Raw genomic sequence first — 57,435 nt, 5'->3', positions numbered from 1 at the left:
TGAGCCGGCGCAACAGGGCGAAGGGGCGGTGGTCGTCCAGCAGAGCGCTGATGAGCATCGGATGGTTCCTTCCGGGGCCCCGCGGTACGGGGAGGGGGAGCGGAGAGGAACGGCCGGTGAAAACACGGAAGGCCGCCCCTCGGGCGGCCTTCGCTTCGTCTGTACGCGCGATGTCAGTGGGCCGCCGGATGAGCGGTCCACCACCAGTTTCGAGTCGTCGTCGCGAACATGGTGGGGACTGTAGCGCATCACAGGCGTCCCACCGGGCTCCCCGGCCGTCTCATCCACCGGGCAGGGCCAAAACCGGGGACGGCGACCCCGTACTGTTGGCGATGTGACCGTGAACGCTGATACCCAAGCCCCCGCCGCAGAGGCGGCCTGGCGAGACCTTCCCGCGGCGCAGCAGCCCGAGTACCCGGATGCCGGGGCCCTGCGCGATGTGATCGCGGACCTCACGTCGTATCCGCCGCTCGTCTTCGCGGGCGAGTGCGACCAGCTGCGCGAGCGCCTGGGAGCCGTGGCCAGGGGCGAGGCGTTCCTGCTTCAGGGCGGCGACTGCGCCGAGGCCTTCGACGGCGTGTCCGCCGAGCACATCCGGGCCAAGCTGAAGACGCTGCTCCAGATGAGCGCCGTACTCACCTACGCGGCCTCCGTGCCCGTGGTGAAGGTCGGCCGGATCGCGGGCCAGTACTCCAAGCCGCGCTCCAAGGGCACCGAGACCCGCGACGGGGTGACGCTGCCGACGTACCGCGGCGACTCGGTCAACGGGTTCGACTTCGACGAGAAGTCCCGGATCCCGGACCCGGAGCGGCTGAAGCGGATGTACCACGCCTCCGCGTCGACGCTGAACCTGGTCCGCGCCTTCACCACCGGTGGCTACGCGGACCTGCGCCAGGTGCACGCCTGGAACCAGGACTTCGTCAAGTCCTCGCCCTCCGGGCAGCGTTATGAGCAGCTCGCCCGTGAGATCGACAGCGCGCTGAACTTCATGAAGGCGTGCGGGACCGACCCGGCGGAGTTCCGCGCGGTCGAGTTCTACGCCTCGCACGAGGCGCTGCTCCTCGACTACGAGTCGGCGCTGACCCGCACGGATTCCCGGACCGGCAAGCTCTACGACACCTCGGGCCACATGGTCTGGGTCGGCGAGCGCACCCGCCAGCTGGACCACGCGCACATCGAGTTCGCCTCGCAGATCCGTAACCCGATCGGTGTGAAGCTGGGCCCGACGACCTCTCCGGAGGAGGCGCTCACCTACATCGAGCGCCTGGACCCGGACCGCGAGCCCGGCCGCCTCACCTTCATCGTCAGGATGGGCGCGGACAAGGTCCGTGACCGGCTGCCGAACCTGGTCGAGAAGGTCACCGCGTCCGGTGCCCAGGTGGTCTGGGTGACGGACCCGATGCACGGCAACACCTTCGAGGCGGCGTCCGGCCACAAGACCCGCCGTTTCGACGACGTGCTCGACGAGGTCAAGGGCTTCTTCGAGGTGCACAAGAGCCTCGGCACGCACCCCGGCGGCATCCACGTCGAGCTGACCGGTGACGACGTCACCGAGTGCGTGGGCGGCGGCGACGAGATCTTCGTCGACGACCTGCACCAGCGGTACGAGACGGCCTGCGACCCGCGCCTCAACCGGAGCCAGTCGCTCGACCTGGCGTTCCTGGTCGCGGAGATGTACCGGGCGCAGTAGGCGACAGCCGTCCGGCAGGTCACCGCGGGACGGCGGCCGGCAGCGCGGAGGGCCGTGGGGTGCGGATCACAGCGATCCGCACCCCACGGCCCTTTTGCACCCCCGGAGCGACGGGTAAGGTTAGGATTACCTCACCGATTGGTCGGGGTGGTGCCCGTCAGCGATCCCGTCCGGGAGGTGAACCCGCGTGTATGTCTGCTCATGTTTCGGCGTGACCGAGAAGCAGGTGAAGGAGCACGCGGACGCCGGAGCCTGCACGCCCCGGGACATCGCGTCGGCCAGCAAGGCCGGAACGGACTGCGGTGGCTGTGTGCGCAGCATCCAGGCGCTCCTCGGCCGGGGTGACTGCCCCCGGCGCGAGCTGCTCGACGGGCGGCGGCAGCCCGCACAGGAGCCGGCCGGGCATCCGGAGCCGGTCGTGTCGCCGTCGCCGCTCCCCGAAGCTGCCTGATCCCCGCACGGCACGTCCGTGCGCACCCGGAAGCCGTCTCCGGCCCCGGCGCGCGGGTCCGTACGCGCCCGCCCCCCGTCGTACTGTCGGGGCTCGCCCCTCAGCTCTCCGGCTGCTCGATCACCTGGGCGATGTAGAGCGGCTCCCCGAGTTTCCCGACCAGCTCCAGCTGGGTGTCGAGGTAGTCGATGTGGTGTTCCTCGTCGGCGAGGATCGACTCGAAGATGTTCGCGGACGTGATGTCCCCCTTGCCCCGCATGACCTCGATGCCACGCCGGAGCCGGTCGATGGCCTCGGCCTCCACCTGCCGGTCCGCCTGGAACATCTCGGTGACCGTCTGGCCCACCCGCACGTGGAAGAGCCGCTGGTAGTTCGGCAGTCCGTCCAGGAAGAGGATCCGGTCGGTGAGGATCTCGGCGTGCTTCATCTCGTCGATCGACTCGGACCTGGTGTACTTCGCGAGCTTGGTCCAGCCGAAATTCTCCTGCATCTTCGCGTGCAGGAAGTACTGGTTGATCGCCGTGAGTTCGGCGGTCAACTGCTCGTTGAGAAACTCGATGACCTCGGGGTCGCCCTGCATTGCAGAGGCTCCTTCCAGGCGTGGATCCGGGCAGGTTCCGGGCATCCTCGCACCGCCCCAGGGGGCAGTCCAGTAAGTGCAGGCTTAGTACGAGTTGACCTCATCGGTCCAGACCTGGTCGTGACCACCCCGCGAGGTCTGTCACCATGGATGCATGGGTCAGCCGGAAAGCCGGGAGCAGCAGGGAGCGGCACAGTCCGGGCTCCCGCCGGGGCAGCGGCTGCAGCGCGGCTGGCCGGTGACCCACTACGGCCCCGTGCCCAAGTTCAAGCCCGACCGCTGGGAATTCCGGGTCTTCGGGGCCACGGCGGACGGCGAGAAGCACTGCTGGAACCACGAGGAGTTCTCGGCTCTCCCGTTCTCCACGGTAGTCGCCGATCTGCACTGCGTGACGAAGTTCTCCATGCTGGGAGCCGAGTGGGGCGGAGTGCGTGCCCAGACACTGGCCGAGCTGGCGCCGCCCGCGCCCGGGGTCACGCACGTGATGGTCTGGGCCGAGTACGGATACTCCGCCAATCTGCGCCTGGCGGACTTCTCCGATGCGCAGACGCTCTTCGCGACCCACAAGGCCGGTGAGCTGCTCACCGCCGAGCACGGGTTCCCGCTGCGTCTGGTCGTCCCGCGGCTCTACGCCTGGAAGGGCCCCAAATGGGTCCGCGGCATCGAGTACATGACCGCGGACCGCCGTGGCTTCTGGGAGGAGCGCGGCTACCACAACCTCGGCGACCCGTGGCAGGAGCAGCGCTACTCCTACCAGGAGGGCCCGCAGGACGGTCCTGAGCTCTGAAGTCCGGGGGCCCGGGCCCGGCCGCCGGCTACAGCCGGAGCGACTTCAGGCGGGCCACGTCCGCCGCGTGCCCCTCCTTGCCGCCGGGGGTCTCGATGACGAGCGGCACCCCCTCGGTCGACGGATGGGCGAGCAGTTCCCGGAAGGGCTCCGCGCCGATGTGACCCGCGCCGATGTTCTCGTGCCTGTCCTTGTGCGCGCCCGTGGCCTCCTTGGAGTCATTGGCGTGGATCAGCTTGAGCCTGCCCTCGCCGACGGTGTCCACGAGGAGGTCCAGGGTCTGGTTCATCCCGCCGGGGCCCGCGAGGTCGTGGCCGGCCGCGAAGATGTGGCAGGTGTCCAGGCAGACCCCGAGCTTCGGGTGGGAGTCGAGCGCCTCGAAGTACGGGCCGAAATCCCAGGTGCGTGAGCAGAGCGAGGAGCCCTGGCCCGCTGTCGACTCCAGCAGGAGGAACGGGTCGTCCTCGTGGGTCAGCTCGTCGAGCAGCGGCAGCATGTGCGTACGGACCTGCGCGAGCGCCTCGGAGCGCGGGCGGCCACCGGTCGCCGAGCCGGTGTGCACGACGACGCCCAGCGCGCCGATCTCCCGGCCCCTGCGCAGCGAGTGCCGCAGTGAGTCGACCGACCTGAGCACGGTGTCGGCCGTGTGCGAGCCGAAGTTGATCAGATACGGGGCATGCACGTACGCCGTGATCGACTCGTTCGCGCACTCCTTGCGGAACTGCTCGTCCTGGTCCGGGTTCCCGGTGGGTGTGGCCCAGCCGCGCGGGTTGGCCACGAAGACCTGGACGGTCTCGGCGCCCAGCTCGCGGGCGTAGGGGAGGCCGGTCCTGGCGAGGCCGCCGGCCACGGGGACGTGGCCGCCGATGGGGTTGCGCACGGTGTGTTCAGAGTCCCTTGGTCTTGATGGTGATGGTGCTGCCCTCGGGGGCACGGTCGCCGCCGTCGACCGACTGGCCGGCCACGGTGTCACTGAAGGAGAGGAACGGCCGGTCGACATGGACCTTGAAGCCCTTGCCGGTCAGCGCGGTCTTCGCGTCGTCCACGCTGCCGCCCGTGACATCGGGGACGGAGATCATCCGGGGGCCCTTGGACAGGGTCAGGGTGACGGTGTCGCCCTCCGCCGCGCTTGCCCCCTCCGCCGGTGACTGCTTGGCGACCTGCCCGGCGTCCTCCGGCGAGTTGACCTTCTCCGGCGCTACCACGACCTTGAGGTTCTCGTCCTCCAGGTCGGCGCGGGCGTCCTCCGGCGACTCACCCGTGACGTCCGGTACATCGACCGGGGCGCCCTTGGACACGACCAGGGCGATCGCCGAGTCGGCGTGCCGTTCGGTGCCGGACGCCGGGTCCGTACGGATCACCTTGCCCCGCCCGGTCTCGTCACTGAACTCCTTGGTGACCATGCCGGCCGCCAGCCCCGCCTTCGCCAGCTCCTTCTTCGCCTGTGCGAGCGGCTCACCCTGGACGTGGGGCACCCGGACGATCCGCGGGCCGCGCGAGACGACCAGGGACACCGCGCCGTTGTCGCGGATGCGGGCGCCCGACGCGGGGCTGCTGTTCATGACCTGGCCGCGGTCGTAGGTGTCGCTGAACTTGCGCTCGGTCTTCTTCACGTCGAGACCCGCGGCCGAGAGCCGTGACGTCGCGGACTTCTCAGGCTGGCCCAGCAGCGAGGGGACCCGGGTGAACTGGCCCGAGTTGATGTACCAGACACCGGCTCCGACCCCCAGCACCAGCAGGACGGCGACGACCGACGCGATCAGTCCCCGGCGGGTCCGCCGGCCGCGGCGCACCGGCTGCCGTCCGGGCCCGGGCTCCCCGGCGGCCGGCATCACCAGGCGGCTGGTCCTGTCGATCCCCGCGGCGGGCAGCGGGCGCCGGATCACATCCGTACGTTCTTCGGAGGCGTCCGCGCCGGAGGCGGGCGCGGACGGGTGCGCCTGCGGCGGGACGGCGTCCAGCTCACCGTCGCTCAGTGCGGCGCGGGCCTCGCGGACCCGGCCGAGCAGGGCCACGGCGTCGTCCGGCCGGTCACCCGGGTGCCGGGCGGTGGCGCTCGCCACCAGGTCGTCCAGCGGGGCCGCGAGGCCCGGCACGACCGCGGACGGTGCGGGCACTCCTTCGTTGAGGTGCTGGTAGAGCACCTGGGCCGGGGTGTCACCGGTGTGCGGTTTGGCGCCGGTCAGCATCTCGTACAGCACCACACCGCAGGCGTGGACGTCGGCCCTGGTGTCCGCCGTGCCCTGCTCGATCTGCTCCGGGGCCAGGTAGGAGACTGTGCCCAGGATGGTCCCCGTGCTGTTCGTCTCGGTGTCCACGGCCCGGACGAGGCCGAAGTCGGCGACCTTGACCCGGCCGTCGTCCCCGATCAGGACGTTCTCCGGTTTCATGTCCCGGTGGACGAAGCCGGCCCGGTGCGCGGCGCCGAGCGCGGCAAGCACCGGCTCCAGGATGTCCAGCGCCGCGCGGGGGCGCAGCGCGCCCCGCTCACGCAGGACGTCGCGCAGCGTGCACCCCGCGACGTACTCCATCGCGAGGTAGACGTGCGCGCCGTCCGCGCCCTGGTCGAACATGCCGACCACATTGGGGTGGTCGAGGCGCGCGACGGACTTGGCCTCCCGGATGAACCGCTCCACGAACGTGGCGTCGACCGCCAGCGCGGGGTGCATCACCTTGAGGGCGAGCACCCGGTCCAGGCGGGTGTCGACGGCCCGGTAGACCGTGGCCATGCCACCGATGGCGATGCACGCGTCCACCCGGTAGCGGCCGTCGAGCAGCTGCCCGACGAGCGGGGCTTGCGGGTCACCAAGCGTCGTATCCACGCTGGCGAGTGTACGAGCCGGCGCCGACAGGGCCTAAGCGGTCCCGGTGGACCGGCCGCTACTGAAGCCGAGCTGTGACAGGTCCGCACCGGACCTGTGAGGACCGCACCGCGTGTGGCCCGACCGGCCCGGCCGCGGGGGTACGCGGCGCGGTGCGCTCGCGGGGTGACTCACGTCATACCGGTGACCGCTGCCCCTCAGGCGCCGGCGCGAACGCGGGCCGTTCCGGGTCGAGCGCCGCGCGCCCCTCCTGCGGTGACGACGCCCGCGCGAAGTGCCGCCGCGGGATCCGCCCCGCCCGGTACGCCAGCCGGCCGGCCTCCACGCCCCGCCGCATCGCGGACGCCATCAGCTCCGGCTCCTGCGCGCGCGTCACCGCCGATGCGAGCATCACGGCCGCGCACCCGAGCTCCATCGCCAGGGCCGCGTCCGATGCGGTACCGGCCCCCGCGTCGAGGATCACCGGCACCCCGGCCCGCTCCACGATCAGCTGGAAGTTGTGCGGGTTGCGGATGCCGAGCCCGGAACCGATGGGCGAGCCGAGCGGCATGATCGCCGCGCAGCCCGCGTCCTCAAGCCGCCGGGCCAGGACCGGATCGTCGCTGGTGTACGGCAGGACCGTGAAGCCGTCGTCGACCAGGATCTCCGCGGCGTCCAGCAGCTCCACCGGGTCGGGCAGCAGAGTGTGCTCGTCCGCCACGACCTCCAGCTTGATCCAGTCCGTGCCCAGCGCCTCGCGGGCCAGGCGCGCGGTGAGGACCGCCTCGCCCGCCGTGAAGCAGCCGGCGGTGTTGGGGAGCACCCTGATGCCGAGCCTGTCGAGCACCGAGAGGACCGAGCCCTGCACCGTCGGATCGAGGCGGCGCATCGCGACCGTCGTCAGTCCGGTGCCCGACGCGATCAGGGACCGCTCCAGTACGTCGAGGCTGGGCGCACCGCCCGTACCCATGATCAGCCGGGAGGAGAGGACGGTGTCCGCGAGAGTGAAGGGATCGTCTGCCATGTCCGGCTCAGCCTCCTTGGACTGCGGTGAGGATCTCGACGCGGTCGCCGTCGGTGAGCACGGTGGCGGACCACAGGCCCCGCGGCACGACGGTCTCGTTGACGGCGGCCGCGACCCCCGAAGGAGCGGTGGTGAGGGTGGCGACCAGGACATCGAGGCTGGTGTCCGCCGCGATGGCGCGGGCCGCGCCGTTGACGGACACCTGCGGTGACGGCGCACCCACCGGTGACGCGTTGACGGATGGCACATTCATGCGGGCTGCTCCTGTCGTACGGGCGGGAAGCGCCGGGGAGTGAAGGCACGGGCCTCGGCCGGCAGCTCCCCGGTGGTGAGCAGTTCGGCCATCACGTCGCCGGTCACGGGTGTGAGCAGCACGCCGTTGCGGAAGTGGCCGGTGGCCAGCAGCAGGCCGGGCAGCGTGGTCGGGCCGAGGAGCGGCGCGTTGTCGGGCGACGCCGGACGCAGCCCCGCGCACGTCTCGGTGAGCGGCAGCTCGGTGATGCCGGGCACCAGCTCGTGGGCGTCGCGGAGCAGTTCGTACACCCCGCCCGCGGTGACCGTGGTGTCCCAGCCGAGCTCCTCGCTGGTCGCGCCGATCACGAGTTCGCCGTTCTCACGGGGGACCAGATAGAGGTGACTGCCCCGGACGACCGCGCGGACGGTCCGGCTGAGGAACGGCGCGTACACACGCGGCACGGTGAGCCGGAGCACCTGCCCCTTGACCGGGCGCACGGGCGGAAGCACCGAGTCCGGCAGACCTGCGAGCTGACCGCTGCGGCTGCCGGCCGCCAGCACCACCTGGCCGGCGGAGAGCGCGGCGCCGTCGGCGAGCACCACCCCGGTGGCCCGGCCGCGCTCCGTCGTCAGGCGCTCCGCCCAGCCGCGGTGGAAGACGACCCCGGCGCGCTCGCACGCGACGAGCAGCGCCTTCGCCAGGCGGCGCGGGTCGACCTGGTGATCCCCGTCCACCCGCAGCCCGCCGCGTACGCCCGGCGCGAGCATCGGTTCGAGACGCCTGCACTCCCGCCCCGTGAGCCACTCCGACTCCAGTCCTGAGCGCAGCTGGAGGGCGTGCAGCTCCCGCAGATGCGCCCGGTCGTCGAGGTCGAGTGCCACGGCGAGCGTGCCGCAGGCGCGGTAGCCCAGATCCTGCCCCGACGCCTCGGCCAGCTCCGCGGCGAACGCGGGGTAGCGGCGGGCGGACTCCAGATTCAGACCGAGCAGCACCTGCTCGCCGTAGTGCAGTTCCGTGACGGCGGCCAGCATCCCCGCCGCGACCTGCGCGGCTCCGCCGCCCGGCAGGGGATCGGCGACTGCGGTGCGCAGCCCGCGCTGCGCCGACCGCCAGGCGGTGACGAGACCGATGATCCCGCCCCCGACGATCAGTACGTCAGAGGTGTCGGCATGGTGTGCGTGCATGGGCGTCCAGCCCCTCCCTTCGCCGGCATGACCCGGATCAGGTTCGTACGGTCGGGGGCCGGCCAGCCCCCCTCTCAGCCCGGTACGCCCGGACTCCCGCGAGTAGTTCCGCGGCCAGCCTAACCCCGGTCCGCGCCGCCCTGACAGGCATCCCATGACGGCCCCTGTCCTGACGCTGTGTCAGCTGCTTAGGGTGTACCGGGTGAGCGAGCCGAGGAACGTCGTCATCGCCGGTGCGGGCATGGCCGGGGTCCAGACCGCTGTCGCCCTGCGGGACCAGGGCTTCACCGGACCCGTGACACTGATCGGTGAGGAGGTCCACCAGCCGTACGACAGACCGCCGCTCTCCAAGGCGGTTCTGCTCGGGAAGGCCGAGAGCACCGCCTTCGACGTCGACTTCGCCGCCCTCGGGGTCGATCTGCTGCTCGGGTGCGAGGTGACCGGAGTGCGCCCGGACGACCGGGAGCTGGACACCGCGCGCGGACCTGTCCCTTACGGGTCGCTGGTCGTGGCCACCGGCGCCCGGCCGGTCGCGCTGCCCGGCAGCGAGGGCGTCCCGGACGTCCATCTGCTGCGCACGCTCGACGACGCGGGGCGGCTGCGGGCCGTGCTGGCCGGCCGGCGGGACGTGGTGGTGGTCGGCGCGGGCTGGATCGGCGCCGAGTTCGCCACGGCCGCCCGGGAGGCGGGGTGCGCGGTGACGGTCGTGGAGGCGGCGGGCCGGCCGCTCGCCGGGGTGCTGCCGGCCGAGATCGCCGCGCCCATGGCCGGCTGGTACGCCGAAAGCGGAGCCGAACTCGTCACGGACGCCCGCGTGGCCCGGGTCGAACCGGGCGCCGTGGTGCTGGAATCCGGGCGGCGGCTGCCGGCCGGGGCCGTCCTCGTGGGTATCGGTGCCAGGCCCGCGACCGGCTGGCTTGCGGGGTCCGGTATCGCGCTGGGCGCCGACGGCTCGGTCACCGCCGACGAACGGCTGCGCACCTCGGCCGCCGATGTGTACGCGGTCGGCGACTGCGCCTCCTTCCCCTCCCGCCGGTACGGCGAGCGGCTCCTGATCCACCACTGGGACAACGCCCTCCAGGGGCCGCGCACGGTCGCCGCCGACGTGATCGGTGAGGCACCGCGGAGCTACGACCCGGTGCCGTACTTCTGGTCCGAGCAGTTCGGCCGCTTCGTCCAGTACGCGGGCCACCACGCGGCCGCCGACACCCTGATCCGGCGCGGTGACCCGGCGGGGCCCGCCTGGTCGGTGTGCTGGCTGCGGGAGGAGCGGCTGGTCGCGGTGCTCGCCGTCGCCAGGCCCCGGGACCTGGCCCAGGGCCGCAAGCTCATCGAGTCGGGGGGGCCGGTCGACCCGGACCTGGCGGCGGATCCGGCGGTGCCGCTCAAGTCGGCGGTCCGGCAGCCCGGCCGACCCTGAAGGGCTGAGTCCGGGTATCGGCTGTCAGTGCGGGATGGCAGGCTTGTCCTGTGACCGAGATTGACGCAAAAACCGATGCTCTCATCCCCGCCTGGCTGCACCTCCCGGATATCGCCGAGATGTTCGACGTCGAGGTGACCCGTGTCCGCCAGCTGGTCAGGGACGGCACGCTGATCGCCGTACGCCGTGGGGAGAACAGGGCGCTCCAGGTGCCCGCCGCCTTCATCGACGACACCAAGGTGGTCAAGGGCCTCGCCGGGACCCTGACGCTCCTGCGGGACGACGGCTTCAGCGACCAGGAGATGCTGGAGTGGCTCTTCACCCCCGACGAGACCCTGCCCGGCACACCCGCGCAGGCGCTGAGCGAGAATCGCGGGACGGAGGTGAAGCGCCGGGCCCAGGCGCTCGCCCTCTGATCGGAGTGTGAACACCCCGGCGGTGCGGGGACCGGGCCCGGCCCGGCCCCCGCACCGCCGTACCTTGCCGCTCACGCACCCAGTCCATCGCAGTCCACGGGGGGAACGCCCGATGTCCACCGCACCCGCACCGCTGTCCGACGCCCGGTTGTACCTCTGCACGGACGCGCGCAGGCGCCAGGGCGACCTGCCCGGGTTCCTGGACGCGGTCCTGTCCCACGGTGTGGACATCGTCCAGCTGCGGGACAAGGGCATGGAGGCGGCGGAGGAGCTCGACCACCTCCGGGTCTTCGCCGACGCCTGCCGCAGGCACGGCAAGCTGCTCGCGGTGAACGACCGCGCGGATGTCGCGCACGCCATCGCGTCCGACGTGCTGCACCTGGGCCAGGGGGATCTGCCGGTCCCCGCCGCGCGTGCCGTGCTCGGCCCCGGCGTGCTCATCGGCCGCTCGACCCACGCCGAGTCCGAGGTGGACGCGGCGGCGGCCGAACCGGGCGTGGACTACTTCTGCACCGGCCCCTGCTGGCCCACCCCGACCAAGCCGGGCCGTCACGCGCCGGGGCTCGGCCTGGTGCGGTACGCGGCGTCGCTGGCCACGCCGCGTCCCTGGTTCGCGATCGGCGGGATCGACGCGGGCAACCTGGACGAGGTGCTGGACGCCGGCGCCCGCCGGGTGGTCGTTGTCCGGGCGATCACCGAGGCCGACGACCCGGCAGCCGCCGCGGCCGGTCTCGCCGCCCGGGTCAGGTCCCGCACCCCGTAAGGGAAGCGGACCGCCCGGGTCAGGCCCCGCACCCCGCAAGAGAAGCGGATGCAGTGATTCCGGAAAAGTGTCCGAGGGGTGGACAACTATCTCGCAAATCGGTCATAAGGTCCCGGCGCGGTTGGGGGAGTGGCAAGCCCTGACTAATCTGCCCGTATGGCCTTCGGCACTTCCTCCACCAGAACCGATCACGCCCGGACGGTGCGCGACCTGCTCGCGACCGGCAGGACGCTGTACTCCTTCGAGTTCTGGGCGCCCAAGACCGAGAAGGGCGAGCGGAACCTCTGGAACGCGCTGCGCCGTGTCGAGGCGGTGGCGCCCAGCTTCGTCTCCGTGACGTACGGGGCGGGCGGTTCCTCCCGTGCGGGCACGGTCAGGGCGACCGAGCAGATCGCGTCGGACACCACGCTCACCCCGGTCGCGCACCTGACAGCCGTCGACCACTCGGTCGCCCAGCTGCGCAACATCATCGGCCAGTACGCGGACGCCGGGATCCGGAACATCCTCGCGGTCCGCGGCGACCCGCCCGGCGACCCGATGGGCGAGTGGGTCAAGCACCCGGAAGGCGTCATGTACGCCGCCGACCTGGTCCGGCTGATCAAGGAGTCGGGCGACTTCTGCGTCGGTGTCGCGGCCTTCCCCGAGATGCACCCGCGCTCGGAGAACTGGGAGAGCGACATCCGGCACTTCACCGACAAGTGCCGGGCCGGCGCCGACTACGCGATCACCCAGATGTTCTTCGACCCCGAGGACTATCTGCGCATGCGGGAGCGGGTCGTCGCCGCAGGCTGCGACACCCCGGTCATCCCCGAAGTCATGCCCATCACCAATGTCCGCCAGCTCGAACGGTTCGCCCAGCTCAGCAACGCGCACTTCCCGGACGCCCTGAAAGACCGCATCCACGCGGTCAAGGACGACCCGGCCGCTGTACGCTCCATTGGCATCGAGTTCGCTACGGAGTTCTGCGCGAAGCTGCTCTCCGAGGATGTCCCTGGGCTGCACTTCATCACGCTGAACAACTCCACGGCGACCCTCGAAATCTACGAGAATCTCGGGCTGCACAAGCAGTCCTGACCGGCACATCCGCTCCCCGCACGGAGTGGTGGCCGCTGAGAGGGGCGTACATGGGCTGGACGGTCCTCTATGTCGGGTTCGGATTCGTCGCGTTGTGGCTGCTGGGTGAGGTGCTGCTCCAGTACAAGGCCAGGCTGCGCTGGCGGTTGCTCGCCTTCACCGGCTTCCTCGGCGTGGTCGTCGGTGTGCTGCTGCACTCCGTGCCGGTGATCGTGGTGGGCGCCCTCGCCTTCGCGGTCGGTCAGTTGTACGTCACGCTCTCCTTCCGCCGCGGCTTCTCCACCGGCTGGGCCATAGGGGGCGCCCCCAGGGTCAGCAAGCGGCGCAGGGCACGCGGCGGCGCCGTGAAGGAACCGGTGCTCGAAGTCCCGGACCCGCAGTACGGGGAGCCCGGCCAGGAGCAGCCCGACGGGCAGGAGCGGCCGGAAGGCCCGCAGCAGGGCGGTCAGGAGGACGCCTTCGCGCAGCACGGCCCGGGCCATGGCGCCCAGGACGGCTACGACGGGAACGGCGGTTACGAGCAGCAGGTGTACGGCGCCGGCGGCTACGGGACGGATGACGGATACGGCTACGGCGGGCCCGGGTACGCGCCGCACACGGACGGCTCCGGCACCTCCCCGGAGGCGCCGCAGGCCCCCGAGCCCATGGCGGCAGGTGTCTACGCGCCGCAGCCGATGCCCGACGAGACCGGCCAGTACGGCATATACAGCGAAACGGCCTACGGGACCGGGGCGCAGTACGGCACCGGGGGCCACGACCAGAACGGCCCGCAGTACGACGGCCAGTACGGCTACGGCGGCGAGCAGCAGCAGTACCCCGCCTACTCCGACCCGTACATCGGCGCAGGCCAGTACGGAACGTCCTACGAGGACCAGCAGCAGTACGCCGGTCCCTACACCGACCCGTACGCCAACGACACCCCGCCCGGCGGGGTCTGGGTCCCGCAGCAGCGCGACACCGAGGCCGCGTACGGCACTGCGGACCACCCGGAGCAGCACCCGTACCAGGGCGGCTACAACAACGGCTACAACGAGCAGCAGCGGTACTGAGGGTCCGTGCCGTCGCCGGCGCGGCGGTCACCGGCCGCGCCGCAGGCTCCGCGCTCGCTGCTCGGTGCTTCTCGCTCACTGCTCACTGCTCACTGCGAGCCGCGGAACCCCTCGCCCTCGACGATGAGTCCGGCGGCCAGCGCCCCGGACATCCCGGCGTGGGCCAGTCCGCCGCCGGGATGCGACCAGCCGCCCGCGAGGTGGAGGCCGGGCAGCGGCGACCGGTTCGGTGAGGGCAGCAGCCGTCCGCCCGCACCGGCCAGGGCGGGACCGGGCACCCGGAGCGAACCGGTCTCCCGCAGGGTGTCGGCGGGGGTCCGCACCTCCCGCCACAGCAGGCGCCCGCGCAGCCCGGGCACGGCGGCCTCCGCGGCCGTGACCATCCGGTCGGCGAACGCCCCGGCCCGCGCGTCCCCGGACCAGTTCTCGGCCCCGCTCTCCGTCCCGCCCGCCGGGACCGTGGCCGTCAGCGTGAGCGCCTCGTGGCCCGGGCCCGGGACCAGCGCCGGATCGGCGGGGCGCAGCACCGTCACCATCGGCAGGTCGCTCTCCGCCCGGTGCACCACCGTGCGGTGCACGGCGTCCGCGGGCCGCTCGCCGCGCAGCGCGAGACAGACCACGAACCGGCCGGTCCCGGCGCCCCCCTCCGGGTGCGGCCGGTGGACCGACGGCAGCGGGGCGCCCGCGACCACGTGCTCGGCATCGATCCGGCGCCCGTCGGCCAGCTCCAGCCCGCAGGCCCTGCCGTCCTTCTCGCGGACCTCCGTGACCTCGGCCGAGAACACGAACTCGACCTTCCGTGCGCGGCACCGCTCGTACACGGCGTCCGCCAGCGCCCGCATCCCCCCGCGTACGTACCAGTTGCCGAAGGTCTGCTCCATGTACGGCAGGACGGCCGCCGACGCAGGCGCCGTCAGCGGGTCGAAACCGCTGGAGAGCGCGTAGCTCGCCAGCAGGGCGGCCAGCCTCGGATCCCGCAGCTCCCTGCTGCCGACCTCGGCGAGCGTGGACGCGCCGCGCCGCAGCAGTCCGGTCCTGGGCGCCGGGTAGGGATCGTGTCCCAGCGGGGCGGGGTCGGCGGGCAGTGGCTCTTCGAGGAGCGGCCGCCTGGTGCGGTCCCAGGTCTCCCGGGCCCGGTCGAGGAAAGCACCCCAGCGGGCGCCCGCGCCGCCGCCCAGCGCCGCGTCGAGAGCCGCCACGACCCCGGCACGTGAGGCGTTCGGCAGCAGGACGCCGGTCCCGTCGTCGAAGAGGTGGCGCCCCGCCGGATCGACCTGGACGAGATCGACGCACTTCTCCAGCGGCTCACGGCCCGTCTTCACGAACAAGTCGCGGTACACGGCGGGCAGCTGGAGGAGCCCGGGTCCGGTGTCGAAGGCGAAGCCGTCCCGCGCGAAGCGGCCCACCGCCCCGCCGTAGGTCGCCGTACGTTCGTACACCGTCACCCGGTGGCCTGCCACAGCCAGCCGGGCGGCAGCCGCCATGGCGCCCATCCCGGCGCCGATCACCGCAATCCGTGCCATGGCAGGAACTTTATCGGTGCCTCGGACGCCCGGGGACGGGAGCCGCACACACGTCTGAGTATCCGTACCTAGAGGCGGAGATGAGTAGTTGCGCGGATAGGTTCCCACCTGCGCGGACGGCAGAGTGTGGAGCACGGAAGGGGCGCAGCGCCGGCACTGCCGACACGGGGCGGCGGAACGGCGCGGCTCCCCCGACGAGTACCGGATGTACGGGGGAGTACAGCGGGGGAGTACGGGGGAAGCGCCGCTCGGAGCGGACCGGGAGACCGGGCCGGGACGGGCGGCGCTCTTTCCTGCCCGCGCGTCCCTGCCCGGTCGTCTCCCGCCGGGATCAGCGTCCGCTGACCCGCCCGTGCAGCAGCCGCGAGAGCGCCGCGTGCACCTCGTCGATCGACCGCTCGCTCTGGAAGGCCTTCCAGTCGAGAGCCGCCACCAGGACCATCCCGACCAGGGCGGCAGCGGTCAGCGCGATGTCGATCTCCTCGTTCAGCTCACCCGCTTCGACGGCCTCGCGCAGCACCGTCTCGACGACGGCGACCGCCTCCTGGCGCACCACGAGCAGGGTCGACTGCCAGGCCCGGTTGGTACGCCACAGCTCGGCGACGTACAGCTGCGTGAAGGCCGGATACGTGTCGATGAAGCCGAGGCCGGACCTGATCATGGCGTCCAGTGCCTCGACCTTGGTGCCGCCGCGCTCCGCCGTCGTGTCGGCCGCGGACTGGAGCGAGGCGGTGAGCAGCCCGACCCCGTGCCGGAGCAATTCCTCGAAGAGCACGGTCTTGCTCGCGAAGTTGTAGTAGACCGTGCCCTTCGCCACCCCCGCGCGCTCGGCGATCTCCTCGACGGTCGTGGAGGAGAAGCCCTGCTCCGCGATGAGGGTGACGGCCGCCTCGTACAGCTTCTGCCGGGTGGCCTGCCGTCTGGTGCTGGTGTCCATGCGCCCGATTCTCACAGGCCGCGCCCCCTGGCGGGCCATCCCGCTCACAGACTGAGCTCCGGATGCAGACGCTCCATGGTCCACACCTGCTTGCTCCGCGCCGACAGCGCGGTCAGTGCCAGCGCGCCCACGGTGAAGGCGAGGAGTACCGCGGAGCCGGTCAGTACGGGGGCCAGGCCCCCGCCGGTGATGAGCCGGCGCAACCCCTCGACCACGTAACTCATCGGCAGATACGGATGGATGGCGTTGAAGAACGCCGGGCTCGTCTGGACCGGATAGGTGCCGCCGGCCGAGGTCAGCTGGAGCATCAGCAGCGCCAGCACCAGGATCCGCCCGGCTGCACCGAAGCGGGCGTTGAGCCACTGCACGATCGCGGCGAAGCAGCAGGTCACCAGCGCCAGGAAGCCCAGCGTCCCGGCAGCCCGGACCATCTGCAGACCGATCGCCCAGTGGAGGACGGCCATCAGCGCGGCGGTCTGGAGCACTCCGATCGCGGCCACCGGGAGCCAGCCCGCGAAGGTGATCCGCCACGCCGAAGCGCCGGCGGCCAGCGCGCGGCGGCTGAGCGGCTGGATGAGCATGTACGCCACCATCGCGCCGACCCAGAGCGAGAGCGGGATGAAGTACGGAGCGAAGCCGGTCCCGTAATTGGGCGCGGGATGGAGCGACTTGGAGGCCAGCTGTACCGGATCGGCCATCACCCCGGTGCGCTGGTCCCGGTCCTTCTTGTCGTAGTCGGGGATCTTGGACACCCCGTCGTGCAGCCCCGTGGCGAGGGTGCCCGCGCCGTCGGAGAGCTTGACGAGCCCGGCGTGCAGGGTGCGCGCACCGCTGTTCAGCTTCCCGAGCCCGGTGTGCAGGGAGGTGGCGCCGGTCCGCGCCGCCGTCAGCCCGGTGTGCAGCCGGCCCGCGCCGCTCGCGACCCGGTGGGCCCCGCTGTCCAGCTGGTTGATCCTGGCGACGGCCGTGTCCAGGTCCGATGCGAGGTCCGGGGCGTGCTCCGCCAGGCTGTCCGCCTGCTTCTGCAGCGTCGCGAGCTGTCCGTCGAGCGTCTTCAGATCGCCGTTCTGCTGCTGTACGAGGCCGTTGACGTCGCCCGCGATCCGCGCCGTATCGGCAGCCGCCTTCTTGGCCTTCTTCAGCTGCGGGCAGGCCGGGTCGGGTACGGGCAGCTCCTGGCAGCGGGCCCGGTAGACGCTGTCGAGGCCGGCCGATGCGGTGGCCGCGCCGCGTGCCGCGACCGGGGCCGCCTTCACCAGGGAGGCGAGGTGGTCGCGTACGACCTGGGTCGAGTCGGAGACCAGCCGGGCCGCGTCACCGATGGACTTGCTGTTGTTCCTGAGGAAGGGGCGGACGGCCCCGGCCGCGCCGTTCACCTTCTTCGCGAGGGTCCTGGTGCCCGCGGCGACCTGCTTCGACCCGGACTGGAGACCGGCCGCGCCCTTGTCGAGCTTCGTGATGCCACCGGCCAGCCTGCCGCTGCCGGCCCTGGCGTCCTTCGCACCGTCGGCCAGGGTCTTCGACCCCTTCCGCGCCCGGCCGAGGCCCGATGAGAGGTCGGACGCGCCGTCGGCCGCCTTCGCCGTTTGATCGTGCAGACCGGCGAAGGAGAGGTAGATGCGGTCCAGGAAGGTACGTGAGGCGTGGGTCGATGCCGACGTCCTGACCTCGGAGAACACCGTCCGGGAGATCTGTCCGACGATGTAGTTGTTGGCGTCGTTCGTGCGGACCTGGAGGGCGCCGGTCTCGGGAGAGTCACCCGAACTGGACGCGACCCGCTTGCTGAAGTCGGCCGGCATGGTCAGCGACAGGTAGTACGTGCCGTCCTCGACGCCCTTGTGGGCCTCGGCGGCGCTGGTCTCGTGCCAGTCGAAGACCTTGCTGTCGCGCAGCCCATCGGTGATGTCATCGCCCGCCCGGACCTTCTTGCCGGCGGCCTCGGCGCCCCGGTCGTCGTTGACCAGGGCGACGGGTATCCGGTCGAGCCTGCCGTACGGGTCCCAGAACGACCAGAGGTACAGGGCCCCGTAGAGCAGGGGGAGCAGCAGGAGCGCGACGAGGGCGGCGCGCGGCAGCCTGCCCCTGCCGAACCGCTTCAGCTCAAGGGCGGCCAGTCTCGGCGAGCGCATCGGCTGCCCCTTCCTCTGTGTCCTTCGGGTCTGCCGGGTCCTTCGGGGGCTGTGTGGTCCGCGCTGCCGTGTCCGCCCCGGCCGTCGTGTCCGAGGAGTCCGCTGCGTCCGTGGCGCCCCCTTCTTCCTCCGGGCCTGACTCCCGGCGGGTGGAGACGGTGAGCACGCCGTCCGGCGCACTGCTGCAGACGGCAAGAGTGGTGACGCCGCCGGCGGCGACCGAGCGCAGCAGCTCCCAGGCCGCGTCGCGTTCGGGGCCGGAGAGTTTGAGGTCCGCGTCGTCCACGGCGAGCAGCCGCGGACCGCCCATCAGGCCGAGTGCCACGGAGAGCCGCAGGGCCTCAAGGCGCTCCAGATCCCGCACGGAGGTGCGGCCCTTCTTGGGCAGTGTGGCGAGTTCGAGCCCGGCGGCCTCCAGTGCCGCGTCGATGCGGGCGCGGGCCGCCGCGGCACGCTCGGCGCGGGGCCGCAGCAGCGCCCGGAACGATCCGCGGTAGCGGTGCTGCAGCAGGGCGCGCTCGCGCAGATGCTCGTCCACGGTCAGCGCCGGGTCGAGCTCGCTGACCCCGGGGACCGGGCCCAGCGCGCTGATCCGGCGCACGCCGGCCAGCTGCTTGGGCAGCCGGTGGCCGGCCACCTCGGCCTCGCCCTCGCTCGTCCGCATCCGGCCGGTGAGGGCGAGGAGCAGACAGGTGCGTCCTGAGCCCGACGGGCCCTCGACCGCGATGAGCGAGCCGGGCTCCGCTTCGATGTCCACCCCGCGGAAGGCCCAGCCGTACGGGCCCTTGAGCCCCAGCCCCTCCGCGATCACTGCTGCCCCGTGCGGGCTGTCCACGACGCCCTCCCCTGTTCTGTCGATGGCACCGGCGCCTGCCGTGCCGCCGGCACCCGCGCGTGCGACCGCGGCGCGGGTGCGCTGCCGGTACGAGCGTCTTGCCGCTGCGGCAGCCGCGACACCTGATCCGGCGCTCTTGCACTGACCAGTCAGTGCAAAAAAGTACGCCGTCTTCGGTGCTTCCGGCAAAGGCCCAGGTCAGGGCCGATTGTCAGTGGTCGCCCGCACCATGGACACAGACGGCCACAGCGCCGTCACACCACGACAGGAGGTTCCGTCATGGCCAGCTCGAACGCCGCACCAGCGCACCGGCCCCGTGTCACCGCCCCTGCCCCCTCGCTCGCCCCCGTCCCCTCCCTCGCCGCGTCCCCCGACCCCTCCCGCGCCGCCGCACCCGGGGCACCGGCTCTCTTCACCCCCGCCTCCCCGGCCCCGCCCGCCTTCTCCCCGCCCGCCTTCTCCTCGTCGGCCGGGGGACCCGCGAGCGACATCCACCCCGTCGCGCGCCGCACGGGAGCCCCTGCCGCCGCCCTCGACCTGCTGGCCCAGGCCCGGTCAGGACTGGACGAGGCGGCCGGGCTTGAAGAGCCCAACGAGCGCTATGCCACCGCCCACCTCGCCGCGCTGCGCACGGCCGCCGCGGTGCTCGCCTCACGGGCCAGGCCCGACGACGCCCGGCGCCGGAACGCGGGCCCCGGGCGCGGACGCAGGAACGCCATCCGTACCGCCTGGGAGCTGCTGCCGGAGCTCGCACCCGAGCTGACCGAGTGGAGCGCCCTCTTCGCCTCCGGGGCCGCCCGCAGGGCCAGGGCGGAGGCCGGTATACCGGGTGCGGCGGGCAGCCGCGACGCGGACGATCTGCTGCGCGACGCGGGCATGTTCCTGCGCCTGGTCGAGCGGCTGCTGGCCCTCCAGCCGCTGCTGCCCCAGCCGAGGGGGGAGCGCCCGCACGCGGGGTGATCAGGGGGACCTTCACAGGCAATAGGGTGGGAGCCAGTCTTTGCTGTCTACGGCCCGCCGTCCGCGGCGGCACCGCGCCGAGGAGTCAACCGCCGTGTCGGACCAGCTGCGCCCCCGCGCCTCCCTTCGTACCGCCGTGGTGTGGGACGTACTCAAGGACGCCCTCGACCGCCGGGCCGAAGCGACCGGCCGGCCCGCCCTGGATGTGCTCGACACCGGCGGCGGCACCGGGAACTTCGCGGTGCCCGTCGCCCGGCTCGGTCACCGGGTCACCGTGGTCGACCCCAGCCCCAACGCCCTCTTCGGCCTGGAGCGCAGGGCCGCCGAGGCCGGGGTCGCGGACCAGGTGCGCGGCGTGCAGGGCGATGTGCTCGGCCTGTTCGACGTGGTGGAGCGCGGCGGATACGACGCGGTGCTCTGCCACGGAGTCCTCGAATACGTGGAGGACCCGGCCGAGGGCATCAGGAACGCGGTGGACGCGCTCCGGCCCTCGGGCGCGCTCAGCCTGCTCGCCGCCGGGCTCGGCGGCGCCGTCCTGGCCAGGGCACTCGCCGGGCACTTCAGCGAGGCCAGGCAGGCGCTGACGGACCCGGCGGGACGGTGGGGCGACGGCGACCCGGTGCCCCGGCGTTTCACCGCGGAACAGCTGACCGGGCTGGTCACCGCGGCCGGTGTGGAAGTCGGCGCGGTGCACGGGGTGCGGGTCTTCGCCGACCTCGTCCCCGGGGTCCTGGTCGACACCGAGCCGGGCGCCCTGGAGGCCCTGCTGAAGCTGGAGGCGGCCGCGGCGGAGCTGTCCGCCTTCCACTCGGTCGCCACCCAGCTGCACGTTCTGGGTGAGAAGCAGGGCTGATCAGCAGCGCAGTGATGCACGGACTCACACACAGGCCCCCCATACGGGGGCTAGTCCCCGTATGATCGGGGTAACCATCCGGCATGACGGTCCGGCCGTCGGGGAATGCACGCCCCGGCAGCTGTGCCTGCATGGCGGCCCGGATGGTGAATTGGCGTAGAGGGCGGGTTTCACGGGGGCGAATCCCTGCCTATTCTGGAAGGGCCGCATCACGGTCGTACCCCGCGACCGACGAGTAGGAGGACTCCGTGCCGCTCTCGGAGCACGAGCAGCGCATGCTCGAGCAGATGGAGCGAGCGCTGTACGCCGAAGATCCCAAGTTCGCGACAGCGCTTGAGGGAAGCGGGCTGCGTACGTACACCCGTCGCCGGGTGTACCAGGCGATCGCTGGCTTTCTGGTGGGTATCGCCCTCCTCATGGCAGGAATGGTCGCGCAGCAGATCTGGATCAGTGTGGTGGGGTTCCTCGTCATGCTCGGCTGCGCGGTGCTCGCGGTAACCGGATGGCGCAAAGCGCCCAAGCCCGGTGAACAGCAACAGGCCGGAGGCCCGGCCCAGGGCCGGCAGGCCAGGAAACACCGCTCGGTGATGAACCGCATCGAGGAGCGGTGGCAGCGCCGCCGCGACGAACAGGGCCACTGACCCGGCCCTCGCCGGGAGGTGTCAGCTGCCGGGGGCACCGCAGGCCGGTCGCGCCCGGCGGATCAGTGACTGAGGGGCGGCCGCTCGTGAGCGGCCGCCCCTCAGTCACGTCCGCCGACGCCGATACATTGGCCGACCGCGGCACGTCGGCCGACCGTGGCATGTCCTGGAAGCGGCCCGTTCCTGAATGGCCCCGAGGGTGCTGACGTCGCGTGTCGGTGACGCCATCGGTCCGGGCCGGCAGGCGTCCGGCACGCTCTCCGGCCCGGACGCCCCCGCCCGCCGCTCATGACGCTGTCCGGCCGCGACATCCGGCAGCACGGCCGACGACTCTCTGCCGTGCTGCGTCCGGTCGGCCGCGCGCGACACCCCATCGGACAGGGCACCTGTCCGCCGGCCCCTCACGACCTCGTCAGCCGCGCGGCCGGGAGGGCAGCAGACGCGCGACCCACCGGTCGAGCCCGGCACGGCGGCTGCCCCAGCGGTCCGCCGCGCGCTCCCGGCGCCGGGAGGCCTCCCACACCACCCGTACGGACGAGCGGGGCGCCAGTACCGCCCGGACCCGTGCCGCCGGGCCCGCGTCCGCCCGCAGCGCGGCCCTGATCAGCAGGACGTCATCGGTGAGCCCGCCCACCTCACCGGCGCGGGGCGCGTACAGCACCCGCTCCACCGCGTGCGCGGCCCGGTGCACCGCGTCGGCCGCGGGACCGGACAGCCCGCAGGCCGCCACGATCCGGTCGGCTGCCTTGCGCGGTGTGAGGGAGCCGTCGGGCCGGAACCCGTAGTCCCATGCCGAGTCGGTGATCTCCTGCCAGGCGGCCAGCGTCCGCTCCGCTGCGTCCACGGGTGTCCGCCCGCCGGACGCCAGCCGGCGGGCCCGCGCCCTGGTACGCCAGAGCATCGGCAGCAGGAGCAGCAGGACCACCAGCAGCAGAGCCACCGCCACGCCCACCGCTGCCCCCGGACCGGTGCCCCGGTCGACCGGTGGCACGCCGCCGCCCTGGGCCGCTGCCTCGCACCCGCTGAGCTTGCGCAGCTGCGGCGGGCAGGCGGAGGAGGCGGACGCGGACGGCGCGGGAGCCGCCGACGACGTGGACTCCGGCTGCGCCGGGGAGGCCGGACCGTCGGACGAGCTGTCCGGCTGTGTGTAGGACGGTACGGATCCACGGGTGGGGGTCGGCTCGAAGCGGGTCCAGCCCACCCCTTCGAAGTACAGCTCGGGCCAGGCGTGTGCGTCGCGCAGCCCGACCGACATCGTCCCGTCCGGCTGGGCGGTGCCCGGAGTGAACCCCACCGCCACCCTGGCCGGGATGTGCAGCGTCCTGGCCATCGCCGCCATGGTGAAGGCGAAATGGACGCAGAAGCCCTGCTTCTCCTTCAGGAAGCGGGCGATCGCGGCGGTACCGGTACCCGACTGCACCTGGGTGTCGTAGGTGAAGCCGCCCTCCGAAGCGAACCAGTCCTGCAGCTTGACCGCGCGCTGGTAGTCGTTCGTGGCGCCCTTGGTCACCTGGTCCGCGGTGGCCTTCACGACGTCGGGCAGTGACCCCGGCACCTCGGTGTACTCCCGCTGCAGCGCGGCGGGCGGCTGCCCGGCCGAGGCCAGCTGCGCCGCCGTCGGCTGCACGACCAGGCTGTCCACGCCGTACTCCACGCCGCGGGTGGTCTGTCCGCGGTCGCCGACGAGCGTCCGCCCGGCGGGCTCGTAGCGCCAGCGGCCCCTGATGTCCACCTTCGTCGCGGGATAGGGGAGCGGCAGCCAGTTCTGGGCGTACCAGTCCGCCGCGGAGATATTGGTCTTCACCTCGGTGGTGCCCACGTCGGAGCCGAGCCCCTCCGGCCTGGGCAGCTCTTTCGGCACATCCTTGATCCGGCGCTCCGACGACTTCCACGCTGTGCCGTCGAACTGGTCGAGCGAGACGATCCGCAGATACATCCCGTCGGTGTCGGACGCGTTGGTGCGGTAGCGCATGACCTCACGGTCGTCGGACTGGGTGAGGCTGTTCTGCAGCGAGACCAGCGGATTGACCGCGGAGATGGTCCCGCCGCCCCCGGAGCCGGTGCCCCGCCCGGCGCCGCCGAGCAGTCCGGTGTTCATCGCGGGCAGCGCTGCCGGGACCGCCAGGGCGAGCCCCAGCGCGACGACCCCGATGCGCCGCCCGGTGCGGACCGGCGCCGCCGGGCCACCGGCGCGGCGGGCCGGGCCGGGGTCGCCGCGCCCCTGCGACGAGCCGCCGAAGACCCGGCCCCACGCCGAGAGCCTGTCCCTGCTCTCGGCCAGCAGAAGCAGCAGATAGCCGGAGGCGGCCAGCACGAACCACAGCCAGGCCGCACTGCTCTGCGCGATACCCGCCGCCACCGAGTAGAGGGCGAGCAGCGGCAGTCCGGCCGGCGCGGCGCTGCGGAACGTCACGGCCAGCGCGTCCACCAGCAGCCCGATGAGCAGCACACCGCCGAACAGCATCAGCCGGATGTTCACCGTCGTCGGCGCCGGAATCGAGTACTGCCCTATTTCGCCGGCCGCCGAACGCAGCATCGCCCCGAAGTGCTCCACGGCCTCCGGGCCCGGCACGAAACCGCCGAGCGCCTGGCCGCGCGCGAAGACCACGGTGAGCAGCAGCAGCGCGGTCACTGCCTGGGCCGCCACTGTCAGCGGCCGCGCCAGCGGCACCCGCCGGGCCAGCGTCCCCACCCCGCTCTGGACGGCCAGCAGCAGGGCCGCCTCGAAGATCCACGTGACCGGCTGGACCAGCGGCAGCAGCGCACACGCGGCCAGCATCGTGGCGGCGTAGGCGCACAGCGCCAGCCGCGCCCGGCCGCTCATGACCATCCCCCTGTCGTTGTCCCCGTGGCCGCCGTGCTGTCGTGGAAGGCGGCCGGGCCCGCGCCGCTGCGCTGCTCACCCGCCTGCCGCCAGAGTTCGGTGAGCGCGGTGCCCGGCCCGGCCTCCAGCGCGGTCCAGCCCGCGTCGCGCAGCAGGCGCAGTGTCCGGGTGGCGCCCTCCGCCGCCTCGCCCCGCACCCAGGCGTCGCTGTTGAGCACGAAGGCGACCGCTGCCCCGCTGCGCTGGCGCATCCGGGCCGCGACCGCGGCCTGTTCCTCGTCCAGACTGCCGAAGAAGGCGACCAGCAGGCCCTCGTTGCCGCCGCGCAGTACGTCGTACGCGCGGGAGAGGCCCGTGCCGTCGGAGTGTCCGACGACAGCGAGAGTGTCCATCATCAGCCCGGCCGAGTCGGCGGCCCCCTGGTTGGCCCCTGCGAACCCGCCCGAGCCCTCGCCGGGTACCGAACTGCCCGTGTCCGTCAGCAGCCGTACCGAGTAGCCCCGTTCGAGTACGTGCGCCAGCGCCGACGCGGCCCCGGACACCGCCCATTCGAAGGCCGAGTCAGGACCCGCTCCCCGGTACGCGCCCCGGCGGGTGTCGAGCAGCACCGTGCAGCGGGCACGCTGCGGCTGCTCCTCGCGGCGCACCATCAGCTCGCCGTAGCGTGCGGTCGAGCGCCAGTGCACCCGGCGCAGATCGTCGCCGTGCCGGTAGCCGCGCGGAATCACGTCGTCCTCGCCGGCCAGCGCGAGGGAGCGCTGCCTGCCGTCTCCGTACCCGGCCGCCTCGCCGGTCAGCCGGACCGGGGGCAGCGGCTCGGTCCGGGGGATCACGGTCAGGGTGTCGTGCGCGCTGAACGAGCGCGTCAGCTCGCACATCCCGAAGGGATCGGTGAGGCGCAGCTGGAGCGGCCCCAGCGGATACCGCCCGCGCAGATCAGAGCGGACCCGGTAGGAGACCTCGCGCCGTCCGCCCGCCTCCACCCGGTCCAGGACGAAGCGGGGCCGGGGCCCGAGCACGTAGGGCACCCGGTCCTGGAGCATCAGCAGCCCCGTGGGCAGCCGGGAGACGTTGTCCATCCGCAGATGGACGCGGGCCTCGGACCCGGCGGGCACCCGGGAGGGCGAGAGGCGCCTGCTGGCCGCGACGCGGTACCGCGTGCGGAACAGCGCCGCCACACAGAGCAGCGGCAGCACGGTGAGAAGCAGCCCCACCCGCAGCAGATCGCTCTGGCCCAGGACGTAGGCGCACACCGCGGCGGCGACCCCCGCCGCGATGAACGAGCGGCCCCGCGTGGTCAGTCCCGACAGCGCGGTCCGCAGCCCGCCCCTGTCCTCGTCGACGGCGGCCTGAGCACCCCCGACGGCCATCACAGCCGCCGGGCGCCGGGCTGCTGGTCGTTGTGGGCGGGGACCGGGATCCGCTGGAGGATCTCCAGGACGACCTGCTCCGCCGTACGGCGGTTCAACTGGGCCTGGGCGGTGGGCAGCAGCCGGTGCGCGAGCACCGCGACGGCCAGCGCCTGGACGTCGTCGGGCAGGGCGTACTCCCGTCCGCTCAGCGCGGCCGAGGCCTTCGCGGCCCGCAGCAGATGCAGGGTGGCGCGCGGCGACGCGCCGAGTCTGAGGTCGGGATGGCTGCGGGTGGCCGTCACCAGCTGCACCGCGTACCGGCGCACCGCGTCGGCGACGTGGACCCCGCGCACCGCGTCGACGAGCTTGAGGATCTCGTGGGCGTGTGCCACCGGCTGCAGGTCGTCCAGGGGTGACACACCGCCGTGCACGTCGAGCATCCGGAGTTCGGCCTCGGGGCTGGGGTAGCCGATGGAGACCCGCGCCATGAAGCGGTCGCGCTGTGCCTCGGGGAGCGGGTAGGTGCCCTCCATCTCCACCGGGTTCTGGGTGGCCACGACCATGAAGGGGGCGGGCAGCTCGTACGTCTGTCCGTCGATGGTGACCTGGCGCTCCTCCATCGATTCGAGCAGCGCCGACTGGGTCTTCGGTGAGGCGCGGTTGATCTCGTCGCCGATCACGATCTGGGCGAAGATCGCGCCCGGCTTGAACTCGAAGTCGCGCCGCTGCTGGTCGAAGATGGAGACACCGGTGATGTCCGATGGCAGCAGGTCGGGTGTGAACTGGATGCGCCGCACCGAGCAGTCGATGGTGCGGGCCAGCGCCTTGGCCAGCATGGTCTTGCCGACGCCCGGCACATCCTCGATGAGGAGATGTCCCTCGGCGAGCAGCACGGTCAGCGAGAGCCGTACGACCTCCGGCTTGCCCTCGATCACACTCTCCACCGACCTGCGGATGCGCTCCGCCGTGGTCGTCAGATCTGTGAGGCTCGCTCGATCGTCATAGGTCGTCACCCGGCCCTCCTCGGCCCTCCTCCCGCGCTCCTGAGAAGCAGGGGATACCCCATTCACGGGCCGGGGCACTGCGTACGGCCCGGCCCGACCCCGGAACACCGGCGCCCCGCCCGGAGGGATCCGGACGAGGTGCCATCCCCCGCATTGTTGTTGCCGTTACCGCTTCGTGTCACTCGCCTGTGGACAAGTGGGCGGGATATGTCGCAGGTTGCCGTATTTACGTCATGCTCCGGAGAACAGAACAGCAGTTCCCGCGCTCACTCCGGTCAGGCCTGAGGGGTCCCGGCGGCCGGGCCGATCTCCCGCAGGAGCCCGGTCCGCACGTCGAAGACAAAGCCCCGGACGTCGTCGGTGTGCGGCAGGAAGGGGGAGGTGCGTACCCGCTGCATGGACTGGCGTACGTCCTGGTCGACATCGCGGAAGGACTCCACGGCCCAGGAAGGACGCTGTCCCACCTCTTCCTCCAGCTCCATCCGGAACTCCTCGGTGAGGCTCTCCAGACCGCAGCTGGTGTGGTGGATCAGTATCACGCTCCGGGTGCCCAGGGCGCGCTGGCTGATGGTCAGGGACCGGATGACGTCGTCGGTGACCACACCGCCGGCGTTGCGGATCGTGTGGCAGTCGCCCAGTTCGAGGCCGAGGGCGTCGTGCAGGTCGATCCGGGCGTCCATGCACGCGACCACTGCCACGCGGAGCACAGGACGGGCGTCCATACCCGGGTCCTCGAACGCCGCGGCGTACTGCCGGTTGGCCTCGACGAGCCGGTCGGTCACCGTTCCGCCGTCGCTCACGGCCAGGTGCGGGCGGGGCGGCGTGGGTTCTGCGGAGGAATGCGCACCAGTCGACATGTGTACGACGGTAGCCGCCCTTGATCGAACAGTCCTGCCAAGGGGCCGGAAAAATACCGTCAACACGAATGGTTGTGACCTAATCCACAGAGCTGGCGGCCGGTACCCCGTTCGGGTGAAAACCATGGCCCGCGGCGCGCTGGGCGGTTGATTGACCGGGGGGACGAGTGGACTAAAGTGGCGCGAAGTGGGAGGCGTGAGCGTCGTCACGTCCTGCACGGGCGCACTCCTCACAACCACTCACCACAGACACGACCGCAGACACATCTGTTTGACGGACACACCCCGCACATCCGCGCATGCGCGGCGTACGTACGGCCCGGCCCTCTCCCGCTCGCCGGCCGGCCGACGCCCTTCCCGGCGCCGGCGGACCGTCCCCTTCCGAGCGGGCGGGGACCCGGCAGTACGTCCGACCGCGCCGTACCTGAGAGGGCGCATGAGCCAGTCCCGACATGTCCCGGTGATGCTCCAGCGATGCCTGGACCTGTTGGCCCCGGCCCTCGCCCAGCCGGGGGCGGTCGTCGTCGACTGCACCCTCGGCCTCGGCGGTCACAGCGAGGCGCTGCTCGCCACCTTCCCGGCGGCCCGGCTGATCGCGCTGGACCGTGACAAGGAGGCCCTGCGGCTCTCGGGCGAGCGGCTCGCGCCGTACGGCGACCGGGCCACCCTGGTGCACGCCGTCTACGACGAGCTGCCCGAGGTCCTCGACCGGCTGGGCGTCCCGCGCGTCCAGGGGGTCCTCTTCGACCTCGGCGTCTCGTCGATGCAGCTGGACGAGGCGGACCGCGGTTTCGCCTACGCCCAGGACGCGCCGCTCGATATGCGGATGGACCAGACGACCGGGATGGGCGCGGCCGAGGTGCTCAACACCTACCCGCCCGGCGAGCTGGTCCGGATCCTGCGGGCGTACGGCGAGGAGAAGCAGGCGAAACGGATCGTCTCCGCCGTCGTACGGGAGCGGGAGAAGGAACCCTTCACCAACAGCGCCCGGCTGGTCGAGCTAATCCGCGACTCGCTGCCGCAGGCCGCGAAGCGCACCGGCGGCAACCCTGCCAAGCGCACCTTCCAGGCCCTGCGCATCGAGGTCAACGGCGAACTCACCGTGCTGGAACAGGCCGTTCCCGCGGCGGTGAAGACCCTCGCCGTGGGCGGGCGCATCGCGGTCCTCTCGTACCACTCGCTTGAGGACCGGCTGGTCAAGCAGGTCTTCGCGCGAGGCGCGGCCAATACGGCGCCGGCCGGACTGCCGGTGGTGCCCGAGCGCTACCAGCCGCGGCTCAAACTCCTCACCCGCGGTGCGGAACTCCCTGCGGAGGAGGAGGTCGCGGACAACCGGCGCGCGGCGCCCGCCCGGCTGCGGGGTGCGCAGCGGATCCGCGAGGAGGCTCTGTGAGCAAGCCGCCGCAGAAACTGAAGGGCCGGGCCGCGCGGCTCGCCGCGCTCATGCCGGCCGGGCCGGGGCGGGCGGCCCGGATGCCCTTCGTGCTGCTGGTCGTCGTCCTGCTCGGCGGCGGTCTGATCACGCTGCTGCTGCTCAACTCGGCCCTGAACGAAGGTTCCTTCAAGCTGAGCAAGGACCAGAAGCAGATCACCGAGCTGACCGACGAGGAACAGGCGCTGCAACGCGACGTGGACGGCCGTTCCGCGCCGGGCGCGCTCGCGAAGCGGGCCCGCGAGCTCGGCATGGTGCCGGGCGGCGGCCCCGCCTTCCTCGACCGCGACGGCAAGGTCATGGGCGTCGCCGCCGAGTCGACGGCGCTGCCCGCACCGCTGCCGCTCCCGGCCGCGCCCAGGCCCTCCGGCACCGCACCGGCCCCGGCTGTGACCCCGGCGGGCAGCGCCCCCGCGGTCTCCCCGGTGTCCTCCGCGCCGGCGGGCACGACAGCAGAGCCGACCCAGACCCCCGGCAGGTGACGCAGTGCCGTCCAAGGAACCCCCGCGCCGCCGTGTACCGGCCCCCGCGCGCCCGGCGCGGCCCGCCGCCCCGCGTTTCGCCCGCCCGGCGCAGCGCGGTCCGCGCTCCGGGCGGCCGGGCGGCCCCCGGAAGCTGAGGCTCGGCAGCCCGCGCCCCCGGCTGCGGCTCGTCAGCCTCGGCCTGACGCTGGTGATGGCGATCTTCGTCGTACGGCTGCTCCAGGTCCAGGCCGTCGACGCCAGCGCCTATACGGCGAAGGCGGACAAGAACCGGTATCTGAGCCACACCCTGACGGCCGAGCGCGGGGAGATCACCGACCGCAGCGGTGTGGCCCTGGCGGCCAGCGTCGACGCGTACGACATCACGGCCGACCCCACGATGTTCAGCCGCGCCCAGAGCCATGCGACCGACGCCCCCGAGCAGGCCGGGGCACTGCTCGCCCCGATCCTCAAGGAGGACGCCGAGGCGATCGCCAGGAAACTCCGGACACCCGACACCCGGTACGTGCTGCTGGCGAACCGGCAGACCCCCCAGGTCTGGAACCAGATCAAGGACCTGAAGAACGTCTTCGCGCAGAAGGCCGCGGCGGACAAGGCCAAGGGCGGCAAGGGCGCCAACGCGCTCGCCGGGGTCTTCCAGGAGCCGAGCACCACACGCGTGTACCCGAACGGCGATCTCGCCGCCGGGGTGCTCGGCTGGGTCAACTCGGCCGGCCAGGGCGCGGGAGGCCTTGAGTCCTCACTGAACAAGGAGCTCGCGGGCCGGGACGGCAAGATCACCTACGCCCAGTCCGGCGGCCGTACGGTACCCACTGCCGGCGCCAGCGAGAAGCCGGCGGTCCCGGGCTCCGACGTCGAACTGACCCTGGACCGCGACATCCAGTGGGCCGCGCAGAGCGCGATCGCCGCCCAGGTCAAGGAGTCCAAGGCGGACCGCGGCTACGTGGTGGTGCAGGACACCAGGACCGGTCAGGTCCTCGCCATGGCCGACGCGCCCGGCTTCGACCCCAACGACCTGACCCACGCCGACCCGTCCGCCCTCGGCAACGCCGCCCTCCAGGACGCCTACGAGCCGGGCTCGGTCAGCAAGATCATGTCCATGGCGGCCATCATCCAGCAGGGGGTGGCGACTCCGGCGACCCATGTGACCGTCCCCAACCGGCTGCACCGGGGGGACCGCCTCTTCAAGGACGACGTCGACCACGACACCTGGTCGCTGACGCTCAACGGCGTACTGGCCAAATCCAGCAACATCGGCACCATCGAGGCCGCGGGCCAGCTCGGCAAGACCCAGCCGCAGGCCAACAAGGTCCTCTACTCCTACCTGCGCAAGTTCGGGATCGGCAGCCCCACGGGGGTCGGCTTCCCGGGCGAGACCTCGGGCATCCTGGCCAAGCCGCAGGACTGGTCGACCTCCCAGCAGTACACGATCCCGTTCGGCCAGGGACTCTCGCTCAACGCGCTGCAGGCGGCCTCGGTGTACTCCACGATCGCCAACGGCGGCGTCCGGGTGGAGCCGTCGCTGATCAGCGGTACCAAGGGCCCCGACGGCCGCTTCACCCCCTCGCCCGCCCCGGAGAGGACCAGGGTCGTGAGCGACCGGACCGCGAAGACGGTCTCCCGGATGCTGGAGTCGGTCGTCAGCGACGTGGAGGGCACCGGCGTCTCCGCCCGCATCCCCGGCTACCGGGTCGCGGGCAAGACGGGGACCGCCAACCGGGTGGACCCGAACACGGGCCGCTACAGCGGATACACCGCGTCCTTCGCGGGATTCGCCCCCGCCGACAAGCCGCGGGTCACCGTCTACTGCGCCATTCAGAACCCGACGAGCGGCAGCCACTTCGGCGGCTCGACCTGCGGCCACGTGTACAAGAAAGTCATGGAGTTCGCCCTCAAGACCCTCCAGACCCCGCCGACCGGCGAGAAGGCCGACCCGCTGCCCGTCACTTTCGACCCCCACGAGCCAGTCAGGAAGCCCCAGTGACGACCATCACCCCGGAGCCGGGGAACCGGAACACCCCCGGACCCTCACTTCGCGGGGAGCCCGGTGCGCCCGGTACGCTCACCGCCGTGCCACACGCTGATCAGTACCAAATCGCCCAGAAAGACCCTTCTGTGACCTATCCGGGAGCCCCCCGTCCCGCCGAGGTCCGACCGACCCCCCTGGGGGATCTGGCAGGACGACTGGGCATCGCGTCACCGGGCGCGGCTGACGTCACCGGCATCACGCACGACTCCCGGGCGGTGCGCCCCGGAGACCTGTACGCCGCTCTCCCCGGCGCGCGGCTGCACGGCGCCGACTTCGTCGAGCAGGCAGCAGGACTGGGCGCCGCCGCGGTGCTGACGGACCCCGCGGGCACCGAACGGGCCGCGGCCACCGGGCTTCCCGTCCTGACGGTCCCCGACCCGCGCGCCGTGATGGGCGAACTGGCAACGGAGATCTACGGCCACCCCGGCCGCGACCTCCTCCAGATCGGCATCACCGGCACCTCCGGCAAGACCACCACCGCCTATCTCGTCGAGGGCGGCATCCGGGCGGCCGGGCACCTCAGCGGCCTCATCGGCACGGTCGAGATGCGGATCGGCGACGAACGCATCAAGTCGGAGCGCACCACTCCCGAAGCCACCGACCTCCAAGCGCTGTTCGCGGTCATGCGCGAACGCGGGGTCGACACGGTCGCCATGGAGGTCTCCAGCCACGCGCTGGTGCTCGGCCGGGTCGACGGCTGCGTCTTCGACGTCGCGGTCTTCAATAACCTCAGCCCGGAGCACATGGAGTTCCACTCCGGGATGGAGGACTACTTCCAGGCCAAGGCGCAGCTGTTCACCCCGCTGCGCAGCAAGGTCGGAGTCGTCAACTACGACGACGAGTACGGCCGCCGCCTCGTCGACGAGGCGACCGTCCCCATCACCACCTTCTCCGCCGAGGGGCACCCGGACGCCGACTGGCGGGCCGAGGACGTCGAAGTCGCCCTGTTCACCAGCACCTTCACCGCGGTCGGGCCGCAGGGGCAGCGCATCGCCGCCACCTCCCCGCTGGCCGGCCCCTTCAACGTGGCCAACACCCTCGCGGCCATCGTCACCCTCGCGGTCGCGGGCACCGACCCGCAGACCGCCGCCGACGGCATCGCAGCAGTCCCCGGGGTGCCGGGCAGGCTGGAGCGGGTGGACGCCGGACAGCCGTATCTCGCCGTCGTCGACTACGCGCACAAGACGGACGCCGTCGAGTCGGTGCTGCGCGCCCTGCGCAAGGTCACCGAGGGCCGTCTGCACATCGTGCTCGGCTGCGGCGGCGACCGCGACCGGACCAAGCGCGGCCCGATGGGCGCCGCGGCGGCCCGGCTCTCCGACACCGCCGTACTGACCTCCGACAACCCGCGCGGCGAGGACCCCCTCGCGATCCTCGCCGCGATGATCGCCGGCGCCGCCGAGGTGCCGGTGCACGAGCGCGGCGACGTCCTGATCGACTCCGACCGTGCGGCAGCCATCGCCGCGGCGGTCGCCCGTGCCCGGCCCGGTGACACCGTGCTGGTGGCGGGGAAGGGTCATGAGCAGGGTCAGGACATCGCCGGAGTGGTACGCCCCTTCGACGACCGCCAGGTCCTCCGCGCAGCAATCGAGCGCGCAGCAATCGAGAACAACAGTCAGGGATGACCAAGTGATCGCCCTTTCCCTCGCCGAGATCGCCGACATCATCGGCGGGCAGCCGCACGACATACCGGATCCGTCCGTCCAGGTCACCGGCCCTGTCGTCACCGACTCCCGTGCGGTGCGGCCCGGCAGTCTCTTCGTCGCGTTCGCCGGCGAACGCGTCGACGGCCACGACTACGCGCGGAGCTCCGTCGAAGCGGGTGCGGTGGCCGTGCTGGCCACCCGGCCCGTCGGCGTGCCCGCCATCGTGGTGCCCGACGTGACCGCCGCGCTCGGGACGCTCGCGCGTACCGTCGTGGAGCGTCTGGGGACCGAAGTCGTCGCCCTCACCGGCTCCGCCGGCAAGACGTCGACCAAGGACCTGATCGCCCAGCTCCTGGAGCGCAAGGGGCCGACGGTCTACCCGGCCGGCAACCTGAACAACGAGATCGGTCTGCCGCTCACCGCGCTGCGGGCCGACGAGAGCACGCGCTACCTGGTCCTCGAAATGGGTGCGCGCTACATCGGCGACATCCGCTACCTCACCGGTCTTGTGCCTCCGAAGACCGGTCTCGTCCTCAACGTCGGGACCGCGCACATCGGGGAGTTCGGCGGTCGCGAGCAGATCGCTCAGGCCAAGGGCGAGATGGTCGAGTCGCTTCCGGAGCACGGCGTCGCCGTGCTCAACGCCGACGACCCTCTCGTACGGGCCATGTCCTCCCGCACCAAGGCGCGTGTGCTGCTCTTCGGAGAGGCGGAGGAAGCGGACGTACGTGCCGAGAAGGCCCGGTTGACGGAGACCGGACAGGCCGCCTTTACGCTGCACACACCCACCGGGTGCAGCGACGTGACCTTGCGCCTGTACGGTGAGCACCACGTGTCGAACGCGCTCGCCGCGGCCGCCGTCGCACATGAGTTGGGCATGTCCGCAGACGAGATCGCAACGGCGCTCTCCGAGGCTGGCTCGCTCTCCCGCTGGCGCATGGAGGTCACCGAGCGTCCGGACGGCGTGACGATTGTCAACGACGCCTACAACGCGAACCCCGAATCCATGCGAGCCGCGCTGCGTGCGCTGGCGGCCATGGGCAAGGCCTCACAGGCAAAGGGGGGGCGCACGTGGGCGGTGCTCGGCCAGATGGCCGAGCTCGGTGACGAGTCGCTCGCCGAGCACGACGCGGTCGGACGGCTGGCCGTCCGGCTCAACGTGAGCAAGCTCGTGGCAGTCGGGGGCATGGAAGCGTCCTGGCTGCAACTGGGCGCCTATAACGAGGGTTCGTGGGGTGAGGAGTCGGTGCACGTGTCCGACGCGCAGGCGGCCGTCGACCTGTTGCGCAGTCAACTGCGTGAGGGAGACGTCGTGCTGGTGAAGGCGTCCAGGTCGGTGGGGTTGGAGCAGGTGGCGTTCGCCCTGCTCGATGGTGGTACCGAGGGCGAGGTCACCGCCCGATGAAGCAGATTCTCTTCTCGGGAGTCATCGGACTCTTCCTCACCCTGGTCGGCACTCCGCTGCTGATCAAACTCCTGGCCCGCAAGGGGTACGGGCAGTTCATCCGGGACGACGGACCGCGCGGCCACCACGGCAAGCGCGGTACCCCGACCATGGGTGGAATCGCCTTCATCCTGGCCACGATCATCGCGTACCTCGCCACCAAGCTGATCACCGGCGACCCGATGACGTTCTCGGGTGTGCTGGTGCTCTTCCTGATGGCGGGGATGGGCCTGGTCGGGTTCCTCGACGACTACATCAAGATCGTCAAGCAGCGCTCGCTCGGACTGCGGGCCAAGGCGAAGATGGCCGGTCAGCTGATCGTCGGCATCGCCTTCGCCGTCCTGGCGCTGATGTTCAAGGACTCCCGCGGCTACACGCCGGCCTCCACCAAGCTGTCCTTCGTCTCGGACTTCGGCTGGTCGATCGGGCCGGTGCTCTTCGTCGTCTGGGCGCTGTTCATGATCCTGGCCATGTCGAACGGGGTGAACCTCACCGACGGCCTCGACGGTCTCGCCACCGGCGCCTCCGTGATGGTCTTCGGCGCGTACACCTTCATCGGGGTCTGGCAGTTCCAGGAGTCCTGCGCCAACGCGGCGACCCTGACCAACCCCAGCGCGTGTTTCGAGGTCAGAGACCCACTCGATCTGGCCGTCGTCGCCTCGGCGCTGATGGGCGCCTGCTTCGGCTTCCTGTGGTGGAACACCTCACCCGCCAAGATCTTCATGGGCGACACCGGTTCACTGGCGCTGGGCGGCGCGCTCGCGGGGCTCGCCATCTGCTCCCGCACCGAGTTCCTGATGGCCATCCTCGGCGGTCTCTTCGTCCTGATCACCATGTCCGTCGTGATCCAGGTCGGCTCGTTCAAGATGACCGGCAAGCGGGTCTTCAAGATGGCGCCACTCCAGCACCACTTCGAACTCAAGGGGTGGTCCGAAGTCCTTGTCGTGGTCCGCTTCTGGATCATCCAGGGCATGTGCGTCATCGTCGGCCTCGGACTCTTCTACGCGGGCTGGGCGGCCGCGAAGTGATCTGGCAGGGCAAGCGCGTCACCGTTGCGGGCATGGGCGTCTCCGGGCTTCCGGCGGCGCGCGCCCTGCACGGCCTCGGCGCCGAGGTCACCGTCGTCAACGAGGGCGCCGACGAGCGTGCCCGCGCCCAGGCCGCCGAACTCACCGCGCTGGGCATCACGGTGCGCCTCGGCGACGGGGCGACCCTGCCGGACGGCACCGAACTGGTCGTCACCGCTCCCGGCTGGCGCCCGGACAAGCCGCTCTTCCTGGCGGCGGCCGAAGCGGGCGTACCGGTCTGGGGCGACGTCGAACTCGCCTGGCGGCTGCGGCGTCCGGGCGCCGCGCCCTGGCTCGCGGTCACCGGGACCAACGGCAAGACCACGACCGTACGGATGCTCGCCTCGATCCTCCGTGCCGCCGGGCTGCGCACCGAGGCCGTCGGCAACATCGGCGTATCCCTCCTCGACGCCGTCCTCGGGGACGAGGAGTACGACGTGCTGGCCGTGGAGCTCTCCAGCTACCAGCTGCACTGGGCACCCAGCCTGCGCGTCCACTCGGCGGCCGTGCTGAACCTGGCCCCCGACCACCTCGACTGGCACGGTTCCATGGAGTCGTACGCGGCCGACAAGGGCCGGGTCTACGAGGGCAACACCGTCGCCTGCGTCTACAACGCCGCGGACCCGGCCACCGAGGAGCTCGTACGGGCCGCCGACGTCGAGGAGGGCTGCCGGGCCATCGGCTTCACCCTCGGCACGCCGGGGCCCTCCCAACTCGGTGTGGTCGACGGGATCCTGGTCGACCGCGCCTTCGTGGCCGGCCGGCAGAAGCAGGCCCAGGAGCTGGCCGAGGTCGCCGATGTCGACCCGCCGGCCCCGCACAACATCGCCAACGCCCTCGCGGCGGCAGCGCTGGCCCGCGCCTACGGCGTGGCACCCGCCGCCGTACGCGACGGGCTCCGTGCCTTCCGGCCGGACCCGCACCGCATCGAGAAGGTGACCGACGTGGCGGGCGTCGCGTACATCGACGACTCCAAGGCCACCAACACCCATGCCACCGAGGCCTCTCTGGCCGCATATGATCCGATCGTCTGGATCGCGGGCGGACTCGCCAAGGGCGCCGCCTTCGACGATCTGGTCAGCGGGGCGGCGAAGCGGCTGCGGGGTGTGGTGCTGATCGGCGCCGAGCGGGCGCTCATCGCCGAAGCCCTGGCGCGACACGCCCCGGAAGTACCGGTGGTCGACCTCGACCGGACCGACACTGGGGCCATGTCGGCGGCGGTCCGGGAGGCGGCACGCCTCGCCCGGCCCGGGGACACGGTTCTGCTGGCTCCGGCCTGTGCCTCCATGGACATGTTCGCCAACTACAACAAGCGCGGTGAGGCATTCGCCGACGCGGTACGCGAGTTGGCCGCCGAGAACGGCTAGGAGCGTCTCTCCTGGCCGGCCGTACGGCCCCGCGCGGGGACCCGGCGGAAGCCGGGCACGAGTGGAGGGGACAGGCATGCCGGTCAAGGACAGAGGCGGGCGTGGCGGCACCGGGACGGCGCGCCGCCCGGCCGCGGTCCGGCGCGGCTCCGCACAGCGCGGCGGGGCCGGCAACCAGCTGCGCCGCACCTACGAGCAGGCGCGGACCGCCCTGGACCGCCCTCTGACGGCCTACTACCTGCTGGTGGGCTCCGCCCTCCTGATCACGGTGCTCGGCCTGGTGATGGTCTACTCCGCCTCGATGATCAAGGCGCTGGAGATCTCCGAGCCCGGCTCGTTCTTCTTCCGCAAGCAGCTACTCGCCGCGGTCCTGGGCGGCGGTCTCGCGCTCGTCGCGGCCCGGATGCCGGTGAAGCTGCACCGGGCCTTCGCGTACCCGTTGCTCGCGGGCACCGTCTTCCTGATGGTGCTTGTCCAGGTGCCGGGGATAGGGCGATCGGTCAACGGCAACCAGAACTGGATCTCGCTGGGCGGCCCCTTCATGCTCCAGCCGAGCGAGTTCGGCAAGCTCGCCCTGATCCTCTGGGGTGCCGACCTGCTGGCCCGCAAGCAGGAGAAGAAGCTGCTGACGCAGTGGAAGCACATGCTCGTACCGCTGGTCCCCGTCGCCTTCATGCTGCTCGGGCTGATCATGCTCGGCGGCGACATGGGGACAGCCATCATCCTCACCGCGATCCTCTTCGGGCTGCTGTGGCTGGCCGGAGCCCCCACCCGGATGTTCGCGATGGTGCTCGGAATCGCCGCGTTCATGACGTTCCTGCTGATCGAGACCAGCCCGAACCGGATGGGCCGGCTCGCCTGTATCGGAGCGACCGATCCCGGGCCGCAGGACCAGTGCTGGCAGGCGGTGCACGGAATCTACGCACTGGCGTCCGGTGGCTGGTTCGGATCCGGACTGGGTGCGAGTGTGGAGAAATGGGGTCAACTCCCCGAGCCCCACACCGACTTCATCTTCGCCGTCACCGGCGAGGAACTGGGTCTCGCGGGGACTCTGTCGGTACTCGGCCTCTTCGCGGCTCTAGGCTATGCGGGTATCCGCGTGGCCGGACGCACGGAGGACCCCTTCGTCAGGTACGCAGCGGGAGGTGTGACCACCTGGATCACGGTCCAGTCCGTGATCAACATCGGTGCGGTGCTCGGCCTGCTGCCGATCGCCGGTGTGCCGCTCCCGCTGTTCTCCTACGGGGGTTCCGCCTTGCTGCCGACCATGTTCGCCGTCGGGCTGCTGATCGCCTTTGCGCGGTCGGACCCCGCAGCGAGAACGGCTCTGGCCTTGCGGAGGCCCGGGGTGAGATGGAAGTCGATGAGACGGCGCGTCAAGAAGCGTCCGTCCGGAGAGCGGTGAATTTCGGTGCATGTCGTACTCGCCGGCGGGGGGACCGCCGGCCACATCGAGCCGGCGCTCGCCCTGGCGGATGCCCTGCGCAGGCAGGACCCGGCCGTGGGCATCACGGCCCTCGGCACGGAGCGCGGACTCGAAACCCGTCTCGTGCCCGAACGCGGCTACGAGTTGGGGCTCATCCCCGCGGTTCCGCTGCCCCGCAGGCCCACCCCTGAGCTGATCACCGTCCCCGGACGGCTGCGCGGGACCATCAAGGCCGCCGAGCAGATCCTGGAGCGGACCAAGGCCGACTGCGTCGTCGGCTTCGGCGGTTATGTGGCGCTCCCCGGCTACCTCGCGGCCAAGCGGCTCGGGGTCCCGATCGTCGTGCACGAGGCGAACGCGAGGCCGGGACTCGCCAACAAGATCGGCTCCCGGTACGCGGCGGCCGTGGCCGTCTCCACCCCGGACAGCAAGCTCCGCGGCGCCCGCTACATCGGGATCCCGCTGCGCCGCACCATCGCCGTCCTCGACCGGGCCAGGGTCCGCCCCGAGGCGCGTGCCGCCTTCGGCCTCGACCCCAACCTGCCCACGCTGCTCGTCTCCGGCGGCTCACAGGGCGCCCGCCGGCTCAACGAGGTCGTCCAGCAGGTCGCCCCGGTGCTCCAGCGCTCCGGGATCCAGATCCTGCACGTGGTCGGCCCGAAGAACGAACTGCCGCGTGTCGACAACATGCCCGGAATGCCGCCCTACCTCCCGGTACCGTACGTGGACCGGATGGACCTCGCGTACGCCGCGGCGGACATGATGCTCTGCCGCGCCGGCGCGATGACCGTGGCCGAACTGTCCGCCGTCGGGCTGCCCGCCGCCTATGTGCCGTTGCCGATCGGCAACGGCGAACAGCGGCTGAATGCCCAGCCGGTGGTCAATGCGGGCGGCGGCCTGCTGGTGGACGACGCCCAGCTCACCCCGGAGTGGGTGCAGGGCAATGTGCTGCCGGTTCTCGCGGATCCGCACCGGCTGTTCGAGATGTCCCGCGCCGCCGCCGAGTTCGGCCGCCGGGACGCCGACGACCTGCTCGTCGGCATGGTGTACGAGGCGATCGCGGCGCGCCACCAGGCGTGACGCCCTAAGGAGCGAGCGTGGCCGGACCGACGACCGCACAGCGCGGTGAGCGCAATCCAGCGGCGGAGTCCGGCCGCGCCCGCCCCGGGGGGAAGGGCAGGCTCCCCGGCCGGCTCAGACCGCGTGGCAGGCGGCTGGTGATCCTCGTGCTGGTGATCCTGCTGCTACTGACAGGCGGCGGTATCTGGGCGCTCTATGGCTCTTCCTGGCTGCGGGTGGACCATATTCACACCACTGGGATGCAGGTTCTGACCAAGGACCAGGTGGAGTCGGCTGCGGCCGTCCCGATCGGCGATCCGCTGATTTCCGTCGATACGCATGCGATGGAGAACCGGCTCCGGAAGAAATTGCCCCGAATCGACTCGGTGGTTGTCACCCGTTCATGGCCGCACGGCATCAGTCTGAAAGTGACCGAGCGAAAGCCCGTACTGCTCATGAAATCGGGCGGTAAGTTCACAGAAGTGGACGCCAAGGGCGTGCGTTTCGCCACAGTGGAAAGCGCTCCCCCGAGAGTGCCGGTACTCGAATTGACGGCCGGTCAGTCACCCAGTCTCCGGCGATTCGGCACGGACAGGCTCCGGGTCGAGGCGGTCCGGGTGGCCCGGGATCTTCCGTCCGCTGTTGCCCGGGACACCCTTTTCGTCCGGGTCAGTTCATACGACTCCATCTCGCTGGAGCTGACCGGCCACCGCACGGTCGCCTGGGGGAGCAGTGAGTTCGGCGCGGCGAAGGCCCGGGCGCTCATCGCGCTGACGAAAGCCGCCCCCGAGGCGGCGCACTTCGACGTGAGCGCCCCCACGGCCCCTGCGGTGTCGGGGAGTTGACGGACATCAATGCTGGCCAGCACCCTGGTTGGTCAGCGCAACGGCTGATCACATAGGGTGAAAAGAAAAACGGGAGGTTCGGCGTGTTCATTGAACGTGCGCCACTTGTCGACTTAGTGTCCTGTTCGGAGAGTCCAAGGAGCAGACACACTGGTAACCCTGAACTTCACAGTTAGGGTTCGGGTCGGCGTTCGGACCGTCCCATCGGCATCCGTCGTCGCGACGCGGCAAGCGCGCAGCGGCGACACGTAACTCGAGGCGAGAGGCCTTCGACGTGGCAGCACCGCAGAACTACCTCGCAGTCATCAAGGTCATCGGTGTCGGCGGCGGTGGTGTCAATGCCATCAACCGAATGATCGAGGTCGGCCTCAAGGGCGTCGAGTTCATCGCGATCAACACCGACGCACAGGCTCTGTTGATGAGCGACGCCGACGTCAAGCTCGACGTCGGCCGTGAACTGACCCGCGGCCTTGGCGCCGGGGCCAACCCGGCAGTCGGGCGCAAGGCGGCAGAGGACCACCGTGAGGAGATCGAAGAGGTCCTCAAGGGGGCCGACATGGTCTTCGTCACCGCAGGAGAAGGCGGCGGCACCGGCACCGGCGGCGCACCCGTCGTCGCCAACATCGCCCGTTCGCTGGGCGCACTCACCATCGGCGTGGTCACCCGGCCCTTCACCTTCGAGGGCCGTCGCCGTGCCAACCAGGCGGAGGACGGCATCGCCGAACTCCGCGAAGAAGTCGACACCCTCATCGTCATCCCCAACGACCGCCTGCTGTCCATCTCGGACCGCCAGGTCAGCGTTCTGGACGCGTTCAAGTCCGCGGACCAGGTCCTGCTGTCCGGTGTTCAGGGGATCACCGATCTGATCACCACACCGGGCCTGATCAACCTCGACTTCGCCGACGTCAAGTCCGTGATGTCCGAGGCAGGATCGGCGCTCATGGGGATCGGCTCGGCCCGCGGCGACGACCGCGCGGTGGCCGCTGCCGAGATGGCGATCTCCTCGCCGCTGCTCGAAGCGTCCATCGACGGCGCACGCGGGGTACTGCTCTCGATCTCCGGCGGTTCGGACCTCGGTCTCTTCGAGATCAACGAGGCCGCACAGCTGGTGAGTGAGGCTGCCCACCCCGAGGCCAACATCATCTTCGGCGCCGTCATCGACGACGCGCTCGGGGACGAGGTGCGGGTGACGGTCATCGCGGCGGGCTTCGACGGCGGCCAGCCGCCGACCCGCAGGGAGAGCGCAATCAGCTCCGGCTCCGCCAAGCGCGAGGAGCCTGTCCCGGTACGTGCCACCGAGGCACCCCGTTCGCTCGGCGGTCTCGGTGCGGTCACCCAGCGCGAGGAGACCCCGGTTCCGGTCGACACGGAGCGTGTGAACGAGGCTCCGGCAACGCCGGTCGCCTCGCCGCAGGTTCCGCCGGCCCGTCCGTACCAGGACAGCCAGGCCGAAGAGCTGGACGTACCGGACTTCTTGAAGTGATAAAGCCCGGCACTGCGATGTCTACGAACGGCGCGCACTTCGCTTTCACCGACAGGTGGGGCGGGGTGAGCGCCGTTCCGTACGAGGAGCTGAATCTCGGCGGAGCGGTCGGCGACGATCCCGCCGCGGTCGTGACGAACCGGGGGATCGCCGCACGTTCACTGGGCTTCGACCCGGCACAGGTCGTCTGGATGAACCAGGTGCACGGCCGTGAGGTCGCGGTGGTCGACGGCCCCTGGGCGAAGTCGCCCGGCGACGGCGCGGAGATCCCCGCCGTCGACGCCGTCGTGACCGCCCGCCGGGGGGTGCCGCTCGCGGTGCTCACCGCCGACTGCGTCCCCGTTCTGCTCGCCGACCCGGTCGCCGGGATCGTGGCCGCCGCTCACGCGGGCCGCCCCGGGCTGCTCGCCGGGGTCGTCCCCGCCGCGGTGGCGGCGATGGTCTCGCTCGGCGCGGTTCCCGCCCGGATCACGGCCAGGACCGGCCCGGCTGTCTGCGGCCGCTGCTACGAAGTCCCCGCCGATATGCGGGCCGAGGTGGCGCGCGCCGTACCCGAAGCCTGGTCGGAGACCAGCTGGTCCACGCCCGCGGTGGATGTCACCGCCGGAGTGCTCGCCCAGCTGTCGGCGCTCGGAGTCGCGGACCGGCAGCACTCGCCGGTCTGCACCCTCGAATCGGCCGACCACTTCTCCTACCGTCGCGACCGCACGACCGGGCGGCTCGCCGGATATGTCTGGCTGGAGTGATGGGGCATGACGGAACGTAAGAACGAACTGGCCGCGAACCTGGCCCGCGTGGAGGAACGGATCGCTTCCGCCTGCGCGTCCGCCGGCCGTGAGCGGGACGAGGTGACCCTGATCGTGGTCACCAAGACCTATCCCGCGAGTGATGTGCGGCTTCTCTCGGAACTCGGCGTACGGCAGGTCGCGGAGAACCGCGACCAGGACGCGGCTCCCAAGGCCGCCGACTGCGCGGATCTGCCGCTCTCCTGGCACTTTGTCGGTCAATTGCAGACGAACAAGGTCCGTTCTGTAGCGAGTTATGCCGATGTGGTGCAGTCGGTGGACCGCGCCAGGCTTGTTACATCTCTCTCAACCGCGGCCGTGCGGGCCGGGCGGGAACTGGGCTGCCTGGTCCAGGTCGCACTCGACGCGGAGGCCGGGGAGCGGGGGGAGCGCGGTGGCGTAGGGCCCGGCGGTGTCGCCGAGTTGGCCGACCTCGTGGCGGCCTCGCCGGGGCTGCGGCTCGAAGGGCTGATGACCGTCGCGCCGCTGGCCGGACCCTATGCGGGCCGGCAACAGGCGGCGTTCGAGCGGCTGATGGAAATCTCATCCGGCCTGCGCGTGACTCATCCTGCTGCCAACATGGTGTCAGCAGGGATGAGTGCGGACCTCGAAGAGGCGGTGAAGGCGGGTGCGACACATGTCCGCGTCGGCACTGCGGTACTCGGCGTCCGTCGCCCGCTCGGGTAACGTCGCGAAGCAAGTCGGACCACAGCAGAAAATATGGTCATTCCCGCCGATCGGCGGGCAGACCCAGTGGATCGCGGGCACTTGGTGACGCTGCGAAATTGGCACAAGGGCGATCCACCACAGAGCGGAGGACTCAGAGCATGGCCGGCGCGATGCGCAAGATGGCGGTCTACCTCGGCCTCGTGGAGGACGATGGGTACGACGGCCCGGGGTTCGACCCCGATGACGAGTTCGAACCCGAGCCCGAGCCCGAGAGGGACCGACGGCGACACCAACCTCCGCATCAGTCGCACCAGTCCCAGCAGGACGAACCGGTGCGAATGGTGCAACCGCCCGCCCAGCGCGAGCCTGTTGCGCTACCGGCGGAAAGCGGACGACCCGCCCGAATCGCCCCCGTGGCGTCCATCACACCTGAACGTCCGAGTATGGAGAAGAACGCCCCGGTGATCATGCCCAAGGTTGTGTCCGAGCGGGAGCCCTACCGCATCACCACGCTGCACCCCCGGACCTACAACGAGGCCCGTACCATCGGGGAACACTTCCGTGAGGGCACTCCGGTGATCATGAATCTGACCGAGATGGATGACACGGATGCGAAGCGACTTGTCGACTTTGCCGCAGGACTTGTCTTCGGTCTGCATGGCAGCATTGAGCGGGTGACGCAGAAGGTGTTCCTGTTGTCGCCTGCTAACGTCGATGTCACGGCGGAGGACAAGGCCCGTATCGCAGAGGGCGGTTTCTTCAACCAGAGCTGAGACGAGACACCGGGTACAACCCCGGCCGGGAGGCCGGAAGACGAGAGCGTCAGGGGAGAGGGAAGCGTTAGATGGGCATCGCATTGGATGTGGTCTACATCGCGCTGATGTGTTTCCTCATCGTGTTGATCTTCCGGCTTGTCATGGACTACGTCTTCCAGTTCGCCCGTTCATGGCAACCTGGCAAGGCGATGGTGGTCGTTCTGGAGGCCACTGACACTGTCACCGATCCACCGCTCAAGCTTCTGCGGCGGTTCATTCCGCCGCTGCGTCTCGGGGGCGTGGCACTCGACCTGTCCTTCTTCGTTCTGATGATCATCGTCTACATCCTGATCAGCATTGTGAGCCGGGTGTGAACGATTCGGTCCTGCCGACTGCCGACGACTACGTAGAGGTGAAGAAGAGATGCCGCTGACCCCCGAGGACGTGCGGAACAAGCAGTTCACGACCGTCCGCCTCCGAGAAGGCTATGACGAGGACGAGGTCGATGCCTTCCTCGACGAGGTCGAAGCCGAACTGACACGACTGCTCCGCGAGAACGAGGATCTGCGCGCCAAGCTGGCAGCCGCCACGCGTGCCGCCGCGCAGAATCAGCAGCAGGGCATGCGCAAGCCGCCGGAGCAGCAGGACGGGCGGGGCGGTCCGAACGCTCCGGTACCCGCCGCCATATCCGGTCCACCGCAGGTCCAGCAGCAGCCGCAGATGGGTCCGCCCCAACTGCCGGGCGGTCAGCCGCAGCTGCCTGCAGGACCTGGCGGTCACGGCCCCGGACCCCAGGGCCAGCACGGTCCGGGTCCGCAGGGCCAGCACGGTCCGGGACCCCAGGGCCAGCACGGTCCGGGTCCGCAGGGCCAGCACGGTCCGGGCCCCATGGGCCAGGGACCGATGGGCGGCCAGGGCCAGCTCGGCCAGGGTCAGCTCGGCCAGGGCCCCATGGGCCAGCAGGGTCCGATGGGTCAGGGCCCGATGGGCCAGCAGGGTCCGATGGGCGGTCAGGGGCAGCTCGGCCAGGGTCAGCTCGGCCAGGGCCCCATGGGCGGCCCGATGGGCGGCCACGGCGGTCCCCCGCAGATGCAGCAGCAGGGCCCCGGCGGCGACAGTGCCGCGCGTGTGCTCTCGCTCGCGCAGCAGACGGCCGACCAGGCGATCGCGGAGGCCCGTTCCGAGGCCAACAAGATCGTCGGCGAGGCGCGGAGCCGTGCCGAGGGACTGGAGCGGGACGCCCGCGCCAAGGCCGACGCACTGGAGCGGGACGCTCAGGAGAAGCACCGCGTGGCGATGGGCTCGCTGGAGTCCGCCCGCGCGACGCTGGAGCGCAAGGTCGAGGATCTGCGTGGCTTCGAGCGTGAGTACCGGACCCGTCTGAAGTCGTACCTGGAGAGCCAGCTGCGTCAGCTGGAGACCCAGGCCGACGACTCGCTGGCCCCGCCGCGGACCCCGGCGACCGCTTCGCTGCCGCCGTCGCCCTCGATGGCTACGGCCGGATCGGGCGCCATGGGGCACACGCAGCACGGTATGAACGGCAACCAGTCCATGGGCGGCCAGCCGTCCATGGGTGGTGGCCCGTCGTACGGCGGCCAGCAGCAGATGTCGCCCGCGATGACTCAGCCGATGGCACCGGTGCGGCCGCAGGCTCCGCAGCCGATGCAGCAGGCGCCTTCGCCGATGCGGGGATTCCTGATCGACGAGGACGACAACTGACGGCAGGCGCGGTGAGCGCTTGACGGTCGGCAGACTGAGGGCCGGGCCCCGGGGATTCCCCGGGGCCCGGCCCTTTTGTGCTGGGCCGGGCCGGACAGGGCGGGGCATGAGGCGTGGCCGGGGGTGTTGTGCGACGGCGTATGCGCGTGGCGGGGGTGCGGTGGGTTCGGTGGGTGGCGCCTGCGGCGGGACCGGTGCGGCGCCGGCGGAGGGGAAAGCCCGAGGGGCCCGGCCGGTGGTCCGGCCGGGCCCCTCGGGGGTGGTGGCTGCTTACGCCTCCGTCTTGTGGAGCCGGAACGTCAGGGCGAGGCCCTCGTCCGTGAACGGCTCGCCGTACGCCGTGCCGCCCTCGCCCTCCGCGTAGTCCAGGGCCAGCACCTCGTCCGCGATCAGGCCCGCGTGCCCGGTCAGGGCCTCCCTGGTCTCCGGTGCGGTGCTGGACCAGCGGACCGCGATGCGGTCCGCGACGTCCAGGCCGCTGTTCTTGCGTGCCTCCTGGATCAGGCGGATGGCGTCACGCGCCAGCCCTGCCCTGCGCAGCTCGGGGGTGAGCTCCAGGTCCAGGGCCACCGTCGCGCCCGAGTCGGACGCCACCGACCAGCCCTCGCGGGGGGTTTCGGTGATGATCACCTCGTCGGGGGAGAGGGTGACGGTCTCGCCGTCGACCGTCACCGATGCGGTGCCCCCGCGCAGCGCGAGCGAGAGCGCTGCGGCGTCGGTCCCGGCCACCGCCTTGGCCACGGCCTGGACGCCCTTGCCGAAACGCTTGCCCAGTGCGCGGAAGTTGGCCTTGGCCGTGGTGTCCACGAGCGACCCGCCGACCTCGGACAGCGAAGCCAGGGACGAGACGTTCAGCTCCTCGGTGATCTGGGAGCGGAGCTCGGGTGTCAGTGACTCGAAGCCGGCCGCGGCGACCAGCGCGCGGGAGAGCGGCTGACGGGTCTTGACGCCCGACTCGGCGCGCGTGGCACGGCCGAGCTCCACCAGCCGGCGCACCAGCGCCATCTGCTGCGAGAGCTGCGGGTCGATCACCGACAGATCCGCCTTCGGCCAGCTGGACAGGTGCACCGACTCGGGGGCGTCCGGGGTGACCGGGGTGACCATGTCCTGCCAGACCCGCTCGGTGATGAACGGCGTGAGCGGTGCCATCAGCCCGGTGACCGTCTCGATCACCTCGTGCAGGGTGCGCAGCGCCGCGGCGTCGCCCTGCCAGAAGCGCCGGCGCGAGCGGCGCACGTACCAGTTCGACAGGTCGTCGACGAAGGCGGACAGGAACTTGCCTGCCCGCTGGGTGTCGTACGCGTCGAGCGCCTGCGTGACCTGGTCCACCAGCGCGTTTAGTTCGCTGAGCAGCCAGCGGTCCAGGACCGTGCGCTCGCCGGGCGCCGGGTCGGAGGCCGAGGGTGCCCAGCCGGACGTACGGGCGTACAGCGCCTGGAAGGCCACCGTGTTCCAGTACGTGAGGAGGGTCTTGCGGACCACTTCCTGGATCGTCCCGTGGCCGACGCGGCGGGCCGCCCAGGGCGAGCCGCCTGCGGCCATGAACCAGCGCACCGCGTCCGCTCCGTGCTGGTCCATCAGCGGGATCGGGTCGAGGGTGTTGCCCAGGTGCTTGGACATCTTCCGGCCGTCCTCGGCGAGGATGTGGCCCAGGCAGACGACGTTCTCGTAGCTCGACTTGTCGAAGACCAGCGTGCCGACGGCCATCAGCGTGTAGAACCACCCGCGCGTCTGGTCGATGGCCTCGGAGATGAACTGCGCCGGGTAGCGCCGCTCGAAGAGCTCCTTGTTCTGGTAGGGGTACCCGTACTGCGCGAACGGCATCGAACCGGAGTCGTACCAGGCGTCGATGACCTCGGGGACCCGGGTCGCGGTCTTCTCGCACTGCGGGCAGGGGAAGGTGACCGCGTCGATGTACGGGCGGTGCGGGTCGAGCTCCGACTGGTCGGTGCCGGTCAGGCCGGTCAGCTCGGCGCGCGAACCGACGACCGTCAGGTGGTCGTCCTCGCAGCGCCAGATCGGCAGCGGGGTGCCCCAGTAGCGGTTGCGGGAGAGCGCCCAGTCGACGTTGTTGTTCAGCCAGTCGCCGAAGCGGCCCTGCTTGACCGAGTCCGGGAACCAGTTGGTCTTCTCGTTCTCCCGCAGCATCGCGTCCTTGACCGCCGTGGTCCTGATGTACCAGGACGGCTGCGCGTAGTACAGGAGCGCGGTGTGGCAGCGCCAGCAGTGCGGGTAGCTGTGCTCGTACGGGACGTGCCGGAAGAGCGCGCCGCGGTCCTGGAGGTCGGCGACCAGTGTCTCGTCGGCCTTCTTGAAGAAGACGCCGCCGACGAGCGGGACGTCCTCCTCGAAGGTGCCGTCGGGGCGGACCGGGTTGACGACGGGCAGGCCGTACTCCCGGCAGACCTTGAGGTCGTCGGCGCCGAAGGCGGGGGACTGGTGGACGAGGCCGGTGCCGTCCTCCGTGGTGACGTACTCGGCGTTGACGACGTAGTGCGCGTCGGCCGGGAAGTCGATCAGCGCGAACGGGCGCTGGTAGGTCCAGCGCTCCATCTCGGCGCCGGTGAAACGCTCGCCGGTGGTCTCCCAGCCCTCGCCGAGCGCCTTTTCGAGGAGCGGCTCGGCGACGACCAGCTTCTCCGTGCCGTCGGTCGCGACGACGTAGCTGACGTCCGGGTGCGCGGCGACCGCCGTGTTGGAGACGAGCGTCCAGGGGGTGGTCGTCCACACCAGCAGCGCGGCCTCGCCCGCGAGCGGCCCCGAGGTCAGCGGGAAGCGCACGAAGACCGAGGGGTCGACGACGGTCTCGTACCCCTGGGCCAGCTCGTGGTCCGACAGGCCGGTGCCGCACCGCGGGCACCAGGGGGCGACACGGTGGTCCTGGACCAGCAGGTCCTTGTTGAAGATCTCCTTCAGCGACCACCAGACGCTCTCGACGTACGACGGGTCCATCGTCCGGTAGGCGTTCTCCAGGTCGACCCAGTAGCCCATCCGGGTGGTCAGCTCGGCGAAGGCGTCGGTGTGCCTGGTCACCGAGGCACGGCACTTGTCGTTGAAGGCGGCGATCCCGTACGCCTCGATGTCCTGCTTGCCGTTGAAGCCGAGCTCCTTCTCGACCGCCAGCTCGACGGGGAGCCCGTGGCAGTCCCAGCCCGCCTTGCGGGGCACGTGGTAGCCCTGCATCGTGCGGAAACGGGGGAAGACGTCCTTGAAGACACGGGCCTCGATGTGGTGCGCGCCCGGCATGCCGTTGGCGGTCGGGGGGCCCTCGTAGAACACCCACTCGGGGCGTCCTTCGGACTGTTCCAGACTCTTCGGGAAGACCTGTGCCTCGCGCCAGAAGTCGAGCACGGCGTGCTCAAGGGCGGGCAGGTCGACCTGGGCGGGCACCTGGCGGTACAGCGGCGGTGTCATCGAACTCCTCCAACGGACGTTTCTCTCTCCGTCGGAGGGACGAGAGCCCAGTCGCTCCCGCGGTACCACCCTCCTTGGCCCCGGCTGTCGTGCCGTGGCCCCCTCATTGGGGTCGCGGTGCCGGTTCTACTCGCCCCTGTCCACAGGACCGGGGGCTTTCTTCCGACGGCTCGGGGGTGATCTTCACGCCGTGCCTGCCTCCGGGCTCACACCGTCCCCGGATCGCTCGTGGCCGCCTGCGCCGCTACTCGTCCCGTCCATGCCTTCCGCTGCGGCCAGTGTACGGGCCTGCCCGGACCGGTTCCGACCGGTTTTCCCGCGTGCCGGGCCCGGCCCGCCGCTGACCCGAATGGCCATACGCGGCCCTGCGGGAATACGGGCACTCCCGGATGGCGGATTACCGGGCGGGGAGCTGGGCACAACGCATGGAGGCCGGGCTCGTCCCGGTCGTGAGGAGGGCTGAACCGGCGGCGTGCCCCGTTGCCGCGGGACTGGTGTCGATTTATCGTCCCAGCAGACTCGCGAGCAAGATCACAATATGTGAAGGGGCCGCGGCCATGGTGGCGAAGAAGACCGCCGGATCGAAATCGGCGTCCGCAGAATCCACTGGGGCGACGGCCGGGGACGCGGCAGGCGAGCACGGAGCCGCCGCGGACGGGGCCGACGCCGCGAAAGCCACCGCGAAGAAGCCGGCGGCGAGGAAGACAGCAGCCAGGAGGGCACCCGCCAAGAAGGCGCCCGCGAAGAAGACCGCAGCGAAGAAGACCGCGGCCAGGAAGGCGGCAGCCGGGAAGGCGGCCGCCACGGAGGACGCGTCCAGTACGTCACCGGCCGGCCGGACGCCGGACAGCACGGCCGCGACCGCGGCTCAGGGGGCGGCCGAGGCCGCGGAACAGACGGGAGCCAAGACGGTGGTTGCGAAGAAGAGCGCTGGAGGGGGCGCGGCGGCCGGCGGGCATGCCGCCTCCGCTGTGTCCACGGCCCGGGTCGCCGCGCCCGCGGCCCCCGGGGAGCTGCCCGTACGGCCCGGGGAGGACCCCTGGACCCCTGAGGAGGTCGCCGACGCGCGGGCCGAGCTGCAGAGTGAGGATCTGCGGCTGGGGGCCGAGATCGCGGCGGCCGAGACGGCCCTCGCCGGTCTGATGCGGGACTCCGGCGACGGAGCGGGGGACGACCAGGCCGACACCGGCACCAAGAACATCACCCGGGAGAGCGAGCTGGCGCTCGCGGCCAACGCCCGCGAGATGCTGGAACAGACCGAGCGGGCGCTGGAGCGGCTCGACGCGGGGACGTACGGACTCTGCGAGAACTGCGGCAAGCCGATCGGCAAGGCGCGGATGCAGGCCTTCCCCCGGGCCACCCTCTGCGTCGAGTGCAAGCAGAAACAGGAGCGCAGGTACTGAGAGCTTCGGCGGGCGGTGTGTCGTACCCTCGTCCTCAGTCAGTACTAGGGCGAGGGAATCACGTGGCAGAGGCGGAGCGCATCATCGGTACGCCGGACGTTCCCGAGTCGGCAGGGACCGCACCGGAGCAGCCGGCCGGGGAGGCGGCCTCCGCGGAGGCCGCCACCGGGCAGCGGCACGCGGACGGGGCGGGCCCCGGAGGGCAGCCCCGGGGCAGGCGCAGGCTCACGGTGCTCTTCGTCGTGGCCGTCCTCGCCTACCTGCTGGACCTGGTCAGCAAGACGATCGTGGTGGCCAGGCTGGAGCACCACGCCCCGGTCAAGGTGATCGGGGACCTGCTGCAGTTCGACGCGATCCGGAACGCGGGCGCGGCCTTCGGCCTCGGGTCCGCGTACACCGTGATCTTCACCATTGTCGCGGCCTCGGTGATCGTGGTCATCGTCCGGCTGGCCCGCAAGCTGTACAGCGCTCCCTGGGCGGTCGCCCTGGGGCTGCTGCTCGGGGGTGCGCTGGGCAACCTGACCGACCGGATCTTCCGCTCGCCCAGTGCCTTCCAGGGCGAGGTCGTCGACTTCATCAGGCCCGCGCACTTCGCCGTGTTCAACCTCGCCGACTCCGCGATCGTCTGCGGCGGCATCCTGATCGTGCTGCTTTCGTTCAAGGGCCTCGACCCCGACGGGACCGTCCATAAGGACTGACGGCTCGGCCGGACCTCCGGGCAAGGCATACTCGACGCGTGAGTACCGTTCCCGAGATCCGCACCCTGCCCGTTCCCGATGGCCTGGAGGGCGAGCGTGTCGACGCCGCCATCTCCCGCATGTTCGGGTTTTCCCGTACCAAGGCGGCCGACCTCGCCGCCTCGGGCAAGGTCCAGGTCGACGGGGCGGTGGTCGGGAAGTCCGAGCGGGTCCACGGCGGCGCCTGGCTGGAGGTCGAGATGCCCGCGGCCGCAGCCCCCGTGCAGATCGTCGCCGAGCCCGTCGAGGGCATGGAGATCGTCCATGACGACGACGACATCGTGGTGATCCTCAAGCCCGTCGGTGTCGCGGCCCATCCGAGCCCCGGCTGGACCGGCACCACGGTGATCGGCGGCCTCGCGGCCGCCGGATACCGGATCTCCACCTCGGGTGCGGCCGAGCGCCAGGGCATCGTGCACCGGCTGGACGTGGGCACGTCCGGGCTGATGGTGGTGGCCAAGTCGGAGCGCGCGTACACGCTGCTCAAGCAGCAGTTCCGGGAGCGCACGGTCGACAAGCGCTACCACGCGCTCGTGCAGGGTCACCCCGACCCGATGAGCGGCACGATCGACGCCCCCATCGGGCGCCACCCCAACCACGACTACAAGTGGGCCGTGACGGCCGAGGGCAAGCCGTCCGTCACGCACTACGACCTCATCGAGGCGTTCCGTGCGGCCTCGCTGCTGGACATCAAGCTGGAGACCGGGCGTACGCACCAGATCCGGGTGCACATGTCTGCCCACCGGCACCCCTGTGTGGGCGACATCACCTACGGCGCCGACCCGACCATGGCGAAGCGGCTCGGCCTGACGCGGCAGTGGCTGCACGCGATGAGCCTGGGCTTCGAGCACCCGTCGGACGGGCAGTGGGTCCAGTTCCGCAGCGAATACCCGGAGGACCTGCGGAACGCGCTGGAGGCGATCCGCGCGGAGAGCGAACAGCGATGACCACCGGGTACCAGGTGCGGGTGGTGGCCGACCAGTCGGCTCTGGACGCCTGCTTCGCCGTCCGCCGGGACGTCTTCGTGACCGAGCAGGGCGTACCCGCCGAGATCGAGTACGACGCCCACGACTCGCTCGACGTGGACACCGTGCACGTACTGGCCGCCGACGCGGACGGGCCGCTGGGGACCGGGCGGCTGCTGCTGCCCGCCGTGCCCGGCCACGACGGGCCCGGCGAGCCGGCCGTCGGCTCGCTCGGCAGGCTCGCGGTCGCCGCCGCGGCCCGGGGCCGGGGGGTGGGCATCGCACTGGTCCGTGCCATCGAGGAAGAGGCCCGCCGGCGCGGGCTGACCGCGGTGGATCTGCACGCGCAGACCCATGCGCTGGGTTTCTACGAGCGTCTTGGCTATGTGGCGTACGGACCCGAGTTCCCGGATGCGGGCATCCCGCACCGGGCGATGCGCCGTCCGGTCGGGGACGCCACGCTCTGACCGTATGCCAGAGCCGTGCGCCGGGCGTCCGGGTCAGGACGGCAGCCCCCAGGGCTCGGCCGGACCGTTCGCCGGTACGTCCCTCGGGCCCCGGGAGGCGGGAGCACCGCGCGGGGTGACCACCGCTGTCGCGCCGCGCGGCAGCCGTACCGCGATCCGGCCCTGCCCCGTCGCGTACCAGGACAGCGGGCGGCCGTGCCCGTCCCGTACGTCCACCGCGCCGGAGATCCCGTGGTCGAGCGTGAGTGGTTCGCCCGCCTCGCTGCGGCGGCAACACCGTCGCCGACTGCCGGATGACGCCCAACACGATGTACCGCGAGGGCAAGAACCTCGCTGTAGCCGTGCCAGGCGCTCTGCATGCTCGTCCAGTGGGCCAGCGAGCGCCGCATCACGTCCCGGTCGCCGGGCCTGTCCCACTTCCTCTCGCGCAGCGGATAGAGCCAGAGCAGATGGGAGTGGTGGCGGTGCGAGTCCGCAAGCGGCACGTCCTTGCCGATCATCACCCCGTCCGCCGGGTCCTGCGCGTACGGGGTGAGGCGTGCCGCGATGTCCTGCCACTGCCGGGCCCGCGGGTCGTCGACGCGCAGCAGCCGGGCGGAGTCGATGAGCGTACGGACGCCCCAGCGGATCAGCGACAGGTCGTAGGTGCAGTCCGCCGCGTCGGCGTACTCCGGGGACCGGGTCGTCAGCAGGTGGAGTCTGCCGTCGCCGCCCTCGTGCAGGAAGTGGGCGTAGAAGTTGATGGCCCTGGCGAGGATCGGGTACACCACGTCCCGCAGGGTGGCGAGGTCCATCGAGTGCCGGTAGGAGAGCCAGACGTTGTGCAGCGCCCAGGTGAGGTTGCCGAAGTTGTCCGAGACGCGGTCCGAGCCGGGGACACCCACGTCGTACGTGTCGCCCGCCCGTAGCTGCCAGTCGGAGGGATGGCCGAGCGCGTAGCTGTGGCCGTCACGGTAGGCCGCGGGTACCGAGGCCGAGAGGTTCTTCTCGAAGCGGCGGAACGCCTGGGTCACCGAGTCGAGTTCGGGGTGGTTGGTGCCGTTGACCGCGGGCATCCCGATCTGGACGTTCAGATTCCACCAGACCGCGGTCCAGCTGTTGCCGACCTCCGGGTACCAGGGGCCCCACTCGGAGAGGGTCGGCCCCTGGGCACGGGTGGTCGAGGCCAGTTTGTAGAGCTGGAGGATGCAGAAGGCCTGGAGCCGCTTGTCCGGTACGGAGAGGAAGCTGCGCCGGTAGTAGGCGTGCCACCACGCCCGGTGCCGGGCGGCCAGCCGGTCGGGTCCGGTGGCAAGGGCGCGGTCCACCGCCCGTACGGCGTCCGCTGTCGCCTGCCGTACATCGCCGGGAAAGCGGTACACCAGCTGCGCCGCCAGCAGCCGCCCGGTCCCCTCGCGCTGTTCCCGCCAGGCCGTCGTCCACCCGCCCCCCGCCAGCAGCGGCTGCTCCACGAAGCCCGCACCCACCCGGGGAGCGGGGTTGGGGGTGTAGTCGGCGGGCTTGTCGATGAGCCGGGTGGTGGCGGCCTGGAGCCAGTGGAAGGACCAGGCGGCGGACTCCTCACCCGCGCTGGGCCGGGTCGATACCAGGAGTGCGCCGGTGTCGTTCTGGACGAGCGCGGTGAAGGTGAGGGAGCCGCGGGCGGTGGTGAGCGTCCCCCGGAGCTCCGCGTCGTAGGGATCGAGCGTCCAGTCGGCCGCGGTGATCTCACCGGCCAGTGTCAGCGTGAAGTACCCGACGGGCAGCCGGGAGTAGCCCGTGCCGCCGCGCCACTGGCCTCGCTGGTCCTGCACCTCGGTGTGGCTGATCATCAGCTTCAGGGTGTTGGCGGCGGCGCCCCGGTAGAGCTGGGCGCCGAGGTGGCCGTTGGCGAGAAAGGGGGCGTCCTGCCAGCCGGTGGGCAGCCGCCGCCACCTCATGGCGGCGGCCCGGACCGTCCGTTCGTACACGTCGGGGGCGTGGGGTGATGGCCAGTCGTCCGCGGGGGAGGCCCAGGCGGTGCGCGACCCGGCCAGCCAGAGCGAGGCGGTCGCGCCCGCCGCCGTACCGGCGAAGTGTCTGCGGGAGAGCTCCTGCACGGTGGTGACTCCTGTTCCCCGCGGGGAGGGGCCCCGTGGTGTCCGGCGGGCGGTGGCCGGCCCGGAGGCCGGTGCGGTGCGGGTGTTCAGGGGCCGGGCCCGGGCCTTCCCGGAGCCGGCGGGGTCCGGCAGATGACGCCGGACCGGCCGGTGCCGGGGCCCGGCCGCGCCAGCCGGGGATCCCGGCGGCGCGGGGGCGCGCTCCGAAGCCCGGTGAAAGGTCCGATCGCCGACGGTCGCGCGGGCGGCTCCCGTGCCCGGCTGTCCGGACGCGTGGGGCGGGCGGCCCAGAGGGAGCGATACACCTTTACCTGCCGCCGGGGCGCCCGGAATTGCCCCACCGGGAGATAGTTGAGCGGGAGAGCGCATCTGAACTCCGGTCAGGTATGTGCCGGCTGTCCTCGTCCCTGAATCCATGCACCCTGCATAGTGCCCGCGCCTCTGGCCGTACGGGAAGACCCGCACCCCATATACATCGGATGAAAGATCGAGCGCGTCGACGACCGAAGCGGTACGGGCGGGGCTATTGGGCCGATACGCGCGTATTGCATGGCACGCTTGGGCCACTGATCATCCAGGTCTCGGCAGCGATGCCGACGGAGATTCCGACAGCCCCGGAGGGCACCCCGTGGACCAATTGGCACTGCTGCTCCTGCTGTTGATCGGAGCGGTGGTCTCCGTACCGATCGGTGAGCGGCTCGGGCTGCCCGCCCCGGTCCTGATGACCCTCGGCGGGATCTGCCTCGCGCTGATCCCGTTCGTGCCGAATGTCGACATCCCCTCCGACTTCATCCTCCCGCTGGTGCTCCCGCCGCTGCTGTACGCGGCCGTGCAACGCACCTCCTGGCGGCAGTTCACCGCCAATTTCCGGCCGATCCTGCTGCTGGCGGTGGCGCTGGTCTTCGTGACGACCGCTGCCGTGGCCGCAGTCGCGAGCGCGATCGTGCCGGGCCTGCCGATCGCCGCGGCCGTCGCGCTGGGCGCGCTGGTGGCGCCGCCCGACCCGGTGGCGGCGACCGCCGTCGCCGGCGCGCTCGGGCTGCCCCGCAGGCTGGTCTCGATCCTGGAGGGCGAAGGGCTGTTCAACGACGTGACGGCGATCGTGCTCTACCACGTGGCGATCGCCGCGGCCGTCACCGGAACCTTCTCCTGGCCGGTCGCAGCGGGTCAGCTGGTGCTCTCCGCCGTGGTGGCCCTGGTGGTCGGCCTCGCCCTCGGCTGGGCCACCAACAAGCTGATGGGGCTGCTGGGTGACACCACCCTGCAGATCGGCCTGACCCTGCTGGTGCCCTTCCTCAGCTACGTGCTGGCCGAGGAGCTGCTGGGCTCGGGCGTACTGGCGGTGCTGACCTCGGCCCTCTTCCTCGCCGAGCACACCGCCGACGCCGACGACGTACGCGGCCGGCTGGAGGGCAACGCCTTCTGGGAGATCGTCGACACCCTCGTCACCGGGGTGACCTTCGGCCTCATCGGGCTCGAACTGCATGTGGTCTTCGGCACCGCCGGCGGACACCTCGCCGAGATGATCGGCTGGGGCGCGGCTGCCGTCGGGGTGGTCGTCGGGCTGCGCCTGGTGTGGCTGCTGCCCGCCACCTGGCTGGCCAAGAAGCTGCACACGCTCCGCGACTACGACGAGGAGATCCCCACCAGCTGGCGCGAGACCATCGTGATGTGGTGGTCCGGGATGCGCGGGGTGGCGTCGGTCGCACTGGCCCTCGCCATCCCGATGACGAAGGACGACGGCAGCCCGTTCCCCGCCCGCAGCGAGATGATCTTCATCGCCTTCGCCGTGGTCATGGTCACCCTGGTCTTCCAGGGACTGACGCTGCCCTGGCTGGTGAAGAAACTGGATGTCCGCGCGGATGCCGGCGCCGAGCGCGAACTGGAGCGGAGCCTGGCGGTCCGGGCCGCCAAGGCCGCCAGACACCGGCTCAAGGAGATCCAGGACGTCGAGGAACTGCCCGAGGACGTCACGGAGCGGCTGGCCCGCGGGGCGTTCGAGATCGGGGTCAGGATCAGCCCCGACATGGTCGACGAGGAGCGGCACGCCGCGTACCTGAAACGGGCGGAGCGGGTGAGGACCGTCCAGCGGATCCAGCGGGAGATGATGTCGGCGGCCCGCCACGAAGTACTCTCCGCGCGCAACGAGCTGGGGGCGGACCCGGAGATCGTCGACCGGGTGCTGCGCCACCTGGACGTGCGCAGCCTGCGGTAGGGCCCTCGGCGGGACCGGACCCTCGGCCCCGGTCCCCTCAGGCCCCGGTCCCCTCAGGCCCCGGTCCCTCAGCCCCGGCCCGTGTGGGGAGCGGGCTCGTGCTTGTACAGGTCCGGTCCCCAGCTGTTCTTCGCCAGCTCGGCCGGCGCGGTCGAGATCCGCGGCAGTGCGTAGGGATGCTCGTCGCGCAGCCAGGCGATCAGCTGCTCGCGCACCGCGCACCGCACCGTCCAGATGTCGTCCGCGTCCTTCGCGGTGACCACGGCGCGCACCTGGATCGTGCTCGGGGTGGTGTCCGTGACCGCCAAGGACCAGGTCCTGCCGTCCCAGGAGGGGATCTCGCGCAGGATCTCCCGCAGCTTCTCGCGCATCTGCGGGACCGGGGCCGAGTGGTCGAGCTGGAAGAAGACCGTGCCGGACATCTGCGCACCGCCGCGCGACCAGTTCTCGAAGGGCTTGCTGGTGAAGTACGACACCGGCATCGTGATCCGGCGCTCGTCCCAGGTGCGCACCGCGAGGAAGGTCAGCGTGATCTCCTCGACCGTGCCCCACTCGCCGT

General features: G+C 71.4%; 51 protein-coding genes and 1 riboswitch (2 of these 52 only partly in view). Of the genes, 32 read left to right on the top strand and 19 right to left on the bottom strand.

Annotated features, from left to right (window positions below; translation table 11 throughout):
* Window positions 1–58: the start of an anthranilate synthase family protein gene (locus tag OG917_RS09025; protein WP_328317033.1), read on the bottom strand. The gene continues 1,865 nt to the left of window position 1, outside the view; only the first 58 of its 1,923 coding nucleotides appear in the window; its start codon is at window positions 56–58; the stop codon falls past the left edge of the window.
* A gap of 115 nt (window positions 59–173) precedes the next feature.
* Window positions 174–230 (bottom strand): trp operon leader peptide, encoded by a 57-nt coding sequence (locus OG917_RS30620; protein ID WP_353961846.1) that lies wholly within the window; start codon window positions 228–230, stop codon window positions 174–176.
* 104 nt (window positions 231–334) lie between these two features.
* On the opposite strand from OG917_RS30620, the gene OG917_RS09020 reads away from it, so the two are divergent.
* Both OG917_RS09020 and OG917_RS09015 read left to right on the top strand, forming a co-directional pair.
* Window positions 335–1,690 (top strand): class II 3-deoxy-7-phosphoheptulonate synthase, encoded by a 1,356-nt coding sequence (locus OG917_RS09020; protein WP_328317032.1) that lies wholly within the window; start codon window positions 335–337, stop codon window positions 1,688–1,690.
* Window positions 1,691–1,877: 187 nt separating this feature from the next.
* Window positions 1,878–2,141, top strand: coding sequence for a (2Fe-2S)-binding protein (locus OG917_RS09015; protein WP_328317031.1), 264 nt, complete (start codon window positions 1,878–1,880; stop codon window positions 2,139–2,141).
* A 100-nt stretch (window positions 2,142–2,241) separates the two neighbouring features.
* Here OG917_RS09015 and bfr read toward each other — a convergent pair whose 3' ends face one another.
* Window positions 2,242–2,721: a bacterioferritin gene (gene bfr / locus OG917_RS09010; RefSeq protein WP_328317030.1), complete on the bottom strand. Its 480-nt coding sequence runs from the start codon at window positions 2,719–2,721 to the stop codon at window positions 2,242–2,244.
* A gap of 154 nt (window positions 2,722–2,875) precedes the next feature.
* On the opposite strand from bfr, the gene OG917_RS09005 reads away from it, so the two are divergent.
* Entirely contained in the window at window positions 2,876–3,508 is a 633-nt protein-coding gene (locus OG917_RS09005; RefSeq protein ID WP_328317029.1) for a sulfite oxidase-like oxidoreductase, read from the top strand.
* Between the two features lie 28 nt (window positions 3,509–3,536).
* On the opposite strand, the gene OG917_RS09000 is transcribed toward OG917_RS09005, so the two are convergent.
* The 5 genes from OG917_RS09000 to thiO form a co-directional block, all read right to left on the bottom strand.
* A complete protein-coding gene (locus OG917_RS09000) occupies window positions 3,537–4,388 on the bottom strand; it encodes a deoxyribonuclease IV (RefSeq protein ID WP_328317028.1) in 852 nt (283 codons plus the stop codon).
* Between the two features lie 7 nt (window positions 4,389–4,395).
* Window positions 4,396–6,330: a Stk1 family PASTA domain-containing Ser/Thr kinase gene (gene pknB, locus OG917_RS08995; protein WP_328317027.1), complete on the bottom strand. Its 1,935-nt coding sequence runs from the start codon at window positions 6,328–6,330 to the stop codon at window positions 4,396–4,398.
* Window positions 6,331–6,505: 175 nt separating this feature from the next.
* Window positions 6,506–7,333, bottom strand: coding sequence for a thiazole synthase (locus OG917_RS08990; protein WP_328317026.1), 828 nt, complete (start codon window positions 7,331–7,333; stop codon window positions 6,506–6,508).
* 7 nt (window positions 7,334–7,340) lie between these two features.
* Entirely contained in the window at window positions 7,341–7,586 is a 246-nt protein-coding gene (gene thiS, locus OG917_RS08985; RefSeq protein WP_328317025.1) for a sulfur carrier protein ThiS, read from the bottom strand.
* Window positions 7,583–8,752, bottom strand: coding sequence for a glycine oxidase ThiO (gene thiO / locus OG917_RS08980; protein WP_328317024.1), 1,170 nt, complete (start codon window positions 8,750–8,752; stop codon window positions 7,583–7,585). The genes thiS and thiO overlap by 4 nt, the downstream gene beginning before the upstream one ends.
* Window positions 8,750–8,862: riboswitch (TPP riboswitch) on the bottom strand. (Overlaps the previous gene by 3 nt.)
* A 92-nt stretch (window positions 8,863–8,954) precedes the next feature.
* Here thiO and OG917_RS08975 point away from each other — a divergent pair.
* The 5 genes from OG917_RS08975 (at window position 8,955) to OG917_RS08955 (ending at window position 13,474) form a co-directional block, all read left to right on the top strand.
* Window positions 8,955–10,172 carry an NAD(P)/FAD-dependent oxidoreductase gene (locus OG917_RS08975; protein WP_443058928.1) on the top strand — a complete coding sequence of 406 codons (1,218 nt, stop codon included), beginning with the start codon at window positions 8,955–8,957 and terminating at the stop codon, window positions 10,170–10,172.
* A 50-nt stretch (window positions 10,173–10,222) separates the two neighbouring features.
* Complete coding sequence (locus tag OG917_RS08970; RefSeq protein ID WP_328317023.1) at window positions 10,223–10,588, top strand: Rv2175c family DNA-binding protein; 366 nt, start codon at window positions 10,223–10,225, stop codon at window positions 10,586–10,588.
* 112 nt (window positions 10,589–10,700) lie between these two features.
* Window positions 10,701–11,351 carry a thiamine phosphate synthase gene (gene thiE / locus OG917_RS08965; protein WP_328317022.1) on the top strand — a complete coding sequence of 217 codons (651 nt, stop codon included), beginning with the start codon at window positions 10,701–10,703 and terminating at the stop codon, window positions 11,349–11,351.
* Between the two features lie 156 nt (window positions 11,352–11,507).
* Window positions 11,508–12,425 (top strand): methylenetetrahydrofolate reductase [NAD(P)H], encoded by a 918-nt coding sequence (gene metF / locus OG917_RS08960; protein WP_328317021.1) that lies wholly within the window; start codon window positions 11,508–11,510, stop codon window positions 12,423–12,425.
* 50 nt (window positions 12,426–12,475) lie between these two features.
* The gene (locus tag OG917_RS08955) at window positions 12,476–13,474 is read left to right on the top strand and encodes a hypothetical protein (protein WP_328317020.1); all 999 of its coding nucleotides are present in this window, start codon (window positions 12,476–12,478) and stop codon (window positions 13,472–13,474) included.
* Between the two features lie 89 nt (window positions 13,475–13,563).
* On the opposite strand, the gene OG917_RS08950 is transcribed toward OG917_RS08955, so the two are convergent.
* From OG917_RS08950 to OG917_RS08935, 4 genes are all read right to left on the bottom strand, one after another.
* On the bottom strand, window positions 13,564–14,997 hold the full coding sequence (locus OG917_RS08950) for a phytoene desaturase family protein (protein WP_328317019.1): 1,434 nt from the start codon (window positions 14,995–14,997) through the stop codon (window positions 13,564–13,566).
* 331 nt (window positions 14,998–15,328) lie between these two features.
* Entirely contained in the window at window positions 15,329–15,934 is a 606-nt protein-coding gene (locus tag OG917_RS08945; RefSeq protein ID WP_328317018.1) for a TetR/AcrR family transcriptional regulator, read from the bottom strand.
* A gap of 44 nt (window positions 15,935–15,978) precedes the next feature.
* On the bottom strand, window positions 15,979–18,063 hold the full coding sequence (locus OG917_RS08940; RefSeq protein ID WP_328317017.1) for a YhgE/Pip domain-containing protein: 2,085 nt from the start codon (window positions 18,061–18,063) through the stop codon (window positions 15,979–15,981).
* Window positions 18,035–18,898, bottom strand: coding sequence for an ATP-binding cassette domain-containing protein (locus OG917_RS08935; RefSeq protein ID WP_328317016.1), 864 nt, complete (start codon window positions 18,896–18,898; stop codon window positions 18,035–18,037). The genes OG917_RS08940 and OG917_RS08935 overlap by 29 nt, the downstream gene beginning before the upstream one ends.
* Window positions 18,899–19,177: 279 nt before the next feature.
* Between OG917_RS08935 and OG917_RS08930 the strand changes: the two genes are divergently transcribed.
* The 3 genes from OG917_RS08930 to OG917_RS08920 all read left to right on the top strand — a co-directional run bounded on the left by OG917_RS08930 (window position 19,178) and on the right by OG917_RS08920 (window position 21,352).
* Window positions 19,178–19,858 (top strand): SAV_6107 family HEPN domain-containing protein, encoded by a 681-nt coding sequence (locus tag OG917_RS08930; RefSeq protein ID WP_328317015.1) that lies wholly within the window; start codon window positions 19,178–19,180, stop codon window positions 19,856–19,858.
* 94 nt (window positions 19,859–19,952) lie between these two features.
* A complete protein-coding gene (locus OG917_RS08925) occupies window positions 19,953–20,711 on the top strand; it encodes a methyltransferase (RefSeq protein WP_328317014.1) in 759 nt (252 codons plus the stop codon).
* Between the two features lie 248 nt (window positions 20,712–20,959).
* Window positions 20,960–21,352, top strand: a complete 393-nt coding sequence (locus OG917_RS08920; protein ID WP_328317013.1) for a DUF3040 domain-containing protein — start codon at window positions 20,960–20,962, stop codon at window positions 21,350–21,352.
* 412 nt (window positions 21,353–21,764) lie between these two features.
* Here OG917_RS08920 and OG917_RS08915 read toward each other — a convergent pair whose 3' ends face one another.
* The 4 genes from OG917_RS08915 to OG917_RS08900 form a co-directional block, all read right to left on the bottom strand.
* A complete protein-coding gene (locus OG917_RS08915) occupies window positions 21,765–24,176 on the bottom strand; it encodes a transglutaminase family protein (RefSeq protein ID WP_328317012.1) in 2,412 nt (803 codons plus the stop codon).
* Entirely contained in the window at window positions 24,173–25,546 is a 1,374-nt protein-coding gene (locus OG917_RS08910) for a DUF58 domain-containing protein (protein WP_328317011.1), read from the bottom strand. The genes OG917_RS08915 and OG917_RS08910 overlap by 4 nt, the downstream gene beginning before the upstream one ends.
* Window positions 25,546–26,541, bottom strand: coding sequence for an AAA family ATPase (locus OG917_RS08905; protein ID WP_328317010.1), 996 nt, complete (start codon window positions 26,539–26,541; stop codon window positions 25,546–25,548). The genes OG917_RS08910 and OG917_RS08905 overlap by 1 nt, the downstream gene beginning before the upstream one ends.
* A gap of 266 nt (window positions 26,542–26,807) precedes the next feature.
* Window positions 26,808–27,389 carry a beta-class carbonic anhydrase gene (locus OG917_RS08900; RefSeq protein ID WP_328317009.1) on the bottom strand — a complete coding sequence of 194 codons (582 nt, stop codon included), beginning with the start codon at window positions 27,387–27,389 and terminating at the stop codon, window positions 26,808–26,810.
* 436 nt (window positions 27,390–27,825) lie between these two features.
* Between OG917_RS08900 and rsmH the strand changes: the two genes are divergently transcribed.
* The 16 genes from rsmH (at window position 27,826) to OG917_RS08820 (ending at window position 45,597) form a co-directional block, all read left to right on the top strand.
* On the top strand, window positions 27,826–28,782 hold the full coding sequence (rsmH, locus tag OG917_RS08895; protein WP_328317008.1) for a 16S rRNA (cytosine(1402)-N(4))-methyltransferase RsmH: 957 nt from the start codon (window positions 27,826–27,828) through the stop codon (window positions 28,780–28,782).
* Window positions 28,779–29,303 (top strand): cell division protein FtsL, encoded by a 525-nt coding sequence (locus OG917_RS08890; protein WP_328317007.1) that lies wholly within the window; start codon window positions 28,779–28,781, stop codon window positions 29,301–29,303. The genes rsmH and OG917_RS08890 overlap by 4 nt, the downstream gene beginning before the upstream one ends.
* 4 nt (window positions 29,304–29,307) lie before the next feature.
* Window positions 29,308–31,287 carry a peptidoglycan D,D-transpeptidase FtsI family protein gene (locus OG917_RS08885; RefSeq protein WP_328317006.1) on the top strand — a complete coding sequence of 660 codons (1,980 nt, stop codon included), beginning with the start codon at window positions 29,308–29,310 and terminating at the stop codon, window positions 31,285–31,287.
* Window positions 31,284–32,957, top strand: a complete 1,674-nt coding sequence (locus OG917_RS08880; protein WP_328317005.1) for a UDP-N-acetylmuramoyl-L-alanyl-D-glutamate--2,6-diaminopimelate ligase — start codon at window positions 31,284–31,286, stop codon at window positions 32,955–32,957. Before OG917_RS08885 ends, OG917_RS08880 begins: the two co-directional genes overlap by 4 nt.
* 4 nt (window positions 32,958–32,961) lie before the next feature.
* Window positions 32,962–34,383, top strand: a complete 1,422-nt coding sequence (locus OG917_RS08875) for a UDP-N-acetylmuramoyl-tripeptide--D-alanyl-D-alanine ligase (RefSeq protein WP_328317004.1) — start codon at window positions 32,962–32,964, stop codon at window positions 34,381–34,383.
* Window positions 34,380–35,450, top strand: coding sequence for a phospho-N-acetylmuramoyl-pentapeptide-transferase (gene mraY, locus OG917_RS08870; protein WP_266857918.1), 1,071 nt, complete (start codon window positions 34,380–34,382; stop codon window positions 35,448–35,450). The genes OG917_RS08875 and mraY overlap by 4 nt, the downstream gene beginning before the upstream one ends.
* 32 nt (window positions 35,451–35,482) lie before the next feature.
* Complete coding sequence (gene murD, locus OG917_RS08865; RefSeq protein WP_328317003.1) at window positions 35,483–36,856, top strand: UDP-N-acetylmuramoyl-L-alanine--D-glutamate ligase; 1,374 nt, start codon at window positions 35,483–35,485, stop codon at window positions 36,854–36,856.
* A 76-nt stretch (window positions 36,857–36,932) separates the two neighbouring features.
* Window positions 36,933–38,261, top strand: coding sequence for a putative lipid II flippase FtsW (ftsW, locus tag OG917_RS08860; protein WP_328317002.1), 1,329 nt, complete (start codon window positions 36,933–36,935; stop codon window positions 38,259–38,261).
* Window positions 38,262–38,267: 6 nt separating this feature from the next.
* Window positions 38,268–39,362, top strand: coding sequence for an undecaprenyldiphospho-muramoylpentapeptide beta-N-acetylglucosaminyltransferase (gene murG / locus OG917_RS08855; protein WP_328317001.1), 1,095 nt, complete (start codon window positions 38,268–38,270; stop codon window positions 39,360–39,362).
* Between the two features lie 17 nt (window positions 39,363–39,379).
* Window positions 39,380–40,186, top strand: coding sequence for a cell division protein FtsQ/DivIB (locus OG917_RS08850; RefSeq protein WP_328317000.1), 807 nt, complete (start codon window positions 39,380–39,382; stop codon window positions 40,184–40,186).
* 274 nt (window positions 40,187–40,460) lie between these two features.
* Entirely contained in the window at window positions 40,461–41,669 is a 1,209-nt protein-coding gene (gene ftsZ, locus OG917_RS08845; protein ID WP_328316999.1) for a cell division protein FtsZ, read from the top strand.
* 17 nt (window positions 41,670–41,686) lie between these two features.
* A complete protein-coding gene (gene pgeF / locus OG917_RS08840; protein ID WP_328316998.1) occupies window positions 41,687–42,415 on the top strand; it encodes a peptidoglycan editing factor PgeF in 729 nt (242 codons plus the stop codon).
* A gap of 6 nt (window positions 42,416–42,421) precedes the next feature.
* Window positions 42,422–43,141: a YggS family pyridoxal phosphate-dependent enzyme gene (locus OG917_RS08835; RefSeq protein ID WP_328316997.1), complete on the top strand. Its 720-nt coding sequence runs from the start codon at window positions 42,422–42,424 to the stop codon at window positions 43,139–43,141.
* A 140-nt stretch (window positions 43,142–43,281) separates the two neighbouring features.
* Window positions 43,282–43,896, top strand: coding sequence for a cell division protein SepF (locus OG917_RS08830; RefSeq protein WP_164264969.1), 615 nt, complete (start codon window positions 43,282–43,284; stop codon window positions 43,894–43,896).
* 71 nt (window positions 43,897–43,967) lie between these two features.
* Window positions 43,968–44,252: a YggT family protein gene (locus tag OG917_RS08825; protein WP_328316996.1), complete on the top strand. Its 285-nt coding sequence runs from the start codon at window positions 43,968–43,970 to the stop codon at window positions 44,250–44,252.
* 49 nt (window positions 44,253–44,301) lie between these two features.
* Window positions 44,302–45,597 carry a DivIVA domain-containing protein gene (locus tag OG917_RS08820; RefSeq protein WP_328316995.1) on the top strand — a complete coding sequence of 432 codons (1,296 nt, stop codon included), beginning with the start codon at window positions 44,302–44,304 and terminating at the stop codon, window positions 45,595–45,597.
* Between the two features lie 270 nt (window positions 45,598–45,867).
* Here the strand turns inward: OG917_RS08820 and ileS are convergent, their stop codons facing one another.
* Window positions 45,868–49,011, bottom strand: coding sequence for an isoleucine--tRNA ligase (gene ileS / locus OG917_RS08815; RefSeq protein WP_328316994.1), 3,144 nt, complete (start codon window positions 49,009–49,011; stop codon window positions 45,868–45,870).
* A 557-nt stretch (window positions 49,012–49,568) separates the two neighbouring features.
* Here ileS and OG917_RS08810 point away from each other — a divergent pair.
* The 4 genes from OG917_RS08810 (at window position 49,569) to OG917_RS08795 (ending at window position 52,583) form a co-directional block, all read left to right on the top strand.
* Window positions 49,569–50,414, top strand: coding sequence for a TraR/DksA family transcriptional regulator (locus OG917_RS08810; protein ID WP_328316993.1), 846 nt, complete (start codon window positions 49,569–49,571; stop codon window positions 50,412–50,414).
* A 62-nt stretch (window positions 50,415–50,476) separates the two neighbouring features.
* The gene (gene lspA, locus OG917_RS08805) at window positions 50,477–51,112 is read left to right on the top strand and encodes a signal peptidase II (protein WP_328316992.1); all 636 of its coding nucleotides are present in this window, start codon (window positions 50,477–50,479) and stop codon (window positions 51,110–51,112) included.
* Window positions 51,113–51,150: 38 nt separating this feature from the next.
* Window positions 51,151–52,098 (top strand): RluA family pseudouridine synthase, encoded by a 948-nt coding sequence (locus tag OG917_RS08800; RefSeq protein ID WP_328316991.1) that lies wholly within the window; start codon window positions 51,151–51,153, stop codon window positions 52,096–52,098.
* Window positions 52,095–52,583 (top strand): GNAT family N-acetyltransferase, encoded by a 489-nt coding sequence (locus OG917_RS08795; protein WP_328316990.1) that lies wholly within the window; start codon window positions 52,095–52,097, stop codon window positions 52,581–52,583. The genes OG917_RS08800 and OG917_RS08795 overlap by 4 nt, the downstream gene beginning before the upstream one ends.
* Here the strand turns inward: OG917_RS08795 and OG917_RS08790 are convergent.
* A complete protein-coding gene (locus tag OG917_RS08790) occupies window positions 52,499–54,661 on the bottom strand; it encodes a glycosyl hydrolase family 95 catalytic domain-containing protein (protein ID WP_328316989.1) in 2,163 nt (720 codons plus the stop codon). The two genes, OG917_RS08795 and OG917_RS08790, sit on opposite strands and share 85 nt — an antisense overlap.
* A gap of 628 nt (window positions 54,662–55,289) precedes the next feature.
* Between OG917_RS08790 and OG917_RS08785 the strand changes: the two genes are divergently transcribed.
* Window positions 55,290–56,876: a Na+/H+ antiporter gene (locus OG917_RS08785; RefSeq protein ID WP_328316988.1), complete on the top strand. Its 1,587-nt coding sequence runs from the start codon at window positions 55,290–55,292 to the stop codon at window positions 56,874–56,876.
* Between the two features lie 68 nt (window positions 56,877–56,944).
* Here OG917_RS08785 and OG917_RS08780 read toward each other — a convergent pair whose 3' ends face one another.
* Window positions 56,945–57,435 carry the end of a mechanosensitive ion channel family protein gene (locus OG917_RS08780; RefSeq protein WP_328316987.1) on the bottom strand. The gene runs 610 nt beyond the window's last position, so 491 of the gene's 1,101 nt are visible here — the last part of the coding sequence; the start codon falls outside the window, past its right edge — the gene reads right to left on this strand; the stop codon is at window positions 56,945–56,947.

The sequence above is a fragment of the Streptomyces sp. NBC_00388 genome (assembly GCF_036061255.1).
Lineage (GTDB): Bacteria > Actinomycetota > Actinomycetes > Streptomycetales > Streptomycetaceae > Streptomyces.
The sequence above is the reverse complement of the archived record's forward strand: the minus strand, read 5'-3'. Positions and strand labels throughout refer to the sequence as shown.

Excerpts from the sequence above, each read along its gene's own strand:
- thiO (WP_328317024.1), bottom strand. The coding sequence starts at position 8,752 with ATGCACGCACACCATGCCGACACCTCTGACGTACTGATCGTCGGGGGC.
- pgeF (WP_328316998.1), top strand. The coding sequence starts at position 41,687 with ATGTCTACGAACGGCGCGCACTTCGCTTTCACCGACAGGTGGGGCGGG.
- rsmH (WP_328317008.1), top strand. The coding sequence starts at position 27,826 with ATGAGCCAGTCCCGACATGTCCCGGTGATGCTCCAGCGATGCCTGGAC.
- OG917_RS08835 (WP_328316997.1), top strand. The coding sequence starts at position 42,422 with ATGACGGAACGTAAGAACGAACTGGCCGCGAACCTGGCCCGCGTGGAG.
- metF (WP_328317021.1), top strand. The coding sequence starts at position 11,508 with ATGGCCTTCGGCACTTCCTCCACCAGAACCGATCACGCCCGGACGGTG.
- murD (WP_328317003.1), top strand. The coding sequence starts at position 35,483 with ATGGGCGTCTCCGGGCTTCCGGCGGCGCGCGCCCTGCACGGCCTCGGC.
- OG917_RS08940 (WP_328317017.1), bottom strand. The coding sequence starts at position 18,063 with ATGCGCTCGCCGAGACTGGCCGCCCTTGAGCTGAAGCGGTTCGGCAGG.
- OG917_RS08830 (WP_164264969.1), top strand. The coding sequence starts at position 43,282 with ATGGCCGGCGCGATGCGCAAGATGGCGGTCTACCTCGGCCTCGTGGAG.
- thiS (WP_328317025.1), bottom strand. The coding sequence starts at position 7,586 with ATGAATGTGCCATCCGTCAACGCGTCACCGGTGGGTGCGCCGTCACCG.
- OG917_RS08795 (WP_328316990.1), top strand. The coding sequence starts at position 52,095 with ATGACCACCGGGTACCAGGTGCGGGTGGTGGCCGACCAGTCGGCTCTG.
- OG917_RS08910 (WP_328317011.1), bottom strand. The coding sequence starts at position 25,546 with ATGGCCGTCGGGGGTGCTCAGGCCGCCGTCGACGAGGACAGGGGCGGG.
- OG917_RS08955 (WP_328317020.1), top strand. The coding sequence starts at position 12,476 with ATGGGCTGGACGGTCCTCTATGTCGGGTTCGGATTCGTCGCGTTGTGG.
- OG917_RS08820 (WP_328316995.1), top strand. The coding sequence starts at position 44,302 with ATGCCGCTGACCCCCGAGGACGTGCGGAACAAGCAGTTCACGACCGTC.
- OG917_RS08945 (WP_328317018.1), bottom strand. The coding sequence starts at position 15,934 with ATGGACACCAGCACCAGACGGCAGGCCACCCGGCAGAAGCTGTACGAG.
- OG917_RS08915 (WP_328317012.1), bottom strand. The coding sequence starts at position 24,176 with ATGAGCGGCCGGGCGCGGCTGGCGCTGTGCGCCTACGCCGCCACGATG.
- OG917_RS08810 (WP_328316993.1), top strand. The coding sequence starts at position 49,569 with ATGGTGGCGAAGAAGACCGCCGGATCGAAATCGGCGTCCGCAGAATCC.
- OG917_RS08930 (WP_328317015.1), top strand. The coding sequence starts at position 19,178 with ATGGCCAGCTCGAACGCCGCACCAGCGCACCGGCCCCGTGTCACCGCC.
- ftsW (WP_328317002.1), top strand. The coding sequence starts at position 36,933 with ATGCCGGTCAAGGACAGAGGCGGGCGTGGCGGCACCGGGACGGCGCGC.
- OG917_RS09005 (WP_328317029.1), top strand. The coding sequence starts at position 2,876 with ATGGGTCAGCCGGAAAGCCGGGAGCAGCAGGGAGCGGCACAGTCCGGG.
- OG917_RS08950 (WP_328317019.1), bottom strand. The coding sequence starts at position 14,997 with ATGGCACGGATTGCGGTGATCGGCGCCGGGATGGGCGCCATGGCGGCT.
- ileS (WP_328316994.1), bottom strand. The coding sequence starts at position 49,011 with ATGACACCGCCGCTGTACCGCCAGGTGCCCGCCCAGGTCGACCTGCCC.
- OG917_RS08990 (WP_328317026.1), bottom strand. The coding sequence starts at position 7,333 with ATGGCAGACGATCCCTTCACTCTCGCGGACACCGTCCTCTCCTCCCGG.
- thiE (WP_328317022.1), top strand. The coding sequence starts at position 10,701 with ATGTCCACCGCACCCGCACCGCTGTCCGACGCCCGGTTGTACCTCTGC.
- OG917_RS08825 (WP_328316996.1), top strand. The coding sequence starts at position 43,968 with ATGGGCATCGCATTGGATGTGGTCTACATCGCGCTGATGTGTTTCCTC.
- bfr (WP_328317030.1), bottom strand. The coding sequence starts at position 2,721 with ATGCAGGGCGACCCCGAGGTCATCGAGTTTCTCAACGAGCAGTTGACC.
- OG917_RS08900 (WP_328317009.1), bottom strand. The coding sequence starts at position 27,389 with ATGTCGACTGGTGCGCATTCCTCCGCAGAACCCACGCCGCCCCGCCCG.
- mraY (WP_266857918.1), top strand. The coding sequence starts at position 34,380 with ATGAAGCAGATTCTCTTCTCGGGAGTCATCGGACTCTTCCTCACCCTG.